This window comes from Winogradskyella undariae (genome assembly GCF_013285155.1).
In the GTDB taxonomy this organism is placed as follows: Bacteria; Bacteroidota; Bacteroidia; order Flavobacteriales; family Flavobacteriaceae; genus Winogradskyella; species Winogradskyella undariae.
Window position 1 is genome coordinate 1 of the sequence record NZ_JABTEL010000007.1, and the last position, 57,671, is coordinate 57,671.

The 57,671-nt window shown below is 32.7% G+C and carries 49 protein-coding genes and 1 tRNA gene (1 of these 50 running past the window's edge); 33 read left to right on the forward strand and 17 right to left on the reverse strand.

The features are described 5' to 3' along the window. Positions 1–360: 360 nt before the first annotated feature. On the reverse strand, positions 361–2,187 hold the full coding sequence (locus HSX10_RS10705) for a TonB-dependent receptor plug domain-containing protein (protein ID WP_173588220.1): 1,827 nt from the start codon (positions 2,185–2,187) through the stop codon (positions 361–363). A gap of 119 nt (positions 2,188–2,306) precedes the next feature. On the opposite strand from HSX10_RS10705, the gene HSX10_RS10710 reads away from it, so the two are divergent. Continuing rightward, positions 2,307–3,803, forward strand: coding sequence for an aminotransferase-like domain-containing protein (locus tag HSX10_RS10710; RefSeq protein WP_173588221.1), 1,497 nt, complete (start codon positions 2,307–2,309; stop codon positions 3,801–3,803). On the opposite strand, the gene HSX10_RS10715 is transcribed toward HSX10_RS10710, so the two are convergent. Continuing rightward, positions 3,793–4,209: a putative signal transducing protein gene (locus HSX10_RS10715; protein ID WP_173588222.1), complete on the reverse strand. Its 417-nt coding sequence runs from the start codon at positions 4,207–4,209 to the stop codon at positions 3,793–3,795. The genes HSX10_RS10710 and HSX10_RS10715 overlap by 11 nt on opposite strands. A gap of 69 nt (positions 4,210–4,278) precedes the next feature. Next, complete coding sequence (locus HSX10_RS10720) at positions 4,279–4,827, reverse strand: hypothetical protein (protein WP_173588223.1); 549 nt, start codon at positions 4,825–4,827, stop codon at positions 4,279–4,281. A 228-nt stretch (positions 4,828–5,055) separates the two neighbouring features. On the opposite strand from HSX10_RS10720, the gene HSX10_RS10725 reads away from it, so the two are divergent. From HSX10_RS10725 to HSX10_RS10760, 8 genes are all read left to right on the forward strand, one after another. Further along, the gene (locus HSX10_RS10725; protein WP_173588224.1) at positions 5,056–5,565 is read left to right on the forward strand and encodes a hypothetical protein; all 510 of its coding nucleotides are present in this window, start codon (positions 5,056–5,058) and stop codon (positions 5,563–5,565) included. 9 nt (positions 5,566–5,574) lie between these two features. Continuing rightward, the gene (locus HSX10_RS10730) at positions 5,575–6,084 is read left to right on the forward strand and encodes a DUF2975 domain-containing protein (protein ID WP_173588225.1); all 510 of its coding nucleotides are present in this window, start codon (positions 5,575–5,577) and stop codon (positions 6,082–6,084) included. A gap of 2 nt (positions 6,085–6,086) precedes the next feature. Then, complete coding sequence (locus HSX10_RS10735) at positions 6,087–6,587, forward strand: DUF2975 domain-containing protein (protein WP_173588226.1); 501 nt, start codon at positions 6,087–6,089, stop codon at positions 6,585–6,587. A 2-nt stretch (positions 6,588–6,589) separates the two neighbouring features. Continuing rightward, on the forward strand, positions 6,590–6,796 hold the full coding sequence (locus HSX10_RS10740; RefSeq protein ID WP_173588227.1) for a helix-turn-helix domain-containing protein: 207 nt from the start codon (positions 6,590–6,592) through the stop codon (positions 6,794–6,796). 45 nt (positions 6,797–6,841) lie between these two features. Further along, positions 6,842–8,638: a M61 family metallopeptidase gene (locus HSX10_RS10745; protein WP_173588228.1), complete on the forward strand. Its 1,797-nt coding sequence runs from the start codon at positions 6,842–6,844 to the stop codon at positions 8,636–8,638. A 154-nt stretch (positions 8,639–8,792) separates the two neighbouring features. Further along, positions 8,793–10,049 carry a Y-family DNA polymerase gene (locus HSX10_RS10750; protein WP_173588229.1) on the forward strand — a complete coding sequence of 419 codons (1,257 nt, stop codon included), beginning with the start codon at positions 8,793–8,795 and terminating at the stop codon, positions 10,047–10,049. Positions 10,050–10,288: 239 nt separating this feature from the next. After that, entirely contained in the window at positions 10,289–10,732 is a 444-nt protein-coding gene (locus tag HSX10_RS10755) for a LexA family protein (RefSeq protein ID WP_173588230.1), read from the forward strand. A 130-nt stretch (positions 10,733–10,862) separates the two neighbouring features. Next, positions 10,863–11,630: an XRE family transcriptional regulator gene (locus tag HSX10_RS10760; RefSeq protein ID WP_173588231.1), complete on the forward strand. Its 768-nt coding sequence runs from the start codon at positions 10,863–10,865 to the stop codon at positions 11,628–11,630. 75 nt (positions 11,631–11,705) lie between these two features. On the opposite strand, the gene HSX10_RS10765 is transcribed toward HSX10_RS10760, so the two are convergent. From HSX10_RS10765 to HSX10_RS10780, 4 genes are all read right to left on the reverse strand, one after another. Then, positions 11,706–11,984: a F0F1 ATP synthase subunit delta/epsilon gene (locus tag HSX10_RS10765; protein ID WP_173588232.1), complete on the reverse strand. Its 279-nt coding sequence runs from the start codon at positions 11,982–11,984 to the stop codon at positions 11,706–11,708. A 63-nt stretch (positions 11,985–12,047) separates the two neighbouring features. Continuing rightward, positions 12,048–13,556: a F0F1 ATP synthase subunit beta gene (gene atpD, locus HSX10_RS10770; protein ID WP_173588233.1), complete on the reverse strand. Its 1,509-nt coding sequence runs from the start codon at positions 13,554–13,556 to the stop codon at positions 12,048–12,050. Between the two features lie 372 nt (positions 13,557–13,928). Continuing rightward, positions 13,929–15,776 (reverse strand): glutamine--fructose-6-phosphate transaminase (isomerizing), encoded by a 1,848-nt coding sequence (gene glmS / locus HSX10_RS10775; RefSeq protein ID WP_173588234.1) that lies wholly within the window; start codon positions 15,774–15,776, stop codon positions 13,929–13,931. Between the two features lie 166 nt (positions 15,777–15,942). Then, positions 15,943–16,755 (reverse strand): glycogen/starch synthase, encoded by an 813-nt coding sequence (locus tag HSX10_RS10780; protein ID WP_173588235.1) that lies wholly within the window; start codon positions 16,753–16,755, stop codon positions 15,943–15,945. 107 nt (positions 16,756–16,862) lie between these two features. Between HSX10_RS10780 and panC the strand changes: the two genes are divergently transcribed. The 11 genes from panC (at position 16,863) to HSX10_RS10835 (ending at position 35,223) form a co-directional block, all read left to right on the forward strand. Beyond that, complete coding sequence (panC, locus tag HSX10_RS10785) at positions 16,863–17,714, forward strand: pantoate--beta-alanine ligase (protein ID WP_173588236.1); 852 nt, start codon at positions 16,863–16,865, stop codon at positions 17,712–17,714. A 13-nt stretch (positions 17,715–17,727) separates the two neighbouring features. Then, the gene (gene panD / locus HSX10_RS10790) at positions 17,728–18,078 is read left to right on the forward strand and encodes an aspartate 1-decarboxylase (RefSeq protein WP_173588237.1); all 351 of its coding nucleotides are present in this window, start codon (positions 17,728–17,730) and stop codon (positions 18,076–18,078) included. Between the two features lie 4 nt (positions 18,079–18,082). Then, positions 18,083–19,042 carry a lysylphosphatidylglycerol synthase transmembrane domain-containing protein gene (locus tag HSX10_RS10795; RefSeq protein ID WP_173588238.1) on the forward strand — a complete coding sequence of 320 codons (960 nt, stop codon included), beginning with the start codon at positions 18,083–18,085 and terminating at the stop codon, positions 19,040–19,042. Between the two features lie 34 nt (positions 19,043–19,076). Next, on the forward strand, positions 19,077–20,234 hold the full coding sequence (locus HSX10_RS10800) for an alpha/beta hydrolase (protein ID WP_217363262.1): 1,158 nt from the start codon (positions 19,077–19,079) through the stop codon (positions 20,232–20,234). An 86-nt stretch (positions 20,235–20,320) separates the two neighbouring features. Continuing rightward, positions 20,321–21,499, forward strand: coding sequence for an alpha/beta hydrolase (locus HSX10_RS10805; RefSeq protein ID WP_173588239.1), 1,179 nt, complete (start codon positions 20,321–20,323; stop codon positions 21,497–21,499). Between the two features lie 201 nt (positions 21,500–21,700). Next, positions 21,701–23,059: a DNA repair protein RadA gene (gene radA / locus HSX10_RS10810; protein ID WP_173588240.1), complete on the forward strand. Its 1,359-nt coding sequence runs from the start codon at positions 21,701–21,703 to the stop codon at positions 23,057–23,059. 266 nt (positions 23,060–23,325) lie between these two features. Further along, entirely contained in the window at positions 23,326–29,835 is a 6,510-nt protein-coding gene (locus HSX10_RS10815; RefSeq protein WP_173588241.1) for a DUF8693 domain-containing protein, read from the forward strand. Between the two features lie 152 nt (positions 29,836–29,987). Beyond that, positions 29,988–33,392, forward strand: coding sequence for an isoleucine--tRNA ligase (gene ileS, locus HSX10_RS10820; RefSeq protein WP_173588242.1), 3,405 nt, complete (start codon positions 29,988–29,990; stop codon positions 33,390–33,392). 4 nt (positions 33,393–33,396) lie between these two features. Then, entirely contained in the window at positions 33,397–33,777 is a 381-nt protein-coding gene (locus HSX10_RS10825) for a TraR/DksA family transcriptional regulator (RefSeq protein WP_173588243.1), read from the forward strand. 42 nt (positions 33,778–33,819) lie between these two features. Then, entirely contained in the window at positions 33,820–34,530 is a 711-nt protein-coding gene (locus HSX10_RS10830; RefSeq protein ID WP_173588244.1) for a DUF4097 family beta strand repeat-containing protein, read from the forward strand. 27 nt (positions 34,531–34,557) lie between these two features. Beyond that, entirely contained in the window at positions 34,558–35,223 is a 666-nt protein-coding gene (locus HSX10_RS10835; protein WP_173588245.1) for a lipoprotein signal peptidase, read from the forward strand. Here HSX10_RS10835 and HSX10_RS10840 read toward each other — a convergent pair. From HSX10_RS10840 to HSX10_RS10855, 4 genes are read right to left on the reverse strand one after another with little or no spacing between them, the layout of a single operon-like run. Further along, complete coding sequence (locus HSX10_RS10840; RefSeq protein ID WP_173588246.1) at positions 35,177–35,740, reverse strand: 5-formyltetrahydrofolate cyclo-ligase; 564 nt, start codon at positions 35,738–35,740, stop codon at positions 35,177–35,179. The genes HSX10_RS10835 and HSX10_RS10840 overlap by 47 nt on opposite strands. After that, a complete protein-coding gene (locus tag HSX10_RS10845; protein ID WP_173588247.1) occupies positions 35,737–36,705 on the reverse strand; it encodes a succinylglutamate desuccinylase/aspartoacylase family protein in 969 nt (322 codons plus the stop codon). Before HSX10_RS10845 ends, HSX10_RS10840 begins: the two co-directional genes overlap by 4 nt. A 25-nt stretch (positions 36,706–36,730) precedes the next feature. Next, the gene (gene rimK, locus HSX10_RS10850) at positions 36,731–37,606 is read right to left on the reverse strand and encodes a 30S ribosomal protein S6--L-glutamate ligase (protein ID WP_173588248.1); all 876 of its coding nucleotides are present in this window, start codon (positions 37,604–37,606) and stop codon (positions 36,731–36,733) included. Further along, positions 37,603–38,031, reverse strand: a complete 429-nt coding sequence (locus HSX10_RS10855) for an ATP-dependent zinc protease family protein (protein WP_173588249.1) — start codon at positions 38,029–38,031, stop codon at positions 37,603–37,605. The genes rimK and HSX10_RS10855 overlap by 4 nt, the downstream gene beginning before the upstream one ends. A gap of 79 nt (positions 38,032–38,110) precedes the next feature. On the opposite strand from HSX10_RS10855, the gene uvrC reads away from it, so the two are divergent. Together uvrC and HSX10_RS10865 are read left to right on the forward strand one after the other, a co-directional pair. Then, the gene (gene uvrC / locus HSX10_RS10860) at positions 38,111–39,910 is read left to right on the forward strand and encodes an excinuclease ABC subunit UvrC (RefSeq protein ID WP_173588250.1); all 1,800 of its coding nucleotides are present in this window, start codon (positions 38,111–38,113) and stop codon (positions 39,908–39,910) included. A gap of 47 nt (positions 39,911–39,957) precedes the next feature. Next, positions 39,958–42,195, forward strand: coding sequence for a patatin-like phospholipase family protein (locus HSX10_RS10865; RefSeq protein WP_173588251.1), 2,238 nt, complete (start codon positions 39,958–39,960; stop codon positions 42,193–42,195). A gap of 76 nt (positions 42,196–42,271) precedes the next feature. Here HSX10_RS10865 and HSX10_RS10870 read toward each other — a convergent pair whose 3' ends face one another. Continuing rightward, a complete protein-coding gene (locus HSX10_RS10870; RefSeq protein ID WP_173588252.1) occupies positions 42,272–42,889 on the reverse strand; it encodes a 50S ribosomal protein L25/general stress protein Ctc in 618 nt (205 codons plus the stop codon). Positions 42,890–43,069: 180 nt separating this feature from the next. Next, positions 43,070–44,011: a ribose-phosphate pyrophosphokinase gene (locus HSX10_RS10875; RefSeq protein ID WP_173588253.1), complete on the reverse strand. Its 942-nt coding sequence runs from the start codon at positions 44,009–44,011 to the stop codon at positions 43,070–43,072. A gap of 146 nt (positions 44,012–44,157) precedes the next feature. Here HSX10_RS10875 and HSX10_RS10880 point away from each other — a divergent pair. Continuing rightward, positions 44,158–44,239 (forward strand) — tRNA-Leu (locus HSX10_RS10880). A gap of 55 nt (positions 44,240–44,294) precedes the next feature. Here HSX10_RS10880 and HSX10_RS10885 read toward each other — a convergent pair. Then, complete coding sequence (locus HSX10_RS10885; RefSeq protein WP_173588254.1) at positions 44,295–44,675, reverse strand: Fur family transcriptional regulator; 381 nt, start codon at positions 44,673–44,675, stop codon at positions 44,295–44,297. A 79-nt stretch (positions 44,676–44,754) separates the two neighbouring features. Between HSX10_RS10885 and HSX10_RS10890 the strand changes: the two genes are divergently transcribed. The 7 genes from HSX10_RS10890 to HSX10_RS10920 all read left to right on the forward strand — a co-directional run bounded on the left by HSX10_RS10890 (position 44,755) and on the right by HSX10_RS10920 (position 50,814). After that, positions 44,755–45,159 carry a MerC domain-containing protein gene (locus tag HSX10_RS10890; RefSeq protein WP_173588255.1) on the forward strand — a complete coding sequence of 135 codons (405 nt, stop codon included), beginning with the start codon at positions 44,755–44,757 and terminating at the stop codon, positions 45,157–45,159. Further along, positions 45,149–45,814, forward strand: coding sequence for a GTP cyclohydrolase I FolE (gene folE, locus HSX10_RS10895; protein WP_173588256.1), 666 nt, complete (start codon positions 45,149–45,151; stop codon positions 45,812–45,814). Before HSX10_RS10890 ends, folE begins: the two co-directional genes overlap by 11 nt. Before the next feature lie 68 nt (positions 45,815–45,882). Then, the gene (locus HSX10_RS10900; protein WP_173588257.1) at positions 45,883–47,082 is read left to right on the forward strand and encodes a GTP-binding protein; all 1,200 of its coding nucleotides are present in this window, start codon (positions 45,883–45,885) and stop codon (positions 47,080–47,082) included. Positions 47,083–47,100: 18 nt separating this feature from the next. Beyond that, positions 47,101–47,730, forward strand: coding sequence for an ABC transporter ATP-binding protein (locus HSX10_RS10905; protein ID WP_173588258.1), 630 nt, complete (start codon positions 47,101–47,103; stop codon positions 47,728–47,730). Next, positions 47,727–48,953: an ABC transporter permease gene (locus HSX10_RS10910; RefSeq protein WP_173588259.1), complete on the forward strand. Its 1,227-nt coding sequence runs from the start codon at positions 47,727–47,729 to the stop codon at positions 48,951–48,953. The genes HSX10_RS10905 and HSX10_RS10910 overlap by 4 nt, the downstream gene beginning before the upstream one ends. Then, on the forward strand, positions 48,943–49,380 hold the full coding sequence (locus HSX10_RS10915) for a hypothetical protein (RefSeq protein WP_173588260.1): 438 nt from the start codon (positions 48,943–48,945) through the stop codon (positions 49,378–49,380). Before HSX10_RS10910 ends, HSX10_RS10915 begins: the two co-directional genes overlap by 11 nt. 18 nt (positions 49,381–49,398) lie before the next feature. After that, a complete protein-coding gene (locus HSX10_RS10920) occupies positions 49,399–50,814 on the forward strand; it encodes an alkaline phosphatase (RefSeq protein WP_173588261.1) in 1,416 nt (471 codons plus the stop codon). 80 nt (positions 50,815–50,894) lie between these two features. On the opposite strand, the gene HSX10_RS10925 is transcribed toward HSX10_RS10920, so the two are convergent. From HSX10_RS10925 to HSX10_RS10935, 3 genes are all read right to left on the reverse strand, one after another. Beyond that, a complete protein-coding gene (locus HSX10_RS10925; RefSeq protein ID WP_173588262.1) occupies positions 50,895–51,734 on the reverse strand; it encodes a universal stress protein in 840 nt (279 codons plus the stop codon). A gap of 89 nt (positions 51,735–51,823) precedes the next feature. After that, positions 51,824–52,891, reverse strand: a complete 1,068-nt coding sequence (locus HSX10_RS10930) for a response regulator (protein WP_173588263.1) — start codon at positions 52,889–52,891, stop codon at positions 51,824–51,826. Continuing rightward, positions 52,888–54,393 carry a sensor histidine kinase gene (locus HSX10_RS10935; protein ID WP_173588264.1) on the reverse strand — a complete coding sequence of 502 codons (1,506 nt, stop codon included), beginning with the start codon at positions 54,391–54,393 and terminating at the stop codon, positions 52,888–52,890. Before HSX10_RS10935 ends, HSX10_RS10930 begins: the two co-directional genes overlap by 4 nt. A 299-nt stretch (positions 54,394–54,692) precedes the next feature. On the opposite strand from HSX10_RS10935, the gene HSX10_RS10940 reads away from it, so the two are divergent. The 3 genes from HSX10_RS10940 to HSX10_RS10950 all read left to right on the forward strand — a co-directional run. Continuing rightward, on the forward strand, positions 54,693–55,289 hold the full coding sequence (locus tag HSX10_RS10940; protein WP_173588265.1) for a DUF6134 family protein: 597 nt from the start codon (positions 54,693–54,695) through the stop codon (positions 55,287–55,289). A 129-nt stretch (positions 55,290–55,418) separates the two neighbouring features. Next, positions 55,419–56,186 (forward strand): patatin-like phospholipase family protein, encoded by a 768-nt coding sequence (locus tag HSX10_RS10945; RefSeq protein WP_173588266.1) that lies wholly within the window; start codon positions 55,419–55,421, stop codon positions 56,184–56,186. A 170-nt stretch (positions 56,187–56,356) separates the two neighbouring features. Further along, positions 56,357–57,671, forward strand: partial view of a sensor histidine kinase gene (locus HSX10_RS10950; protein ID WP_173588267.1) — the 5' portion only. The gene runs 308 nt beyond the window's last position; 1,315 of the gene's 1,623 nt are visible here — the first part of the coding sequence; its start codon is at positions 56,357–56,359; its stop codon lies beyond the right edge, outside the window.

Genomic DNA, 57,671 nt, shown 5'->3' on the forward strand with positions numbered 1-57,671 from the left:
TATGTTTCTATGTTTTGTGTGAGTTAATGTTATGTCGTCAGTTCGAGTTCCGACGTAGGAGGTTTATCGAGAACTGATTGTTGGTTGCTTCTCGATACAATTATTTTTCACTGCGTTACAAATAATTACTCGAAGTGACGTTTTGGTAGTAATCATATATTTTGGATAGATAGAGGATAGAAGTGGATTCCTGCCTTCGCAGGAATGACAAAATAGAATAATTAAAAAGAAGACTTATGCGGAAACAGAAAATCCGCAAAGCATTTAATAGCATTGCGGATTTTAAAATTTTCAATTTATTTTTATAAGTGTAGCTTTAGATTCCTGCTTTTTCAGGAATGACAATTGGAATAAAAACCATTAACGGAATTTATAACGCATACCAAATAACACGTTGCTCGGAGGCATTGGTGTGTAGCCAGATTCTATATAATCTGCATCAAAAATATTACTTGCAGTTACCGAAAGCTCTACTTGTTTTAGGCTCATTACAATAGAGGCATCCCAAACATTATAGGTTTGTCCGGTGGTACGTTCTGCATATTTGTAAATGATATTTTGGTTTATGTTTTTGAATAATTTAGTGCTTAATCTTGTTGTAAAATGATGTTTTAAAGTGTTTAAAGAGTAACGTGATAATTCTTCGTTTTGTTCTAAAATATTATCGTCTAAATACGCATATCCAAAAGCTAAAGTTTGTTTGTAGTTCTTCACGTTAAAATTGTAAGCAACATCTAATTCTAATCCTTTGGTATTGACTTCTGCAATGTTGGTGGCTGTGTAAATTTCATCAACCGTATTGGGTCTCACAAAATCGATAAGGTTAGTGGCATCTCTATTAAAAACAGATAGGCTTGCTCTAATTTTATGAGCATTGTATTTTATTCCGATTTCCTGAGAAAAAGCTTCTTCGGGTTCTAGGTCTGCATTACCAATGGTTCTTGGGTCGTTGTAATAGAGATCTGTGTAAGTTGGTATTCTGTAAGTGAAACCAATATTTCCGTAGGCTTTTAAATTATTGGTGATATCAAAACCAACATCTAGCCCTGGGAACCCATTAAATTTAAAATCTGAAAAATACGTTACGGCAACTCCAGGTGTAATATCTAAACGGTCATCTATAAATTGGAAACGGTGTTCTAAGAAAACGGTCGTCATAAAACGATTACGGTCTCCTAAATTATTACTGCGTAAATAGGTTTTAGACATATCAATACCAAATCCGGTAACCCCTAGTTTAGAGGTGTAAGAGGCATTCGCTTCTGCTCCTATTTTATTCGAAATATGAACGTTTCTAAAGAAATTAGGTTCAAAACGTTTTAAAAGGAAAATATCTTGGTTACGTTTCCAGTAGATACGTGGTTGAATTTTAAGTTTTTCAGATTGAAACTTTGTGGTAAAAGCGATTAAACTATTCTGAGTTTCTTCATATTCATTAAAATCAGGACTCGTGGTATAGAAATTTTCAGCCCCAAATTTACGTTCCGAAAACGTGGTGATCATTTCAATAGCTTGCGCATTTTTATTAAACGTGCTTTTTAGAAAGTAATTAGAATTATCATAATCCGAATTACTGCGGTAGCCTTCTGAAGTCATTCTATCCACATGGAGTATGTGTGTAGAATTCTCTAATTCAGAACCCACGGTTACCGAACCATTAAGTTGTCCAAAAGACCCCGTTTCTACACTTGCCGAAACCGAATTGTCTAACGTCGATTTTGTAACGATATTGATAGCGCCTGTAAATGCATTTTGTCCAAAGACACGAGCCGCAGGACCTTTAATAATTTCAATACGCTCAATCACTTCAATTGGTACAGCCGCATTTAAGGTATTGTGACCTGTTTGTACATCGTCCATTTTAATACCATCTATTAATAAAAGGGTTTGGTCAAATCCGCCACCCCTAATAAATAAATCGGCCTGACTTCCGCCAGTTCCACGACGTCTAATATCTACACCAGCGACTTGCTGTAATAAATCTACAACGGTAATAGCAGCGCTGCTTTTAATATCTGCAGCAGTGATAATATTTATAGTTCTTGAGTTTTCCTTGAAAGGTAAATCAATTCGTGTTGAGGTAATAACGACTTCACTTAAGGAATCTGTTTTTACTTCTTGCTCTTGTGCATTGAGCTTAAAACAAGTGATTAAAAGAGCTGTGAAAAGATAGATTGTGTTTTTCATTAATTGGTGTTTTGCAATAAATTGTTAAGGTTCAAAACTTACATTATACATATGGTTTCTTTTGAACGCTGCAAAAGTCGTAACTTTCCGGACGATTAAAGTAGTCCAGTTTTAAAACAATGAATAGTCCGGTTAGTCAAATTATAAAACAACTTGTCACTTTTGATAAAACTATTGTGCCACCTGTATATGTGCAAGTTGCTCAGCAAATTATAAATGCGATACAACGTGGTTATTTAGATAAAGGTAGCAAATTGCCAGGAACTAGGGTACTCGGTAAGGTGCTAGATATTCACAGAAATACAGCTGTTGCTATTTACGAAGAATTAGCATCACAAGGTTGGGTCGATATTGTAGCTAATAAAGGGACTTTTGTTTTGCTTCCTGAAACATCTGAGACTAAAATTAAAGCTACAACGCAACATTTAGATCATGCTTATACATACGCAAAAGTAGCCGGTTTTCCGTTTCAGAAGTCCTTTCATTTGGCTTCCACAACACAAGAAACGACCGCGAAATATACTATTAACGACGGGCAACCCGATTTAAGATTGCATCCTGTGCATCAATTTTCTAGATGGTATAGTGCAGCGATGAAACGTAAGCCCCTTATTAATAAATGGAATAAAACGTCAGCTTTAACGCCTTCTGTTTTTAGCACACAGCTTTGTAATTATTTGAATGCCACACGAGGCTTTCATATTAATTCGGATAATTTAATGAATACGCGAAGTACTGAGATGAATCTTTATGTGGTGTCTCAACTTTTAATAACACCAAATGATTTGGTACTTGTTGGACAGTTAAGTAATTATGCATCCAACATGATTTTTCAAGAAGCAGGTGCTACCATTCGAACCATTCCGGTAGATAAAGAAGGTTTAAATGTAGACTATATACGAACACATTTTGTAAAAAAAAGTATTCGTTGTGTATATGTCTGTGCTAATAGAGACTATCCTACAACGGTAACTCTGAGTGCTAAACGCCGTTTAGAGTTGTTAGCATTGGCAAAAACTTATGGGTTTGCCATTATAGAAGATGATTATGATTACGATTTTCAGTTTGATGGTTCAGCCATGTTACCCATGGCAAGTGCTAACACCCATGGTATGGTTATTTATTTGGGTAAATTAGGGCAATCGTTATTTCCAAGTTTTCATACAGGGTTTGTGGTGGCTCCAGAAAATTTTATTCAAGAAGCTAAAAATTACTTGCAATTATTAGATAAACAAGGCGATTTAATACAAGAGCAGATGTTGTCCGAGCTTATTTCTGAAGGTGAAATTTATAGACTAAAGAAAAAAAACATCGTGACTTATAAGCAGCGTCGTGATTGTTTGTGTCATTATTTGGCGTTTTATTTTGAAGGGATTATCATTTGGGAAAAACCTTTGGGAGGTTTGGCTATATGGTTGCAGTTTGTAGAAACCATTTCTTTAGTGAAGCTTGCTGAAGAAGCAGAAAAAGTTGATTTATGTCTGCCAAAAACTATTTTATATCAAGATAAAAACACCTGTGCTATTCGTTTTGGTTTTGGACATTTGAACGAAGACGAACTCGGTATTGTGATAAAGAAGTTGAAACTCGCTTATGATAAGGTGCTTAATTTTTAAACGGAAATTCGGTTTTACAATCCTCACATTTGTATTGGTAACGCGTACTGAAAGGTAAGGTTCCGGTTAGGAAACCAATAAGAAAAGCGACTAAGGATTTAAAATTAGTGATGGTAGAATAGAGTTCAATACGGTTTTTTTTACAATTAGGGCAGGTGATAGGTTCCCCTTCATTATCTACAGAATATTGTTGAATGGATTGTAAAATTTCTCTTGCTATGTCTTCATCTTTAGCTAAGACTTTTAATTTGATGCCACCAATGGCATTGCTTACTAAAGGATCGGTATCAATGGTGATATTATCTTTTAAGAAGACTTGAATGCCGTCTGATTCTAGTCGGCCTTTCATAATTTCTGCTTCAGAAGAATATTGAAATCTAGCTATGGTAACAAAGGTGTCTTGCATTTTGTAAAGGTAGTGTAATCTTTTGTTGAGCTGTTAAGTTTTTAAAAACCAGAATGGTTTAAAAGAACTTTATTCTATATTATTTTTTGTCATTTTAGCTTTCCACTCGTCTTTATCTATCCATTTAAAGTCATTAGGAACTGTAGCATCTAATAAATCGATGTTTAATTGTTCTGAAAGTTCATAGCCAATGAGAAAAGCTTCTTTGTAGTTGTTTTCTTCGTACAATTCAAAATGCTTGTTGTTGTCGTACCACAGATTCACTTCAAATATATAATCACCACCTTCTATCGGTTGATGAAATACAGAGACGTATTGGTAATTTTTAATGGTTTGCCAAGATCCTATTTTTAAAGGTCCAACCTCTATGGTTGGTCTAAATCTAGAATTTGAAATATCGATATGAATTCGTTTTCTAGAACAAAAACTAGCACCAATACCTGCGAAATAAATAACACCTTCAAAATCTATGATTCGTATACCGAGTGGACGATCTGTCGTAGCCCAAAGAAATATTTTGTAACCCATAATCCCGAAAGCCATCGTGAAAAACAAAGCAGCAATAGGTATTTGCCAAATAGGTCTCGCACTTTCTGAAATGATGGTGTTGGGTTTCATGTGTTTATATGTATTGTTTTTTATCGGTCATATGGTACATTCATTTTATCATTCCCTTGGGTGTCAAGAGCGAGTTATGGATGTTTCCTGCTTCAAATATAAAAAAAGACTTAAAGGCCTGTTAGTTTTTTAAAATCTCACAGGTCCATTATAATAATTATCTTTTTTTAATAATAAATTATTGTTTTTCGATAATTTATGTATATTTGTTATCGTAAAACGATAATTATGAATTCTGCAAAAACACTTTATGCGATACTAAATGTTATTATTATTCTTATTTTAATTAGCATTGGTTTAGGGATTTTCTATTTCGCAATGATTCTCTTTGGTGTCAAACAAGATTTTATCGGTATAGAAGAAGATGCATTAATTTATAAAACGGAAGCCATGCTTTATCGTTTTACTTTTCTGAAACTTGGTGTTTATGTTGCTTTTGTCGTTGCGCTTTGGAGATTAAGAAAGGCGACAAAATGGTTATTAAAAAATGATTTTTATAATACCGAACTTATAAGTGGCATGTTCAATTCGGGGAAACTTATGGTTTTTTCTTCAATCGCTTTATGGTTTATTGATGAGATTGGTAATATGTTCTATAAACGGCAAGTTATACTTGGTTTAAGTGAAAAAACATTAGTCTATTTATTAATAATTGCGATGGGGTTATTTTTAATGCTAATGAGTACTGTACTTAGAGATACTAAGGCTATAAAAGAAGAAAACGACTTAACTATATAATTATTTACAATGCGAAAATTAATCATTTTAAAAAGTTTAATAGATTTTGTTTGGATAGTGACTTGTATTCCTGCCCTATTGCTACTTGCATTTTTTGCAGTTTACATGTTTATTGAGCCAGAATCTTTGAATATGATATTGGATACAGATACGTCTAATATTGAAACCTCTTTAATGGCTGCACAGTTATTTGGCTTGGTCTTTATTGCTTTGGCTTTTATAACTATTTATTGTGTGTATCTGTTTAGGAAAACCTTGCGTTATTTTCAGAAGGTTAAACCTTTTCATATGGATGTAATAGTCAATTTTTATAAGATTGGTTATTTGCTTACTAGTGTTGGGATTGCTTCTTCTGTATTGGTTTTTGTAGGGCAATTGGTTTTTAAAAGTCAATTAAAGATAAACTTAGGCTTAAGTCCTTATGTGATGCTTATTTGTTTAGGGCTGTTTTTTATGGTATTGAGCGAGGTGTTTAAGGTAGCGAAATACGCTAAGGAAGAAAATGATTTAACGGTTTGATTATGAAAAAAATAAGGTACTCTATAATATTATTGTTTTTAGCGCTTGTTGTTTCAATTGTTGGTAATTTGACGATTTCAACATTGGCGTTATTTTTTGATACTTATATTTTGCATTTGCAACAAGGTAAACCTTCTCTAGCAACACAAGGTGTATTTTTAGCTAAAGCCTTGGCTTTGCTAATTTTTGTGTATGGTGTATTCACGCTAATTTCAAACTTAAAAATATTTGCAACAGGTGATTTTTTTAATTCAAAATTAGTAACTACTTATCATAAAGCAGGATCTCTATTTTTATTCTCTGGAATAATTGGCATTGTGATTTCGCTTATTTCCATATTTTTTATGATGAACTATGGTGATATTCATAATCAGACTTATCTTAATATAGACTCAAAAGGCTTGTATATTCTGCTTATGATTTTAGGATTATTCTTTAGACTTTTTTCTGCTGTTCTTAAGAAAGGAAATGTAATTCAACAAGAAAACGACCTAACCATATAATCATGTCCATAATAGTCAACTTAGACCTCATATTAGCCCAGCGTGGCATGAAGAGCAATGAACTTGCAGAACTGGTTGGTATCACAACCGCAAATCTTTCCATTTTAAAAACAGGAAAGGCAAAGGCTATTCGATTTTCAACTTTGGAAGCTATTTGTAAAGCTTTGGACTGTCAGCCTAGTGATATATTAGAATACGTAGAGGATTAAAAGGTTTTAAAAATTAGTATCTTGGGTGTCTAAAAAATTGAATAGATGCGAAGCCTAATTTTATTACTGTCCTTTTTATGTTTAGTGAATTGCAAGGAAGACAAAACTCCGGTAACGGAATTAATAACTGATGGAAGTTCAAGTTATACCATTTCATTTGAAAATGCAGTGCATCATGAAGCTGAAATCACGGCCACTTTTAAAGGTTTAAAATCTGGTGAAGCCGTATTTAGAATGTCTAGAAGCTCACCAGGACGCTATGCTATCCACGAATTTGCTAAGAATGTTTATAACGTAAAAGTTACAGATGGGAAGGGTCATGTTTTAGAAACAACACGTCCTGATCCGTATTCTTGGAGCGTGAACGATCACGATGGCACTATCATAGTGAGTTACACTTTGTACGCCAATCATGGTGATGGCACCTATGCGCAAGTTGATGAAACCCATGCGCATCTTAATATGCCAGCGACTTTTATGTATGCTCCGAGCTTGGAAAACGACACCTTCAACATTGAATTTAAACCACGCAAAGATTTAAATTGGAAAGTAGCTACACAATTAAAACACTTAAAAGATAACAGCTATTCCGCTGACAACTTACAGTATTTTATGGATAGTCCAACGGAAATTAGTGACCATATGGTCCGTTCGTTTGAGGTGGATGGCCAAAAGATCAATTTTGCATTGCACCACAATGGCACCGCAGCAGAGTTTGATGCCTATTTTGAAAAGGTTAAAAAAACAATCTTACAACAAAAAGCAGTTTTTGGAGAATTACCAACTTACGATTATGGTGAGTATACGTTTTTAGGCTGTTACATTCCTAATGCCACAGGGGATGGTATGGAACATCGGAATTCTACGGTTGTCACCAGTACACGAAGTCTAGCAGATGGAGCCGATCGTAATTTAGGTACGGTATCTCATGAGTTTTTTCATTGCTGGAATGTAGAACGTATACGACCACAAAGTTTAGAGCCCTTTAATTTTGAAGCAGCTAATATGAGTGGCGAACTTTGGTTTGCTGAAGGCTTTACCAGTTATTATGACGATTTAACCTTAACCAGAGCCGGACTTATACCACAAGCAGATTATATAAAAGGATTGACAGGCACTTTTAATTACGTGTGGAATTCACCAGGACGACAGTTTTTTAATCCTATTGAAATGAGCTACCAAGCGCCATTTGTAGATGCCGCACGTTCTGTAGATGATATCAATCGTAGCAATACGTTTATTTCCTATTATTCGTATGGAAGTATGTTAGGCTTGGCTTTAGATTTATCACTTAGAGCAGAAAACTTGAATCTAGACGATTATATGAAACAGGTTTGGAACACCTACGGAAAGACGGAAAGGTATTATACCATTGCTGATTTACAGCAAACTTTAAACGATTATGCAGGTGCTGAATTTGGTGATGCCTTTTTTAATAATTACATCTACAAAAGCGGCATGCCCGATTTTGAAACCTTGTTTAAAACGGTTGGTGTTGAGTTGCAACAAAACATAGATCAACCTGCTTTTGGATTGCGTTTAAACAATCAAGTGATTACAAGTAATACGCTAGTCGGTTCTGGAGCTTATACCGCAGGACTTGAAAAAGGAGATAAATTACTTAAAATTGATGGTGTTGCACTCAATGCAACTTCAGACTTAAATAAGCTTTTAGGGAGCGTAAAACCGAATCAAACTGTCGATGTTGTTTATGAACGCTTTGGAAAACAGCACTCTGTTAAAATGATTTTAGACGCGGATACATCTTATACTATTTTAAGTTTAGATGATATATCTGAAGCAGCTAAGGCAAATAGAACGGATTGGTTGAAGGCAAAATAAAATTTCTTTTAATAAAGTTTCGGCGATTAAAAAAAGGATAGATATCTGTAATGGCTTATGTTAAGCGCATGAGAAAAAAAATATTTATATTTTTTTGAACTAGACCTCATTGGTTTTTTAAAATCGGTGAGGTCTTTTTGTACCTTTGCCGTCTATGTATGCTTTAGTTGATTGTAATAATTTTTATGCTTCTTGCGAGCGGGTTTTTAATCCCAATTTAGAACAAAAGCCTATTGCTATTTTAAGCAATAACGATGGCTGTGTGATCTCGCGTAGTGATGAAGCTAAGGCAATTGGTTTGCCTATGGGAGCGCCTATTTTTAAATGGGAAAGCTTTTGTAAAGCCCATAGTATTAAGGTGTTTTCATCTAATTATCCTTTGTATGGCGATATGAGTAGTCGGGTAATGCGTATACTAGAGCAGTTTACACCAGATGTTGAAATCTATAGTATAGACGAGGCTTTTCTTCAATTTAAAGGTTTTGAAAATTATAATTTTGAAGACTACGGAGGTCAGATGCGGCAGCGTATTTTAAAATGGACCGGTATTCCTACTTCGGTTGGGGTAGCACCAACGAAAGCTTTGAGTAAAGTGGCGAATAAAATTGCACGTAAGTTTCCTGAAAAAACGAAAGGTGTCTATGTAATCGATTCTGAAGTTTCAAGAATAAAAGCCTTAAGATGGATGAAAATTGAAGATGTTTGGGGTATTGGTCGTGGTTTAGAAAAGCGCTTAAAAGCCAAAGGGTGTCATACTGCTTATGATTTTACACAGTTGCCAGATGATTGGGTACGTAAAACGTTTTCTATAACCGCGTGGAATCTGAAAAAAGATCTAGAAGGTATTTCTAAAATTACTTTAGATGAACCTGCAACAAAACGGTCTATTGCTACCACCCGAAGTTTTGAATATACCTATTCTGATATTGATAATATAAAAGAACGCATTTCTACTTTTGCAACCCGTTGTGCAGAGAAATTACGAGAACAAGGCTCTAGTTGCCATATGATCGTTGTGATGTTGAGTAGTGATCGGCATAAAACCGATGCCGAACAGCATAAAGTAAGCGCCATGGTTAGTTTTCCGTATCCAACGGATTCTTCCTTATTAATTAGTGTACAAGCTGTAAAGGCGGTGAAATCGATTTTTAAAACAGGAATAAAATACAAACGTGCAGGAGTTATTGTAACGGGCTTGGTTCCTACAGATAATTTTCAGTTAGACTTGTTCAATAAAGAAGATCCTAAGCATAAACCTTTAATGTCTGCTATCGATACTATAAATAAAAAGTATAAAAGCAATATGATAAAGTTAGGGAATCAGGATTTAGAGCAAACTTGGAAAATGAGACAAGAACGTTTGTCGCCTAGATACACAACTAATATTAATGATATTATTATAGTGAAATAAAAAGCGGTTACATTTTGTTAGTGTACCTATTGATTGGTTTTTCACTTGCTATAAGTAGGTTTCGGCTACGTTCAACCTGACATTTAGGGGGAAGTTTGACCACTATTTTTAGTCGTTATTTGATGACTCTTAAATTTTTATAGAACTAGTACTTCAATAAGTACTAATTCTTATTTTTCATATTGTATATTTATAGACTAAAGTTTAATTTTAAAGATTACCATTTTTACGACCATAGAATGAAAACAAAATCAGTAGGTAGTTTAACGTTTTTTACTCCAGAAGCTGTTGAGGGCGCTGGGACTAATTTTTTTGATACTGGTATTTCAGCAGGTTTTCCATCACCAGCAGAAGATTTTAAAGAGCAACGTTTGTCTTTAGATGACGAATTGGTAAAAAATAAAGAAGCTACTTTTTATGCTAAAGTTAGTGGGCAATCTATGATTGGTGCTGGTTTAGATGATAACGATTTGTTAGTTATTGATCGAAGCTTAGAGCCTGCAAACAATAAAATAGCAGTCTGTTTTTTAGATGGTGAGTTTACTGTAAAACGCCTCAGGGTCTCTAAGGGGGAGGTATGGTTGCAACCCGAAAATCCTAATTACCCCATTATAAAAATCACAGAGGATAATAACTTCTTGATTTGGGGAATTGTAACTAACGTGATTAAAAAGGTGTATTAGAAAATTATATAAATCACTTACATTTTAGTTCTATCTTTTATTAATAAATAATTTTAGTTTTTAAAACTAGCTACTATATGTAGTTTTTGTTGCTTATATTTGTAGCGAATACAACTAAACTAAAATTTACATGAAGCCGATTCAGGTTAATATAAAACACTTACGAACCTTAAAAAAAATCTCTCAAGAACGTTTGGCAGATGAATTAAGTTGGAGTCGTTCAATGGTCGGGTCTTACGAGGAAGGTCGTTCAGAGCCTCCTATAGATCGTTTAATAGACTTGTCTAATTACTTTAGTATTCCTATTGATATTTTGGTAAAAAATGATTTACGTAAATCAAAAAACACTTCTTTTATAGAAATAGGGAATCAACGTGTTTTGTTTCCTGTAACGGTTAATGAAGACAATGAAGATTTAATTGAAATTATACCAACAAAAGCATCTGCTGGTTATTTATCAGGGTACGATGATCCTGAATATATAGAACAACTTCAAAAAATTAAATTGCCATTTTTACCTACAGGTACGCATCGTGCATTTCCTATAAAAGGAGATTCTATGTTGCCGGTAAAAGATGGTGCTTTCATTGTCGCAAAATTTGTAGAAGCTATTGCCGATGTTAAAAACGGAAGGACTTATATTATCTTAACTAAGGATGATGGTTTGGTGTATAAACGTGTTTATATCCCGGAAGGTGATCTTGTTCATCTATTATTGAGTTCTGATAATAAATCTTATGAACCCTATTTAATTCCTCGAGAAAATATTTTAGAAATTTGGGAATTTACGTGTTGTATTAATACGCAAGAGTATGATGAAAAGGAATTGAAATTAAGTAGTATTATGACGATGTTTCAAGAACTTAAAGTAGAGCTTGAGGCTATAAAGAAGCTGTAAAAAAAGGTGAGTTTACAACATAAAAAAAGCGCGAAATATTTATTTCGCGCTTTTTTGTTTTATATAATGTTTGAATTAATCTGCTAAAATAATTAGCTTATTATTCTTCATTTCTAATGTTCCAGAATTGATAGCTAACCAAACACCTTTATCAGATTTTGTAAATTTAGCTTCAACTTCTTTTTCTAATTGAATAGCGTTACCAGCAACTTTTATATGTCCTTTTGTAAGAATAGATACAATAGGTGCGTGATTGGTTAACATTTCAAACTCACCATTAACGCCAGGAACAGCGACAGATTCAACTTCCCCGCTAAATAATGTGTTTTCTGGTGATACAATTTCTAAATACATATTCTTTTAGTTTACAGTTGCAGTTTACAGTCGTACTAAATCGACTGATTACCGCTAACTGATTTACGCTTCAGCTAACATTTTTTCTCCTGCTTCAATAGCTTCTTCAATAGAACCTTTAAGGTTAAAAGCAGCTTCTGGTAAGTGATCTAATTCACCATCCATAATCATATTGAAACCTTTAATAGTTTCTTTAATATCAACTAACACACCTTTAAGACCCGTAAACTGCTCTGCTACGTGGAAAGGTTGAGATAAGAAACGTTGTACACGTCTAGCTCTACCTACGGCTAATTTATCTTCTTCAGATAATTCTTCCATACCTAGAATAGCAATAATATCTTGTAGTTCTTTATAACGTTGTAATAACTCTTTAACACGTTGTGCACAGTTATAGTGATCGTGACCTAAAATATCAGCTGTTAAGATTCTTGAAGTAGAATCTAATGGATCTACTGCAGGGTAAATACCTAGCTCTGCAATTTTACGAGACAATACTGTAGTTGCATCTAAGTGAGCAAACGTTGTTGCTGGAGCCGGATCCGTTAAATCATCTGCAGGTACGTATACCGCTTGTACAGATGTAATAGAACCTGTTTTTGTTGATGTAATACGTTCTTGCATCGCACCCATTTCGGTTGCTAATGTTGGTTGGTAACCTACGGCAGAAGGCATACGACCTAATAATGCAGATACCTCAGAACCCGCTTGTGTAAAACGGAAGATATTATCTACGAAAAATAATACATCTTTTCCTTGTCCTTCACCAGCACCATCACGGAAATATTCAGCAATAGTTAATCCTGAAAGTGCTACACGAGCACGAGCTCCAGGAGGCTCATTCATTTGTCCGAATACGAAAGTCGCTTTAGATTCTTTCATCCCAGCTTTATCAACTTTAGACAAATCCCATCCGCCTTCTTCCATAGAATGCATAAAGTCATCACCATATTTAATAATACCAGACTCTAACATTTCACGAAGTAAATCGTTTCCTTCACGTGTTCTTTCACCAACACCTGCAAATACAGAAAGTCCACCGTGACCTTTTGCAATATTGTTAATCAACTCTTGGATTAATACTGTTTTACCTACACCAGCACCACCAAATAAACCAATTTTACCTCCTTTTGCATAAGGCTCAATTAAATCGATTACTTTGATACCTGTAAATAAAACTTCTGTAGATGTTGATAAATCTTCGAATCTTGGAGCTTGTCTGTGAATCGGTAAACCTGCGTCACCAACTTTAGGTAAATTACCTAGTCCATCAATAGCATCACCAATAACATTGAAAAGACGTCCGTAAACATCTCCACCAATTGGCATTTGTATTGGAGAACCTGTAGCTATAACTTCTGTTCCTCTACTTAAACCATCTGAAGAGTCCATAGCAATAGTACGTACTGTGTCTTCACCAATGTGAGATTGTACTTCTAATACTAATTTAGAACCATCTGGTCTATTAATTTCTAATGAATCATAAATCTTTGGAAGCTCTGAATCAGTAGCGAATTCTACATCGATAACTGGACCTACGATTTGTGCAACTTTACCTGTAACTTTTGACATTACTCTTATGTTTTTGTTTTGCAATTGTTTAAATATAAAAAAAGACCTGATCAATCAAATTGAATACGTCGGTTTTTCGCGCTGCAAAGATATGAGTTTTAATTTAAATACCACATCAAATTTTATGGCTTTTTTAAGCGTGAAAAACACCTTTAAATTAGAACCTTTAAATAGCTGATACTTATTAGAGTTTATTTTAATAAAGCTTAAAAATTATTTGAATAATATTTTTTGGTCTATAATTAGTTGAAGCTTCAAAACTTCATTAGTAACTTTTGAAGTGGGAGCGTTGGTTTTAATAAATAAAAAAACGGCCTAAGTTTGAATTTTATTCAACTTTAAGCCGTTTATATAATTTGTATGCTAATCGGTTTATTCTACCGTAACAGATTTCGCTAAATTACGAGGTTGATCTACATTTTTATTCAACATTACAGCAATGTGATATGATAATAACTGTAATGGTATTGTAGTTAATAAAGGTGTTAAGCACTCTAATGTTTCAGGAACTTCGATAACATAATCTGCTAATTCCTTTACGCTCGTGTCTCCTTTTGTAACAATACCTATGATTCTACCTTTTCTAGATTTTATCTCTTGAATGTTACTGACTACTTTTTCGTAATGTCCTTTTTTAGTTGCGATAACTACAACTGGCATTTGCTCATCAATTAAAGCAATAGGTCCATGTTTCATCTCTGCAGCAGGATATCCTTCTGCGTGGATATAAGAAATCTCTTTTAATTTTAAAGCACCTTCTAAAGCTACTGGGAAATTAAATCCACGTCCTAAGTATAAAAAGTTTTTAGAATCTTTATAAATATCAGCAATAGTTTTAACGTAAGCATCAGATTTTAAAGCCTCTTCAACTTTAGCAGGAATCATTTCTAATTCTATAAGATGTTGTCTAAACTCTGAGCTAGACATGGTTCCTTTAGCTCTTGCTAAACGTAATGCTATTAATGTTAATACTGTAATTTGAGTTGTAAATGCTTTAGTTGAAGCGACTCCAATTTCTGGTCCAGCATGTGTATAAGCACCTGCGTTTGTTTCTCTTGCAATTGTAGAACCAACAACGTTACATACCCCAAAAACAAATGCACCTTTAGATTTTGCTAATTTTATAGCGGCTAAAGTATCGGCAGTTTCTCCAGATTGAGAAATAGCGATTACAACATCTTTTTCTGTTATTACCGGGTTTCTATATCTAAACTCTGAAGCGTATTCTACTTCAACAGGGATTCTTGCTAAGTCTTCAAAAATATATTCGGCAACTAAACCTGCATGCCAAGAGGTGCCACAAGCAACAATTATAATACGGTCTGCTGCTAAGAATTTTTTCATGTTATCTTCAACACCTACCATTTTAATAATCGCTTCATTACTTAGAAGTCGACCTCTAAAGGTGTCTAAAATAGCACTAGGTTGTTCATATATTTCTTTAAGCATGAAGTGTTCATAACCTCCTTTTTCTATTTGCTCTAAATTTAATTGAAGTTTTTGAACATAAGGATCAACAAGGTTATCGTTCTGAATTTTTCGAACTTTAATATCTTTTCCTCTTCTAATAATCGCCATTTCTTCATCTTCAAGATAGATGGCATTTTTAGTGTATTCAATAAAAGGAGAAGCATCACTTGCAATAAAAAACTCATCATCACCAACACCTATTGCTAATGGGCTACCTAATTTAGCAACAACAATTTCGTTTGGTTTGTTTTTGTCGAAAACAGCAATAGCGTAAGCTCCTACAACTTGGTTTAGGGCTACTTGAACTGCTTTACCTAATTTAAGATTTTCGTTTTTCTTTACGTCTTCAATAAGATTAATTAAAACTTCAGTATCCGTATCTGATTGAAACGTGTATCCTCTTTTAATTAATTCTTGTTTTAAAGAGTCATAATTCTCAATTATTCCGTTATGGATAATTACTAAATCTCCTGAATTAGAAGTATGTGGGTGAGAATTTACATCATTAGGGACTCCGTGAGTAGCCCAACGTGTATGACCAATACCTAAAGTTCCTTTAGTAGAAATCTCATTTTCAATCTTTTCTTTAAGGTCAGAAACTTTTCCTTTTGTTTTTGAAAGTTTAATATTTGTGCCATCATATAAAGCAATACCTGCACTATCATAACCACGGTATTCTAATCTTTGTAGTCCTTTTATAATAATAGGGTAGGCTTCTCTATGGCCAATGTATCCAACAATTCCACACATAGGTTTTTTTTTAAATTATTTTGGTCTGTATAATATATTTCTAAATACACACGTTTTGTTTCGTCTGTTGTATTATTACCGTGTAACATGGTTCCAACAAAACTTAGGATAATTAAACCAACTGACAGAACCTGTAAAGCTAGTTTGTTTTTTTTCATAGTTTATTTTAACCCTTTAATACGGTTTTTGTATAAAACTCGGTGTATGGATCTGCAAATTCTTCAATTGAATAATAGTCCAATACAGGTTTTTCTAAATCGTTTAAATAAGTATCTAATTCTTCAGGTAATTCTTCAGATCCTCTAATGATTGCGTCAGAATTATCTATCGCTACTTTCATTAGGTTAACATAATCAGGTTGTTTTAATAGTTCGGTTGCATCAGCATTCAATCCGTCAAAACCAACTTTAGAGATCATGTCTTTATCTAACGTTCCTTCGAAGTTTTGATTGTATACAGAGGTTACTATTTTGCTTTCAGTAAATAAAGGTTCTGTTTTGTAAAACTCCTTTAAGTATAGTGGTAATAAGGAAGCAAGCCATCCATTAACATGAATAATATCTGGTGCCCAGTTTAATTTTTTAACAGTTTCTATAACTCCTTTTGCAAAGAAAATAGCACGTTCGTCGTTATCTGGAAATAATTTTCCGTTCTCATCCGTTAAAGTCGCCTTTCTCTTAAAATAATCTTCATTATCTATAAAGTAAACCTGAATACGTTCTTTAGGGATTGATGCTACTTTTATTATTAGTGGCATATCTAGATCATTAATTACTAAATTAATACCTGAAAGTCTAATAACTTCATGAAGCTGGTGTCTTCTTTCATTAATGTTACCAAAGCGAGGCATAAATATTCTTATCTGACCTCCTTGTTTGTTTACCATTCTCGGTGCTTCAAAGGACATTGAAGAAATTTCAGTTTCTGGTAAATATGGAACTACTTCCGAGGACACATATAATATTCGTTTATCTTTCATAAATCTACAGCTTTTGTAATTATTAGTAAAAACATGCAAAATTACAAAAATTTGGGCAGATTGCTAGTATTATATTATGTTTGCACGCGTAAATTTTTTGTTACACAGTGAAAAGATTTTTAAATAAAATTGATTTGTCACAGCATATAGATGCTTTGAAGACAAAAGGAAACTCAATAGGATTTGTTCCTACAATGGGTGCGTTACATGAAGGACATGTATCATTAGTTGCTAAAGGTTTAGATGAAAACGACTTTGTTGTTGTGAGTATTTTTGTTAACCCTACGCAGTTTGATAACCCCGAAGATCTCGTTACATATCCTAGGAGTGTTGATGCAGATATTGCATTGTTAAGCGGATTAAGTGATACTAATATTTTAGTTTATACACCCTCTATTGAAGATATTTATGGAGATCAGGCAGTATCTGAATCTTTTAGTTTTGATGGTTTAGAGCACGAAATGGAAGGCGCTTTTAGAAAAGGTCATTTTGATGGTGTTGGTACTATTGTAAAGCGTTTGTTTGAAATTGTAAAGCCTGATTATGCTTATTTTGGAGAAAAGGATTTTCAGCAATTACAGATTATAAAGAAAATGGTAGAGTTACACCATATACCAGTTAAAGTTATAGGATGTGTGATTCATAGAGCCGAAGATGGTTTAGCTATGAGTTCTAGAAATGCTAGATTAACACCAGAACACAGAACTGTAGCTCCATTTATTTATAAAATAATTAATACTGCAAAAGTAAGGTTTGGCACAGAAAGTGCACAAATAGTAACGGAATGGGTTAATGAGCAATTTAAAAAAGAGTCTCTTTTAAAGTTAGAGTATTTTGTGATTGCTGATGTAGCGACCTTAAAGCCGGTAAAAGAAAAATCAACAGAAAAGACATATAGAGCATTTATAGCGGTATATGCAGGTGATATTAGATTAATAGATAATATCGCTTTAAATTAATTACTTTTGTAGCATGCAAATTCAAGTTGTAAAATCAAAAATTCATCGTGTAAAAGTTACAGGTGCAGAGCTTAATTATATCGGTAGTATTACTATCGACGAAGATTTAATGGAAGCAGCAAACATTATACAAGGTGAAAAAGTTCAGATTGTTAACAATAACAATGGTGAACGTTTAGAAACCTACTGTATCCCTGGACCACGTAATAGTGGCGAAATTACTCTTAATGGAGCTGCGGCTAGAAAAGTAGCTGTAGGTGATACTCTTATTTTAATTACTTATGGTATCATGGATATTGAAGAAGCCAAAGTATTTAAACCTTCTTTAGTATTTCCTGATGAAGCTACCAATCTCTTAAAATAGACTGGTGGGTCAACCTAAAACCATCCTAAAAGTTGTTTTTCCTTTACTCTTGGGAGTTGGATTGGTGTGGTATTCTTTGTCTAAAATTTCATTATCTACCTTAGTTCAGTATTTTAAAGATGCTGATTATAGTTGGATTCTCCTTGGCGTATTTTTTGGAGTTTTAAGTCATGCTTCTCGTGCCTATCGTTGGCTTTTTATGGTAGAACCTCTAGGGTTTAAGCCTCGGTTTGCAAATAGCTTTATGGCTGTATATTCTGCATATCTTATAAATTTCACGATTCCTAGAGCAGGAGAAGTTGCTAGAGCAACCATCTTAACTAATTATGAAGGGATTCCTTTTGATAAAGGTTTTGGTACTATAGTAGCAGAGCGTATTGCAGATACCATTATGCTTCTTTCTATAGTGGCTATCGCTTTTTTTTTAGAGTTTGAATTTATATATAATTTTTTTGCAGATAAATTTAATCTTTCCTCTTTAATATTAGTAGGCTTGCTGCTTATTGTAGCGGCTTTAGTCATTCTTCTATTTATTACAAAGAGTAGGTCTAAGCTTGCTTTAAAGATTAAATCATTTGTTGTGGGACTTCTAGAAGGTGTGCTTAGTATTTTTAAGATGAAGAAAAAATGGGCATTTATTGGTCATACTTTATTTATTTGGGTAATGTATGTGCTTATGTTTTATGTTACCAGTAATGCTTTACCAGAATTAAATAACATTACATTAACCCCTGTTCTTATAGGTTTTATACTTGCTAGTTTTAGTATTGCAGCAACAAATGGTGGTATTGGTTCTTTTCCAGAAGCTGTTGTTATTGCTTTTTCTATATTTGGTATTGCAGAAGATCCAAGTAGGGCTTTTGGGTGGATTATGTGGTCTACACAAACCTTAGTTATTATTGTTTTAGGTGGTTTATCGTTATTATATTTACCTATTTACAATAGAAAAAATAGAACATTATAAAATATTTTTTACCTTTCTATAAATTTATTAGTCTATGTATACTATAAAGAATTATTTCATATTTATTATCATGCTTTTTATAGGCTTACATATCCAGTCTCAAGCTATTTATAAAACTATTGATTCTGATAGGCTTGGTGGATCTCGCGAATTAAAAATTCAGTTACCTAGAAATTATAATCCAGAAGAAAAGCATTCTTATCCTTTAATTATTGTTTTAGATGGCGATTATTTATTTGAACCTATTGCGGGTAATATAGACTATCAGTCTTATTGGGAAGATATTCCAGATTGTATTGTTGTAGGTGTTAATCAATCAGAGACAAGAGAAGAGGATTTCTTTTATGGTAAAGAAGCTTTTTTTCCTTTAGAAACCGGAGCTGCATTCTATGAGTTTATTGCTGCTGAATTATTGCCATTTATTGAAGATAACTATAACGCCTCTAACTTTAGAATTGTTGTAGGGCATGATTTAAGTGCCAACTTTATAAATTATTATTTATTTAAAGACGATCCTATATTTAGAGGATATGTGGCACTAAGTCCAGATTTTGCTCCAGAAATGATGGGGAGATTAAAAGAACGTTTATCTATATTAGAACATGAAACGTTTTATTATATGGCAACTGCAGATGCCGATATAAGAGCTGTAAGAACAGCGGTTTTAGAAGCGGATGCTTTATTTACAAGTATAGAAAATGAAAATTTTCTTTATCGATTTGATGATTTTGATGATGCCAATCACTATTCATTAGTTGGACAAGGAATTCCTAAAGCTTTAAATCAGATTTTTACACTTTTTAAACCAATTAGTGCTAAAGAGTATTCAGAAAAAGTTCTCACTTTTGAAGGGACTCCGTTTGAGTATTTAACAAAAAAGTATGACGATATTGAACATTTCTACGGTTTTGAGAAAAAATTAATTGAAAACGATATTAGAGCTATTGCCGCAGCGAGTAATAAAAAAGATGATTCAGAGTCTTTAAAGTCACTTTCTAAATTAGTTAACAAAACCTTTCCTAAATCTATGTTAAGCGCCTATTATTCAGGGTTGTATAATGAGAAATATGGAAGCTTAAAAAAAGCATTACTTCTTTATAAGTCGGGTTTACTCTTAGAGCCATCTCAAAGTATTACTAAAGATATTATGCTTGATAAGATGTATGAAATTCAAGATGAAATAGATAGATAGTGTATTTCATCGAAAAAAAGAAACAACTTGACGATTTTTAGTGATAATTGAGTATGTTTGAATTCCCGAATTTAAACCTACTTATTATGAGAAAAAATGTTCTTATAGCCCTTGCTTGTCTATTTTGTGCAACTTCTTTTGCTCAAATTACATACCGGACAATTTCTTCGTCAAAATTGTCTACTGAACGTAAATTAAAAATAAAACTTCCTAAGGATTATGATTCTAAATCGGATCAAAAGTATCCTGTAATTGTTGTATTTGATGGTGATTATTTATTTGAACCGGTAGTTGGTCAAGTAGATTTTCAAACTTATTTTGATAATATGCCAGGCTCTATAGTTGTTGGTGTTATGCAAGGTGAGGATCGTTTTTATGATGCTTATTATGATCCTGCAACAGGTTTGCCAACAGAATCGGGTTTAAGATTTCACGATTTTATTTCAGAAGAATTATTACCTTATATAGATAAAAAATACAACACAAGTAAATTTAGAGTTGCCGTTGGTCACGATACGATGGGGAATTTTATTAATTCGTATTTATTTAAAGAATCACTTGCTTTTCAGGCCTATGTATGTATTAGTCCAGATTTTGTAGGGTCTTTAAATAATTTCGTGTCAAAACGTTTATCGCTTTTTAAAGATGATATTTTTTATTACATGGCAACATCAGAAAAAGATATTCCTCAAATACGTGAAAGCATACTTTCTACTAATGAACAAATTAAAACATTAGATAATCAGCACTTAACATATTATTTCGATGATTTTAAAAATGAAACTCATTATACTTTAGTAACAGGAGCACTTGCTAGATCTTTTGAAAAGATTTTTGACATTTACAATCCTCTTAGGGAGAAGGAACTTGAAGAAAAAGTATTGCCTTATGAAGGAACTTTAGATCGTTATTTAACAGATCGCTATGAGAGAGTAGAAAAATTATTTGGGATTAAAAAAGAAATTAGTGAGGCTGAAATAGAAAAAGTAGCAAAAGTAGCAGGGCAACGTGAAGATTTAAAATCTCTTGTTAAATTAGGTCACTTAGCTAATAAACTTCACCCAGAATCTTTGTTGGGGACTTACTATTTAGCGCAATCTGCTGAAGAATTAGGGAAAACTAAAAAAGCCAAAAAACTTTATGAATCTGCATTAACATTAAACGATGTAAGTCATATTAATAGAGATTTCATTTTTTCTAAAATAGATGAGCTTACAGTAACTGATTTAGATGAAGAAAGTGATGAAATTGAAGATGAAGAATAGAAAACATCAATTCTCTACCGATTATCTATTACAATATTTATACGATAATATTAAATTGTATTTGTTTACTAATTGGCAATCCAGGTTGGCAACACTTAAAATTTTAGCAATTGTGAGTTGGTTGAAAGACATCAACTAAAATTGTTTTAATTTAGTCGTTTTAAATTTTAAAAAAGATTCCTGTTATCTAGGGAAGTGAACATGGCTAAAGTAAAAACAACCTTTTTCTGTCAGAATTGTGGCAGTCAATATGCTAAATGGCAAGGACAATGTACCTCTTGTAAAGAGTGGAACACAATTGCAGAAGAAGTAATCCAAAAACCTGAGAAGAGCGATTGGAAATCACCAACAACTTCTTCAAAGCGTACTACAAAACCCTTATTAATTAATGAAATTGACACCTCTAAAGAGGCGCGTTTAGATATGCGTGATGGTGAATTTAATAGGGTGCTTGGAGGCGGAATGGTATATGGCTCTTTAACACTTTTAGGTGGTGAGCCAGGAATTGGGAAAAGTACATTATTACTTCAAATAGCCTTAAAATTACAATATAAAACCCTCTATGTTTCTGGTGAAGAAAGCCAAAAGCAGATAAAAATGCGTGCAGAACGTATCAATCCAATTAGCAGTAATTGCTATATTCTTACCGAAACAAAAACACAAAATATCTTTAAACAGATTGAAGCGTTAGAGCCAGATATTGTTATTATCGATTCTATTCAAACGTTGCATAGTGATTATATTGAATCTTCTGCAGGGAGTATTTCTCAAATTAAAGAGTGTACTACCGAACTTATAAAATTTGCTAAAGAAACGGCAACTCCTGTTTTATTAATTGGACATATTACGAAAGACGGAAATATAGCAGGACCAAAAATATTAGAACACATGGTAGATACGGTGCTTCAGTTTGAAGGAGATCGTAATCATGTCTTTAGAATTCTTCGTGCTAATAAAAACAGATTTGGATCTACTAATGAGCTTGGTATTTACGAAATGCAAGGCTCTGGTTTGCGTGAAGTTTCTAATCCATCCGAAATTTTAATTTCCGAAAAAGATGATGAGCTTTCTGGTAATGCTATTGCGGCAACTCTTGAAGGTATGCGGCCTTTAATGATTGAGGTTCAGGCCTTGGTAAGCACAGCGGTTTACGGAACACCACAGCGTTCTGCTACTGGTTTTAATGCAAAGCGTCTTAATATGTTGTTGGCTGTTTTAGAAAAGCGAGCAGGATTCCGATTGGGAGCGAAAGATGTTTTTTTAAATATAACAGGTGGTATAACTGTTGATGATCCGGCTATTGATTTAGCGGTTGTTGCTTCCATTTTATCCTCTAATGAAGATGTTGCTTTACCAAGAGAATATTGTTTTGCTGCCGAAGTCGGTTTGTCTGGAGAAATCCGCCCTGTACAACGTGTAGAACAACGCATTCTTGAAGCCGAAAAATTAGGGTTTTCTACTATTTTTGTTTCTAAATATAATAAAATAGCTCTTAAAAATTCAGTAATTAAAATTCAATTGATCTCTAAGATTGAAGATTTGGTAGGTTTTTTGGTTTAAGTCTTCTTATTTTCGATTTAAAAGGAGCGATTAGTTTTAGGTGCTTGATTCAAAGTATTCTCTTTTTATTTGTCTATTGATAAATGTTTTTTATATCCGATTAGATTGATTTTTATGCATTTAATCTATGTTATGTGTTTTTTGTCGAATAAAAAAATGCATTTTGCCGGATAAAAATGCATTTTGTCGTGTTTTTTAATTAATATTGGCATCGGTAAATATGTGCCGATATGTAATTAATTGATAATAAACACTTTGTATATATTATGTTGACAAAAAACAATTGGAGGCTTTTATTTATGCTTTTTTTTATGTCCTTTGGGACTCATGCTCAGGCTGATTATTCTACTTTATCTGATGGTGAAACTGTTATTGTAAAGAATGAGTTTTTTGATTATGGGGTTAATATCAGTACGGGGGGGACTACTTCTCAAGATCCTACTTTATCATCAGGTGATTCTTGGGATTTTACAGCAACTGTTAACAATGGACGTATTGATTATTCTAGTGAAAAAGTGGGTTCTTCAGCAAATAGTTTAAGAATTACAGACTGGTGGAATAATACAGATTACGTAGAGTTTAACGAGGTAAATATATCTAGTGAAACCGATGTTCAGTTCTCTATTGCTTATGCGACTAACAATCAATTAGGTAGTGGTGATAAATTAAATTTAATTTATTATTTAGATAATGTCGCTACGACAGTTGTTTTAGTTCAAGGAGGAAATGGTGAGGTGAATTTTGATTCTTCTTCAAATAATGGAACTTCTCAAAATAACCCTTTTACATTAGATCTACCAGATAATGCTACTTCTTTTAAATTTAAGATAGAATTGGATGCTGATTCATCTGGAAGTAATGAAATGGTTTATATAGATGATGTGTATTTAACTTCTGGTTCTGCCTCTGGGGATGGAGATTCTGTAGAGAATGATTATTGTGAGCCCGAAGAAGTTGATAATAGTAATATTTATTTTATATCTAATGTTGATTTAAATGGTATTGATTATACAACGACAGGTGATACAGGAGAGTATTATGATTATACAGATATAGGGCAATCAGGAATTTTAAACTTAGGAGAAATACAAACGGGTTCTGTAACTGTTACTCTTAATGATTGGAATGAAAAAAACAACCTAATATCTTTATGGGTTGATTTTAATCAAAATGGTGATTTTGAAGATGGTGGTGAGTCTTTTGGTTTTCCATTTATAGGGGAGAGCAATGAGACTATGGTTATACCAATTAGTTTTTTAGTTCCAGAAGATGCAACTATAGGAGAAACAAGGCTTAGAGTAACTCTAATGGGAGAAGTTTCTTCCTCTCTTGTCTATGATTCATGTCGTCTTGGTTATAGGTCAGGCGAAATAGAAGATTATAATGTTAATATTTTACAAAGCTATTGTACACCAGATAGTGATTCAGAAGGGACTCATTACCTTACTAATGTTACATTAGAGGGGGATACAAGTGATATTGATAGCGACTCTGGAGATGATGGCGGGTATGCAAATTATTTTAGCAATGGTCAGTATGCAGATTTGTCTATGGGAACTGAATACTCACTTGAGGTTTCTTCGGGTGCTAATACGGAAAATTTGAGTTCTACGGTTTTTATCGATTATAATCAGAATGGTGTTTTTGATGCTGATGAGAATGTGTCTTTTATAGAAGATATTTATGATAGTGGGAATTCTATGAACTTTACTGTGCCTGTTACAGCCATTGAAGGAGTAACGGTAATGCGTGTAGGTATTAAAAATTATTATAGAAATACGGATTACCCTTGCGGTAACAACGATAATGCAGCAGAAGAATTTGAAGACTATAAGGTTTTTATTGGTAGTGAGTTAAATACGTCAGATAGGGATGGAGATGGAGTTGCAGATAGTGCAGATGTAGATAGTGATAATGATGGTATACTAGATATAGATGAAGGTGCTTTATGCGATGAAATAACTCAAAGCCTGTCTTATGAATTTTACGATATAAATGCCTCACCAAGTGTAGGCAATATTCCAACTACGGGAGCCACAGCAACAGGGAGTGTTTCTGAAATTAATGTAGACAATCTGTGGAATATGGTTACGCCAGGAGAGAGTAATGATTTTGCCATTCGATATACTGGTTATATTACTATTAGTTCAGAAGAAACATATACGTTTTATACAAGTTCAGATGATGGTTCTAAATTATTTATTGACGGCAATGAGATCGTTGATAATGATGGGGATCATGCTTTTCAAGAAAGATCGGGAACTATTACACTAGCTCCGGGGAATTATCCAATTACTATATTATTCTATGAGAGAACTGGAGATGAGACTTTAAATGTGTCTTATTCTAGTGCAACTATTTCTAAAATGTCTATTCCTTTTACTGTATTGTCAGAAAACAATTGTAAGGATACAGATAGTGATGGAATTCCAGATTATTTAGATTTAGATTCAGACAATGATGGTATCTTCGATATTGAAGAAGCAGGTAATGGAAATTTAGATACCAACAACGATGGTTTAATTGATAGTAACGATGCTTCGTTTAACGATGGTAACAATAATGGAGCAGACGATGCAGCGGAAACTACAACACCAATAGATACTTCTGGTGACGGTAATTACGATTTTCAGAATATAGATAGTGATGGTGATGGTTGTTATGATGTTATAGAATCGGGTCATGTAGATAGTAATGCAGACGGACAAGTAGATGGTGCGGGCAGTAGTGTTAGTGGGTTAATTATAGGTGCTTCAACGGCATACACAGGTACAACTACAAATGTGACTACAGCAATAGAGGTTACTGTAGATGACACAGCTTTAGTGGGTCAGTTGGTCTTAGCGGGAGTATCTGCAAGTTTTACTGTAACTAACGTAACTGCAACAAGCACAACTGCATTTACAACAGGGGGTTTGCCAGATTATTCAAATAGTCCCACAGATGTAAGTACAGCTTTAATATACCAATGGCAGTTAAATGGTGTTAATTTAACTGACGGAGGTATTTATACAGGTGTCACATCAGTTAGTTTAAACATTTCAGATGTTACAGGATTAGATGGTAGTGTATACACTTTAGTAGTGACACATGCGGATAATTTATGTGTTCAAATTGAAAACAGTGCCACTCTTAATTTAGATGTAGATACGGATGGTGATGGTATAGGGGATGCTACAGATTTAGATAGTGATAATGATGGTATAACAAATGTAGATGAAGGTGTTGTATGCGATGAAATTAGTAATAGTCTAGCTTATGAGTTTTATGATATAAATGTTACACCAAGTGTAGACAATATCCCAACTACAGGAGCTACAGCAACAGGTAGTGTGTCTGAAATAGATGTAGATGCACTTTGGTCTATGATTACACCTGGAGATGATGATAATTTTGCTATTAGATATACGGGTTTTATTTCTATTAGCACAGATGAAATATATACATTTTATACAAGTTCTGATGATGGTTCTAAATTGTATATTGATGGCAATGAGATTGTTGATAATGACGGAGATCATATTATACAAGAAAAATCTGGAACTATTATACTAACTCCAGGTACTTATCCAATTACTATATTATTTTATGAGAGAAGTGGAGACGAAACTTTAAGTATATCTTATTCGAGTGCAACTATTTCAAAAACAGTAATTCCTTTTTCGGTATTGACAGAAAATATTTGTACCGATACAGATAATGATGGAATTCTAGATTATTTAGATATAGATTCAGATAATGATGGTATACCAGATAATATTGAGGCACAAACAACATGGGGGTATATTTCTCCAAGTGGTAGTGGAACATCAATGGTAGATTTAAACAACGATGGTATTGATGATAATTACGAATCTGGTTTTACAAGTTTAGAAGATACTGATGGTGATAATATTCCAGATTATATAGATTTAGATAGTGATAATGATGGGACTCCAGATATAGAAGAAAATGGAATGGCTAATACGCTATCAGATAATGATACCGATGGAGATGGATTAGATGATAATTTTGAGGGGAGCAATGTTTCTGATTCGGATGTTAATGATGAAATAGATAATCCTAGTGCGTCTATTTTACCAGACACAGATGGTGATTTAGTCTTAGGAGGGGATTTAGACTATAGAGATGAAATTGATATGTATTTTTCTTCAGCAACAGTAAATTTTGATGGAGAAAATGATTACCTAGAAACCGATCCTTTTATTACTGATTGGGATAAAGGAACCATTATGGCTTGGGTAAAAATTGAGTCTAACACAGCGACGGGAAATTTAAGTGTTAACTATAGTATTGCTGGTCAGCAATACATGCGACTAGTAATAACAAAAGGAAGACAGCTTTCATTTCTTGTTTATACTCAAGCGCAAGTTACAGCATCTAGTAATTACCCCAATAGTCTTTATGTAACATCTGATGTTAGTGAAATGGAAAATGATGTTTGGTATCATGTTGCTGGTGTTTTTGATTCTACATCAAATTCTCTAAAATTATATCTTAATGGTGAATTATTAAATACAGTAATAGATGCAGACTTAAACTCTACATTACTTACCAAAAATTATAACGGTACGGATCACATTTATTCTACTAGGCCATTTGTAATTGGTAGATATCCAACAAATACAAATCCGGCTGGATCTGACCATTTTAATGGAGAAATTGATGAGGTTAGAATATTTGATGAAGCTTTATCTGCAACTCAAATACAACAAATGGTATATCAAGAAATTGAAAATAATAGCGGTATTCTAAGAGGTAAAATTATTCCTAAAAACATTCAGGATTTGCAGAGTTTAGAACAAGTATCTTGGAGTAATCTTCAAGCCTATTATCCAATGTCTAATATTTTAAAATCAGAAGTGCAAGATGAATCAGGTTACACACATGATTTAGAAATGTATAATATTAATGAAGTACAGTTGCAAACGGCACCTTTACCATACGTCACAAAAGCAGATGGTGATTGGACAGATGCAAATACTTGGTTGCATGGTGATGTGTGGGATATTACTACAAAGGCAGGTAACGAAGATGATGCAACAATTTTAGAGGTTAAACATAATCTTAATGTATCTACAAGTCAAGGTATGATTGGTTTAATCGTAGATGAAGATAAAAAGTTTTCTATAAAAGAAGATAGTGGCTTGTATAATAATTGGTATTTAAAATTAGATGGTAGTATTGATTTAGAAGGAGAATCTCAATTAATTCAAACAGAAAATAGTGATTTATTTGTTTCAGATACTGCAAAATTAGAACGCGATCAACAAGGAACGGCTAATTTATATGCTTATAATTATTGGTCATCTCCAGTGCATTCAAGTGATGCTATAACTAGTTCTATTGTAACTTCAGCTGTAACTTATAGTGTTCAAGATGTGTTGTATGACGGAACAAATTCGACTTCACCAGGTGATATTACTTATGTTTCAGGTAATGATGGGGCAATATCTCCTTTTTCTATTGCAAAGCGCTGGTTATATACATATGAAAACTTACTGTCAAATACGTATTCTGCTTGGCAACAAATAACGCCTGGTGAAGACTTAAAAGTTGGTATAGGTTATACGATGAAAGGTGCAAGTTTACTAGAAGAAATAGAGGATCAGAATTATGTATTTATAGGGAAGCCTAATAATGGAGAGATTAAGCGTAATTTATTTTCAGGAAATAGTTATTTGGTTGGAAATCCGTATCCTTCTGCAATTGATGGTTATCAATTTATATTAGACAACGAAAATGTTATAACTGGTACGCTTTATTTTTGGGAACATTACGGAGGAGATTCTCATTATTTAAGTGGGTATCAAGGTGGTTATGGGTTGTATAATCTTTCGGGTTCAATACCTCCTTTAGAAGATGTTGAGAGTTCATCTGCAGAGCCAAATGAAGATGTAAGTCAAGAAGGGGAATCAACCAAAACACCAAAACGTTACATTCCTGTAGCTCAGGGCTTTTTTGTTATATCTCAAGATGGCGGAGATATAGAATTTAATAACGGGCAGCGTAAGTTTGCAAAGGAATCTGAAGATGTTTCAGTGTTTATGAGATCAAGTTTTAACAATGTTACAGCTGATTCAGATTCACAAGGGTTAGAAGATATGCGTCCTAAATTTAGAATAGGGTATAAGTCTCCTAATAACTACAAACGTCAATTACTGTTAACTGTTGATGAAAATGCAACTTCAGAGATAGATTGGGGTTTTGATGGTGAGTTAAATGAAAGTAATGTAGAAGATATGTTTTGGAAGATAGAAAACGAGAGCTATCTTATTCAAGGTGTAGATGCTGTTTTAAACACTACAATTTTACCATTATCTGTAAAAACAAGTGAAGGTGGAATTATTGAAATTAGTATTGATGCTTTAGAAAATGTTTCTAATGATATAGAAATTTATTTACAAGATGATAATGTTTATCATGATTTAAGAGCAGGGAATTATTTAGCTACAGTAGATGCTGGTGTTATCAATGACCGATTTAATATTGTTTTTGAAACTCCTGAAATACTTTCAATAAACGAAAATACTTTAGATAATGAATTGTTAATGTATTATGATACTAATCATCAGTCTTTCGTTATCTCTAATAAAGAAAATAGATTGATTAAAAATGTTAGGGTTTATAGTGCTTTAGGTAAGAAAATAAAGACTCAAAAAGTCGATTCTAATAGGGTTAATATAGAGTTGCCTGTTTCTTTACAAACCGGAGTCTATCTTTTTGAAGTAGAAGCAGAAAATACGAAAACAACTAAAAAAATACTGATTCCATAAGTTTTAATTTCTTAAGGACATAATTAGTGAAATTCAGATACAGATCTCACCGGTTTTTAAAGCCTGTGAGATCTTGTTATGTTTACCAATTATTATCTTATAATATTTCCCTAAAATTCTGTAATTTCGCACCTCGAAAATAAAACAGAATAATGAGCACAAAGTTCCCTGAATACAAAGGACTTAACTTGCCAAACGTTGCAGATGAAATCGGTAACTATTGGGAAGCTAACGATATCTTCGATAAAAGTGTAACCACAAGAGAAGGAAAACCACCTTTTGTTTTTTTTGAAGGACCTCCTTCAGCAAACGGTTTGCCTGGTGTACACCACGTTTTAGCACGTGCGATTAAAGATATTTTTCCACGTTATAAAACCATGAAAGGTTTTCAAGTTAAACGTAAAGCAGGTTGGGATACGCATGGTTTACCCGTAGAACTTGGCGTAGAAAAGGAACTTGGTATTACCAAAGAAGATATTGGTAAAAAGATTACTGTAGAAGACTATAACGAAGCGTGTAAAAAAACCGTTATGCGTTATACGGATACTTGGAACGACCTTACCAAAAAAATGGGTTATTGGGTAGATATGGACGATCCGTACATTACCTACAAATCTAAATACATGGAAAGTGTATGGTGGTTGCTCAAACAGATTTACGAAAAAAACTTAATATATAAAGGGTATACCATTCAGCCGTATTCACCTAAGGCAGGGACAGGTTTAAGTTCGCACGAGTTAAATCAACCAGGAACTTACCAAGATGTTACCGATACTACTATTGTTGCTCAGTTTAAAGCCAATGCAGATTCATTGCCAGAATTTCTTCAGAATGAAGGTGATATTTTCTTTTTAGCATGGACAACAACACCGTGGACGCTTCCTAGTAACACGGCATTAACTGTTGGACCTAAAATAGACTATGTTTTAGTTGAAACTTATAATCAATACACATTTAAACCTATGAATGTGGTTTTGGCTAAGAATTTAGTCAATAAACAATTTGATGGAAAGTTTAAGAAAGTTGAAACAAAACCAGAATTAATTGAGTATAAAGAAGGCGATAAAAAAATCCCTTTTTATGTCGTTAAAGAATTCGTTGGAAAAGATTTAGTAGGGATCACTTACGAGCAATTATTGCCATACGCATTACCAAACGATAATCCTGAAAATGCTTTTAGAATCATCTCTGGAGATTTCGTAACGGTTGAAGATGGTACAGGTATCGTACATACAGCACCAACATTTGGAGCAGATGATGCCTTGGTTGCCAAACAAGCCTCACCAGAAATTCCACCACTTTTAGTAAAAGATGATAATGGTAATTTAGTGCCATTAGTAGATTTACAAGGAAAGTTTAGACCAGAAATGGCTGAATATGCAGGTAAATATGTGAAGAACGAATATTATGATGATGGTGAAGCACCAGAACGTTCTGTAGATGTAGAGCTTGCTATTCAATTAAAAACAGAAAATAAGGCTTTTAAAGTCGAAAAATATAAGCACAGTTACCCAAATTGTTGGAGAACCGATAAGCCAATTTTATACTATCCGTTAGATTCTTGGTTTATTAAAGTTACCGACGTTAAAGGGAGAATGCACGAGTTAAATACGTCTATTAACTGGAAACCAAAATCAACTGGTGAAGGACGTTTTGGAAACTGGTTAGCAAACGCAAACGACTGGAATTTATCGCGATCTCGTTTTTGGGGAATTCCATTACCAATCTGGAGAACAGAAGACGGAAAAGAACAAATTTGTATTGGTTCTGTTGCAGAATTAAAATCTGAAATAGCAAAATCTGTAGAAGCAGGTGTAATGTCTGAAGATATATTTGCTGAATTTGAAGTTGGTAACATGTCAGAAGCCAATTACGAAACTATCGATCTGCATAAAAATGTAGTTGATAAAATTGTTTTAGTTTCAGCATCAGGTCAACCGATGAATCGTGAAAGTGATTTAATTGATGTTTGGTTCGATTCTGGTTCTATGCCTTATGCACAATGGCATTATCCTTTTGAAAATAAAAACTTAATTGATAATAAAGAAGCATTTCCGGCAGACTTTATTGCTGAAGGTGTAGATCAAACACGTGGATGGTTCTATACGCTTCATGCTATAGGAACTATGGTTTTCGATTCTGTAGCCTACAAAAACGTCGTCTCTAACGGATTGGTTTTAGATAAGAATGGCCAAAAGATGTCTAAGCGTTTAGGTAACGCCGTAGACCCTTTTGAAACCTTATCTAAATACGGGGCAGATGCCACACGTTGGTACATGATTAGTAATGCTAATCCTTGGGATAACTTAAAATTTGATAGCGAAGGTATTGCTGAGGTGAGTCGTAAGTTTTTCGGAACACTTTATAATACGTATTCATTCTTCACATTATATACCAATATTGATGGTTTTAATTATAGTGAAGCAGATCTTCCTTTAGAGGAACGTCCAGAAATTGACCGTTGGGTACTTTCAGAATTAAACACCTTAATTCAACGTGTAGATCAATACTATGCAGAATATGAGCCAACAAAAGCAGCACGAGCAATTTCAGACTTTACACAAGATCATTTAAGTAACTGGTACGTGCGTTTAAGTAGAAGACGTTTTTGGAAAGGGGACTATCAAACCGATAAAATTTCGGCCTACCAAACACTTTATACGTGTATGGAAACCATCGCAAAGCTTGGTGCACCAATTGCACCATTCTTTATGGATCGTTTGTATTTAGATTTAAATGCTGTGACTAAAAAAGAAACTTTTGAAAGTGTGCATTTAGCAGATTTCCCAATTGCAGATACCAATGTTATTGATGCTGTTTTAGAGCGTAAAATGTATAGTGCGCAAACCATTTGTTCATTAGTATTGTCCTTAAGAGCTAAAGAAAAAATTAAGGTACGTCAGCCACTTCAAAAAATAATGATTCCTATTCAGAATCAACAACAAAAAGAAGAGATCGAAGCTGTTTCTGAGTTAATTAAACATGAAGTTAACATTAAAGAAATAGAACTTTTAGAAGATGCTTCTGATATCTTAGTGAAGCAGATAAAACCTAATTTTAAGACTTTAGGTCCTAAATTTGGTAAGGATATGAAGCTGATTGCTAATGTAGTAAGAGGTTTTAGTGCTGATGATATTAAGAATATTGAGCAAAATGGAACTATAGACGTTGAGATTAACGGAAAAAATATTACTTTGGGACTTGATGATGTGGAGATTACATCGCAAGACATTGAAGGATGGCTAGTAGCTAATGAAGGCGCTTTAACAGTGGCTTTAGACGTTACTATCAATGAAGATTTACGTGAAGAAGGAATTGCTAGGGAGTTAGTAAACCGTATTCAAAATATGCGAAAAGACTCAGGATTTGAGCTTACTGACAGAATTGACGTACAAATTCTGAAAGATGACCAAATCGTTAAGGCCATATCTTCAAATGAAGCGTATATTAAATCTGAAACATTAACAGAAGATTTACAAATTATGGACACTTTAAACAATGGTATAGAAATTGTATTTGATGACGTAAATACCAAATTGTTTATTAAAAAACATTAAGACTATGGCTACAGAAACTAAAATTAGATACGCTGATAAAGATTTAGAAGAATTTAGATTAATACTTCAAGATAAAATTAAAAAAGCAGAGCACGACTTACAACTTATTAAGAGTGCTTATATGAATGATTTTGATAATGGGACTGATGATACATCACCTACATTTAAAGCATTTGAAGAAGGAAGTGCAACGATGAGTAAGGAATCTAACTCAGCATTGGCAATTCGTCAAGAGAAATTTATTCGCGATTTAAAAAATGCGATTATCCGTATCGAAAATAAAACGTTTGGTATTTGTCGTGTTACAGGAAAACTGATTAACAAAGAGCGTTTAAAGCTAGTGCCACATGCCACTTTAAGCATTGAGGCAAAGAACATGCAATAAGTTTCTGTAAAAACAGAAATCTTATTTAATTGAGATTATATTTTGAATACCACTAAAATCATAAAACCTTTAGGTTATACTTTTATGGCTTTAGTCTGTGATAATAAAAGACCTTATCGATTTTTACAATCGGTAAGGTCTTTGTGTTTTATAATGGTGCTCTTTTTTTCGGTCTTTATTTCGTCAGCTCAAAATAGGCTTGAAAAACAATTGTCTGCCGCGCAAATAGAAACGATTACCATTAACGGAGATCAGATTTTTAATATTTCGGTTTCAACATCAAAAACAAATCATATTAGTGTAATTTCTACTTTAGATGGCGAATATCAAAATGATTTTCAGATCGTTTTAGAAGAAGAGAATCATACACTTTATTTAAGTTTAGAGCATTTGTCGTTATTTGATATTCCAGATGATAAACGAAGTGCACATAAAGTTATAGCAGCCACTTTACAGTTGGTAATTCCAGAAAAATTAGCTGTAAATATTATAAGTGATATTGGTTCTGTGGCTTTAGAAGGAGATTTTAAATCGCTTTATATTGAATTGTTAAGCGGAAAATGTAATATGGAAGGTACATCTAATATCGCAACAATTAATACAATAGACGGTGATATTAATGTTATTGCAGAAGGGGTTTTTGAAGCAGATTCTAATCATGGTAAAATTTCTATAGATGCGCTTTTTAATTCAAATTCTATATGGAAGTTAAAATCTATTAATGGAAATATTACAGTTGCAAAGCCCAATTAATCCTTTATTTTTACTTAAAATCATTGCATGTCTTTAAAGAAAGCCTCATTTGTCGTTATTTTAATTTTATTGATAGACCAAATCAGTAAAATTTATATAAAAACTCATTTTCAGTTAGGTGAAGATGTTACTGTTTTTTCTTGGTTTAAAATTGCTTTTATCGAAAACGACGGTATGGCTTGGGGAACCAAATTGAGTGATTTTACCACTTTAATTTCAGATAGATCAGCAAAATTATTTTTAACATTATTTAGAATTGTCGCTGTTACAGGTATTGGGTTTTGGCTAGTAAATGTTACTAGGCAAAAGAAATCTAAAACCTTGGTGTTTGCTATTTCTATCATTTTTGCGGGTGCTTTAGGTAATATCTTAGATTCTGTTTTTTACGGTGTTTTATTTAATGATAGTATAATGCAAGTCGCAACGTTTCTACCCGAAAATGGTGGTTATGCAGATGTTTTTCATGGTAATGTGGTAGATATGTTACATTTTCCTATTTGGAGTGGTGTAATGCCCGATAACTTGCCGTTAATTGGTGGGAAGTATTTTTCTTTTTTCGACCCTGTTTTTAATGTTGCAGATATGGCGATTAGTACAGGAATAGGAATTTTAATTGTGTTTAATAAAAAGGCATTTGAAGAGCCTGCTAAAATTGAAACACCCGATTTGGAGTTACACAATAATCCAACTTAATATCATTTTCTGAAGCCTCAAACGTTTCGTCTTCAACATCAAAAAAAGACAGGCCGATTTTTAGAGTTTCAGGTTTGCAATTGGCTAAAAAACGATCGTAAAACCCTTTTCCATAACCAATTCTTTGTCCTGTTTTATCAAAAGCTAAAAGTGGTATAAAAACTACTTCTAATTGCGATGATGGAATTTCTATACCATCAACCGGTTCTGGGATGTTGTATTTATTCTTTTTAATTCTGGTATTATCCATAAGCAAGTAGTGCGTCATGGAATAATCTTCAAAATTACTTTTAGAGATAATGATGTTCTTATCCTTCCCAGAAAGAATATTTAAAATGTAATCGGTGTTAATTTCCTTTTGTTCTTCAATAGTTAAAAAGAGATGAAAAAAGGTTTTACTCCAAATGTCTAATTTTAATAATTGATTAGCGATTTCAATACTAAAATTTTCTACTTGATTTTCTGTTAACTCTTTTCTTAACTGTTTATATTTTTTACGAAGTTCTGATTTTTTCATGCTTTAACTTTTGTTGAAATATGAAAAATAGCATCGCCTTGGTATATGATTGGAGATTCGTTTATATTAAAAATATAGCCATCATTTGGTGCTTTAACAAAATGATTAAAACTACCATAAGGATCTGTAATATTACCTAATACATCTCCTTTTTTAACTTCAGAATTAATGATTACCGTTGCTTTAAACATGCCTGAATATTTAGCTCTAATCCATTTGCTTTCTAGAAGACAAATGCACGGATTTTTAGCTTGTGAAGCTTTAAAATTACGGTTAAGCATGTTAAGGTGATATAAAACACGTTTAATGCCATTAACACCTATGTTGGTAATTGTGTTGTCAATATTAGAGGATTTTCCACCTTCAAAAAGTAGAATCGGAATTCCGGCTTTCTGACACGTTTTCCGAAACGATTTACTAATATTACTAGAATAAAAAATAAAAGGTGCTCCAAAAACCTGAGCTAATTCTTCTAATTTATCGTCATCTTTAGTAATGCGTATATGAGCAGAATTAAAACGATCGGCTCCACCGGTATGAAAATCTAATACCAAATCTGCATGTGGTAAAATTTCAGTAACTAATTTATTAGCCACTCTACTGGCTAAAGAACCGCCACTTACACCAGGGAAAACACGATTAAGATCACGACCATCTGGAAATAGACGATCTAAGTGAATAAAGCCAAATACATTGATTACCGGAATGCAAATAATAGTACCGCGTTTGGGTTTATTAATTCCTTTAGAAATAATTTGACGTACAATCTCTACGCCATTAACTTCATCCCCATGGATACCTGCTGTAATTAAAACAACAGGTCCTGGTTTTTTAGAACGCTCAATAATTACAGGAACATCAATAGTGTTTTGTGTATGTAATTTAGCAACATTAAAGTTGACTTTGGCGCTTTGTCCTAAGCCTACATCTTTGCCTAAAATTCGTAATATATCGGGTTCGTCCATGTAAATATTTTATGCCTTAAGGACATTATTTTCTATTGCGTTCAATAAATGTGATAATTGCTTTTGCTATATTTTTGTGGGTTGCACCTTCAATGCCTTCTAGTCCTGGAGTAGAGTTTACCTCTAATAGTAAAGGACCACGTTCAGATTGCAGCATATCTACACCACAAACGGGTAGTTTTAAAACCTTAGCTGCATTCATAGCTAATTTTAGTTCATCTTCATCTAATTTTATAATATTAGCAGAACCACCACGATGCAGGTTAGATCTAAATTCGCCTTCTTTACCTTGGCGTTTCATAGCACCAACAACTTGGCCATCTACAACTAAAGCTCTTAAATCGGCACCTTTAGCTTCCTTAATAAACTCTTGTACAATAACTCTTGCTTGTAAACCATTAAAGGCTTCTAAAACAGATTCTGCTGCGTTTTTAGTTTCAGCTAAAACTACACCAAGCCCTTGTGTACCTTCTAATAATTTAATGATTACAGGAGTTCCACCAACGTAATTAATAACTTCTTCAACGTCTCTAGAATAGTTTGTAAAAACTGTTTTTGGCATTCCAATACCAGCTTTACTTAAGCGCTGTAAGCTTCTTAATTTATCACGAGATCTTGTAATAGCATCAGATGCAGCAATAGTAAAAACACCCATTTCTTCAAACTGTCTTACTACAGCACAACCGTAAAAAGTTATTGATGCTCCAATTCTAGGAATAATAGCATCGACATAATCTAAGTAACGATCTTTATAGTAAATGGTTGGTTTTTCCTTTTCTATAATAATGTCGCATTTTAAAGGATCAATAATTTCAATTTTATGACCTCTCTTTTCGCCTTCTTCGATTAATCGTTGAGTAGAATAGAGTTCTGCATTGCGCGAAAGAATTACTATGTTCATTTAATTAGGGTTTGTTTAAAAGATTCGTTTTCTAGATCGACATCGACCAAATATTTATGTTTTAAGAATTGACGACCAATGAGCACAGGAAATTTCATGTCTGATCTAGTGCTTAAAGTTAGGTTAATCTTATACTTTTTTCCAAAGAATATTACAGTTGTTTTTATTTTGTAGCGATTTTCCTTAAAACCGTTACTACTTTTAACATCTGTATAGGTATAAGTGTCAAAAACAACTTCGTCACTTTTAAAATTAGGATGTCCTTTACTTTCAAAAATACAGTAAAGTTTACCATCTTCTTCTCTAACTTTAGAGCAATGAATGGCAGATGTATATGCCCCTGTGTCTATTTTAACATCGATAGTGTTGAGTTTTAGTTCGGGAAAATCGACTTTATCAACACGGCCTAAGGTTTTTTTTGTCATGTTCAAATTTTATAAAAATGAGGCGCAAGGTAATCATAAAGTGTATTAAATATACATAGTTATTATTACCTTTGGTTAAATGCCAGAATCTCCATTAGACATACAAATAAAAACCCTTCCACACCAGCCTGGTGTCTATCAATATTTTGATGCAGACGAGCGTTTAATCTACGTTGGAAAGGCTAAAGATATAAAAAAACGAGTAAGCAGTTATTTTAATAAGCATCACGATTATGGTAAAACCCGTGTTTTAGTTAAAAATATTGTTTCGGTAAAACACATTGTTGTAGAAACTGAAAACGATGCATTACTGCTTGAAAATAACCTGATAAAAAAATATAAGCCTAAATATAATGTGCTTTTAAAGGATGATAAATCGTATCCTTGGATTTGTGTTAAAAAAGAGCGTTTTCCTCGCGTGTTCCCAACACGTCGTGTTATAAAAGATGGTTCAGAATATTTTGGACCTTACACAAGTATGAAAACTGTAAAAACACTATTGGGTTTAATAAAAGGTTTGTATCAATTAAGAACTTGTAATTATGATTTATCTGAATCTAAAATTAATTCAGGAAAATATAAAGTTTGTTTAGAATACCATTTAGGAAATTGTTTAGGGGCTTGTGAAGGTTATGAAACCGAAGAGGAATATCAAGCAAATATTATTGCTATAAGAGAAATTTTGAAAGGGAATTTTAAAGACTCTTTACAACAATTTAGAATTCAGATGCGTCAGCATGCAGAAGCCATGCAATTTGAAGATGCACATAAAATTAAAGAAAAACTTGAGGTTTTAGAAAACTACCAAGCCAAGTCTACCATTGTAAATCCTAAGATTAGTAATGTCGATGTGTTTTCTATTATTAGTGATGAAGGTTATGCTTATGTTAACTTTTTACAACTGAGTTATGGTTCTATTATTAGATCGCACACTTTAGAATTAAAAAAGAAATTACAAGAAACGGATGAGCATTTGTTAACCTTGGCTATAACTGAAATTAGACAGCGTTTTAATTCTAATTCAAAAGAAATTTATGTGCCTTTTAAGGTTGATTTAGGTGGTGATGTAAAAATAACAATCCCGAAACTTGGAGATAAAAAAAGTATCTTAGATTTATCCGTTAGAAATGCGAAGTATTACCGAATGGATAAGATGAAGCAGATAAAAATTGTGGATCCAGACCGGCATGCTAACAGAATTATGGCACAAATGAAGGCTGATTTGCTTTTGCCTGAAGAACCAAGGCATATTGAATGTTTTGATAACTCTAACATTCAAGGGACAAACCCAGTTGCTGCTTGTGTAGTTTTTAAAAACGGAAAACCGAGTAAAAAGGATTACCGTCATTTTAATATTAAAACAGTTGTGGGTCCTGATGATTTTGCGTCTATGGAGGAGGTTGTTTACAGGCGTTACAAGCGTTTGTTAGATGAAGATGAACCATTGCCACAGCTTATTATTATTGATGGTGGAAAAGGGCAATTATCATCAGCTTTAAAAAGTTTAGACGCTTTAGGTTTGCGTAATACCATTGCCATTATTGGTATTGCTAAAAGGTTAGAAGAATTGTTTTATCCAGATGATCCTATTCCTTTATATTTAGATAAGAAAAGTGAAACATTAAAAGTGATTCAGTTTTTAAGGAATGAAGCCCATCGTTTTGGGATAGAGCACCATAGAAATAGAAGAAGTAAAGGCGCTTTAACTACAGAGTTAGAAAATATTTCTGGTGTTGGTGAGCAGACAATTGTTGATTTAATGAAGCAATTTAAAACTGTAAAACGAATTGCTAACGCTAAATTAGACGAACTCGAAGCTGTTGTTGGAGTGTCTAGAGCAAACAAAGTATATAATTATTATCATAAAGAAGAAGCCTAATTTTAAAGATATATCACTTAGGTTTTTTAGGGTTTAGATAAAATAGAATGAAAAAAAAACACCTCATAACGTTATTATTTCTCATTTCCCTTTTTTCATTAAGAGCACAAAATAGCACAACACAATCAGAGCCTAAAGTTGGTTTAGTTTTAAGTGGAGGTGGAGCAAAAGGGTTTGCTCATATTGGTGTTTTAAAGGTTATAGACAGTTTAAAAATAAAAATAGATTATGTTGCCGGCACAAGTATGGGAGCTATTATAGGTTCTTTATATGCGTCAGGTTATTCAGGAAAACAACTCGAAGAAATTTTTGAATCTCAAGACTTTGAGGCTTTAATCAATGATAATTTTTCAAGAGCTTCTAAATCATTTTATGAACGAGAAAATGCTCAAAAATATGTAGCTAGCTTACCTTTTGATAAATTCAAAATTACCTTACCATCGGCATTATCTCGAGGGCAAAACGTTTATAATCTATTATATCAATTAATGCTTCCTGTTGATGATATTAGTGATTTTAGTCAACTTCCTATCCCTTTTTTCTGTGTTGCAACAAATATGGAAACTGGAGAATCTCTTATTATGGATAAAGGAAAGTTGGCAGAAGCTGTAACGGCAAGTGGTGCTTTACCTTCTTTGTTTCAACCTGTTGTTATAGGTGAAGATGTTTTAATTGATGGAGGTGTAACTAATAATTTTCCGGTAGAAGAACTTAGAGCTAAGGGTATGGATGTTATTATTGGTGTTGATGTTCAAGATCCATTAAATGATCGAGAATCTTTGAAATCTGCTTTAGATATCTTACTCCAGATTAATAATTTTCGCACTATAGATGCTATGAAAACTAAAGCGGAATTAGTAGATATCTATATTAAACCAGACATTTCTAACTTTTCTGTAATTTCTTTTGATGAAGGAAAAGATATAATTACACATGGAGAAATAGCCGCAAAAACACAATTAGCTAAACTTCATGAGTTAAAAAGTATACAGCCAAACTATAAAGAGCGTACGAAGCTAGAAGTTATAGATAGTCTTAAGATTAAGGGTGTAAATATAGATGGAAATAAGCGATATACCCGATCTTATATCTTAGGTAAATTAAAGTTTAAAGGGGAAGAGAAAATAAGTTATTCAGATTTTAGACAAGGTATAAATAACCTTATTGCTACAAATAATTTTGATGCCTTTAGGTTTCGTTTAAATCCAACAGAAGATAAATATGAATATAATCTTGTAGGTCAAGCAATAGAGTCTGAGGCTTCTATGTTTCTGCGTTTAGGTATTCATTATGATGGACTTTATAAAAGTGCACTTCTTGCTAACCTTACTAAAAAGAAGTTGTTTTTTAATAATGATATTGCTTCATTAGATGTTATTTTAGGAGATCACTCGAGGTATAATTTTGATTATTTTATTGATAAAGGGTATTATATTAGTTTAGGGGTTAAGTCTCGCTATAATCAGTTTAATAAAAGTGTTACTTCTAGTTTAATTTTAGATGAAAATTCTCCTATACTTACCGGTTTAAATAAAATTGATGTAGAGTTATCAGATTTTACCAATCAAGTGTATTTGCAAACTATATTTAGAAAAGATTTTTCTTTAAAAGTAGGAGCTGAACATAAGCGACTTAAAATAACCTCAGAGACTATATTTAATGAGGATGAAGGAGAGGAGATTGTTTTTGAAAATACAGATTATTTTAGTGTCTTTGGAGAACTGAAATTTGATAATTATGATAATTTCTACTTCCCGAACAGTGGGTTTTATTTTAATGGAAACTTTCATTTATATTTAGACGCATCAGGTTTTAATACCAATTTTTTAGATTTCTCAATAGCTAAAGCAGACCTTGGTTATGTATTTAGTTTTAATGATAAATTGTCCTTAAAAACGGAGGCTAATGGTGGTTTTAAAATTGGTGGTGCTTCTTCAAATTTACTAGGGTTTGGGTTAGGTGGTTATGGCTTTAATTTTATAAATAATTTTTACTCGTTTTACGGGTATGATTATTTAAGTTTAAGTGGTGATAGTTTTATAAAGACAACGTTTACGCTAGGCTATGAGGTTTTTAAAAAGCACCATATTATATTGGCAGCAAACTATGCAAATATAGATGATGGTATTTTTGAGAGTGGAGAATTTCTTTCTTTGCTTAATTATAGTGGTTATGCTGTTGGTTACTCTTTAGAAACTTTTTTAGGCCCATTAGAAGGTAAGTACAGCTATTCTCCAGAGACAGGTGAGAGTAATTGGTTTTTTAACCTTGGATTTTGGTTTTAATTTAATAGAAATATAGCACAAAAAAAAGACTGCCATTTGGCAGTCTTTTTAATATAAACTATAATTATAGTATTATTTATTCTTGAGTAGCTTCTGCTGCATCATCTGCACCTTCTTCTTCATCATCATCATCAGTGTCTACAACTGCTAATCTACTACGTCTTACTTGGCAAATAACAGTGTTATCTGGGTGCATAAATGTGTAGTCTTCATTTTCAAGTGAAGTAATGTAAAGTTTACTACCAACTTTTAATGGTGTAATATCTACTTCAATAAAATCTGGAAGTTTAGATGGAATTGCTTTTACTCTAAGTTTACGTAAAGGCACTCTTAAAACTCCACCATTTAAAACACCTTTAGAAGATCCTACAGTATGTACAGGAATCAACATTGAAATAGGCTTATCTTCGAAAATTTGATAGAAATCGATGTGTAAGATTTTATCTGTTACTGGGTGAAATTGAATTTCTTGCATCATGGCGTTGATAGTATCGCCATTATCTAGATTAATCACAACTGTATGCGCGCTAGCTGTATATACAAGTTTTGAGAATGCCAGTTCTGGTGCTGAGAAATGTAAAGGCTTGTCTCCTCCGTATATAACGCAAGGAACCTGACCAGCATTACGTAAGGCTTTAGAAGCTTTTTTTCCTACGCTTTCTCTTTGAGATCCGTTAATTGTAATTGATTTCATTTTTGAAATGTTTGTTTGTTAAATTTTAATTACCTCATTTTGAGGGGTGCAAATTTAGATATTTTATATGAGAATACTAGTGTTAGTTGTCTGTTTTTTTACTAATGTCTTATTTGTCTATGGTTTAAGGAGATAGAATACTTAAAAGTAGAATAATATAAACATTAATAAAGGAGTCAATTACATTACAAATTTGTTGCTGATAGATTGGTTGTGGTGTACGTTGTTCATCACTTCTGCAAATAAATTGGCACAACTTAAAACTCTTAATTTTTTACTTTCTTGTTTTAAAGGAATAGAATTAGTTACAATTAATTCTTCAAGTTTAGAATTTTCAAGTTTTGTATAAGCATCTCCAGATAAAATAGGGTGTGTACAAATTGCTCTTACACTTAGAGCGCCACGTTCCATCATTAAATCTGCTGCTTTTGTAAGTGTTCCTGCGGTATCTACCATATCATCAACAAGGATAACATTTTTTCCTGTTACATCTCCAATAAGTTCCATATGAGAAATTACATTAGCTTTTGCACGTTGTTTGTAACAGATTACAACATCGCTTTTTAAAGCTTTAGAATATGCATAAGCACGTTTAGATCCACCCATATCTGGTGAAGCTATTGTAAGATTATCTAAGTTTAAACTTTTTAAATAAGGTAAAAATACAGTAGAAGCAAATAAGTGATCTACAGGTTTTTCAAAGAACCCTTGAATTTGATCAGCGTGTAAATCCATTGTAATTATACGAGTTGCACCAGCTACTTCTAACATTTTAGCGACTAATTTTGCAGCGATAGGAACTCTAGGTTTGTCCTTTCTGTCTTGTCTAGCCCAACCAAAATAGGGCATAACTGCAGTAATGTGTCTTGCAGAAGCACGTTTAGCTGCATCGATCATTAAGAGCATTTCCATTAAATTCTCTGGGCCAGGATGCGTAGATCCAATAATAAAAATACGAGTTCCACGTATAGATTCTTCATAAGAAGGTTGAAATTCGCCATCACTATAAGTAGAAGTAATAACGTTTCCTAGTTTAACTCCATACGCTTTTGCGATTTGTTCAGCTAAGTCTTGACTTTGAGCACAAGTAAAAATTTTGGCTTCTGTGGTTTCGTAAGACATTTGTTTTTAGGGTTTTAGTTGTGGTTTGTTGTGTTTTTTATGTGTTGCCAAATTTAGAAAATTATTTTGCGTGAAAAAATTATAAAACCTACTATTTTTTGATGTGTTGCCCGAATTAATTTCTTACTTTTGCGGTCCTATAATTTGCTCAAGTGGTGGAATTGGTAGACACGTTGGATTCAAAATCCAATGTCGCGAGACGTGCGGGTTCGATTCCCGCCTTGAGTACAAAGCTTTGTAAATAGTATTTACAAAGCTTTTTTTTGTCTAAATCTTAAAGCCACTAAACAAAACATTGCTCGCAAAGTCCTTGTATTAGTATCTGAGAAACTTCTACTTTTCGGTTTGGTATATGGGGAATAGGCATGTTTATAGATAAACAATCTACCTTGCCACACTTTAAACATTGAAAATGTGGATGAACATCTTTATGTTTTGATGCAGAACAACCATTACACTTTGCATACCATTTTAGTCCATCTTTCCCTAAAAAAGAATGCAATACACCATCTTCTTCAAGTCTGTCTAATACACGATAAATCGTTGTTTTATTAAACTTAGAATCAAGTTGTTCAATTAATTGTTTTGCAGAAATAGCTTCCTGACCTTGGTTAAATTCGTTAAGTAATGCTTCTACCGATTTTGTTTTTCGTATCACTCCCATAATACAAATATAATGCAACTAAGTTGCGATAACAAATTTTTTGTTTAAGTTTGCAACTGAGTTGCATTAATGTGTGTTTATGATATTTACAAAACAAAAATCAGACGAATTGGGTGCTATGGCAAGTGCGCTTTGCCTTGTTCATTGCGTTGCTACACCTTTTTTATTTATTGTTCAAAGTTGTTCTGTAGCAACTTGTAGTAAAACGCCAACATGGTGGGGATTTATAGATAGTTTTTTTCTTATTATTTCTTTTTTTGCCATTTATCGTTCTGCACAAACCTCAGGTAATAGCTGGGTAAAACCTGCATTATGGGTAAGTTGGGGATTATTGTTTTTTATTATTGTCAACGAAAAAATAGCTTGGTTTTCTATACCTGAATACTGGATTTATATTCCTGCAATAGCGTTAATTGTATTGCATTTATATAATAGAAAATATTGCCAATGTAACTCTGATAAATGTTGTACAAATGAAGGATAAAGAAAATATAATAATTACAGGAGATCATCATCTTTCAGCAAATATTCAAACACCATTACGTAAAGATGCGTTTGAAAAAACGGATGCTGAAAAGATTGAAAATATTCAATATCATTTTAAAAAGATAATGGAAGAATTAGGTTTAGACCTAACAGACGATAGTTTGTCTGGCACGCCATATCGCTTTGCTAAAATGTATGTAAAAGAGTTGTTTTATGGTTTAAACCCTGCAAACAAACCTAGGTTATCTACGTTTGAAAATAAATACAATTATAAAAAAATGTTAGTGGAGCAGCATATCACTATCAATTCTGCTTGCGAACACCATTTTTTACCTATAACGGGTTATGCACATGTGGGTTATATTCCTAAAGATAAAGTTGTAGGACTTTCTAAAATTAATCGTCTTGTCGATTATTATTCTCGTCGGCCTCAAGTTCAAGAACGCTTAGTGCTTCAGATTTTACAAGATTTACAAAACGCTTTAGAAACTGAAGATGTCATTGTTTCGGTAACTGCAAAACACCTCTGTGTGTCTTCAAGAGGTATAAAAGACCAAAGCAGTTATACAACAACTTTAGAATATGGCGGACGTTTTTCAGAGACTGCAATTCGACAAGAGTTTTTAAATATTGTAGCACAAGAGACAACTTAAATAAGGAGGCGATAAAGTTATAGCAATTACAAATAAGTCCATTTTTATAGATATCAATTATTAGTTATATGAAAAAATTACCTGTAACGGTTTTAAGTGGTTTCCTAGGTTCAGGAAAAACCACATTGTTAAATCATATTTTACATAACAAACAAGGTTTAAAAGTTGCTGTAATTGTTAATGATATGAGCGAAGTGAATATCGACGCACAATTCATTGAAAACGAAAACACATTATCTAGAACCGAGGAGACGCTTGTAGAAATGTCTAACGGCTGTATTTGTTGTACACTTCGTGAAGACTTAATGATAGAGGTTGAAAAACTAGCGGCTCAAAATAAATTTGATTATTTGCTCATAGAAAGTACGGGTATAAGTGAGCCTATTCCTGTTGCACAAACCTTTTCTTTTGAAAGCGAAGATGGTAAAATTGATTTAAGTCGGTTTAGTTATATAGATACTATGGTTACGGTTGTGGATGCCTTTAATTTTTTAAAAGATTTTTCTAGTGCCGATTATTTAACCACTAGAGCACTTACAGATATAGAAGGGGATGATAGAACTATTGTAAATCTATTAACCGACCAAATTGAGTTTGCTAATGTGATTATCATTAATAAAATAGATTTAGTTAATGAGGAGCAACTTAAAGAACTTAAAAGCATTCTTCATAAATTAAATCCAGAAGCAGAAATTCATCTTACTAATCAATCAAATATAGCTTTAGGTGCTATAATAAATACGGGATTATTTGATTATGACAAAGCAGAAGCTTCTGCGGGTTGGGTAAAAGAACTTGAAAATGAGCATACTCCCGAAACTGAGGAATATGGTATTAGTTCTATTGTTTTTAGACGTCGAAAGCCCTTTCATCCAGAACGTTTTTTAAATTATTTAAATTCAGGTTTTCCTCAAAATATTATTAGGAGTAAAGGATTGTTTTGGGTGGCTTCAAGATCTAATCAAGCCTTAATATGGAGTTCTGCGGGTGGATCTTGTAAAGCGGATTCTGCTGGAGTTTGGTGGGCATCTATGCCTTTTTCAGAGCGTATAGATTACAATGCGTTTAATGAGAATCAAGCAGATATCGAATCTAATTGGGATGTATTGTATGGAGACCGAAAAATAGAATTGGTATTTATTGGCCAATATTTAGATAAGGCAGCTGTGATGGCACAACTTGAATCTTGTTTGCTTACAGATCAAGAGGTTCTGTTGTGGGAAAATAATAGGTTCCCTCAAGAGGATCAATGGCCTGTAGTTAGATAAAGAAGATTAATTTTAAAAATGGTACAAACGCGTAATCTTACATTTCAATATAAAAAAAAGGATGCGATGTTTCGTTTTCCTGATATCAGTTTAGAGAAGCAAGAACACTTGCTCATTTTGGGAGCGTCGGGTATAGGTAAAACGACTTTATTGCATCTTTTAGCGGGGGTTTTGCAACCGTCTTCTGGTATTATTTTTATAAATGAAGAAGATGTAACCACATTACACCAGCGGAAATTAGATCAGTTTAGAGGGCAAAACATAGGACTTGTTTTTCAAAAAAAACATGCTATTACCTCTTTAAATGTGCTCGAGAATTTACAAGCACGTTTGTATTGTAGTAAAAAACCTGTCAATCAAAATAAGATTGATGCTTTATTGTCTCAATTAGATTTATTACAGCATAAAACCAGTAAAATAAATGCCCTTAGTGAGGGGCAATTACAGCGTCTCGGTATAGCATTAGCTGTAATACATCAACCACAACTTATATTAGCTGATGAGCCTACCTCTAGTTTAGATGATAAAAATTGTAAAAAAGTTATAGAATTATTAATAAAACAAGCAGCACAAACTGAAGCTAGTTTAATTGTCATTACTCATGATCATCGAATAAAATCCTATTTTCAAAATACCATAACGTTATGAATATTTGGAAAATTAGTATACAAAACATAAAAACAAAACCTTTATATACATTTTTAAGCATTTGTATTTTAGCACTTAGTATTACGCTTCTTTTAGGAATAGAACAGTTAAAACATAGTTTTAAAAACCAAATAGAAACTAATTTAGGAAAAATAGATTTAGTTATTGGAGCCAAAGGCAGTCCGTTACAATTGGTTTTAGCATCCGTATTACATTTAGACAATCCAACAGGGAATATTTCATATAGTGAAGCTAAAAAAATAGGGAAAAACCCAAGAATTAAGTCGGTAGTGCCTATTTCTTATGGTGACAATTACAAAGGTTTTAGAATTGTAGGAACTACTAATGATTTTCAAAAAATATATCAAGCCGAATTAGAAACAGGGCGTCATGTAGAGAAATCTATGGAAGTGGTTTTGGGAGCTACTGTTGCAAAAACATTAAATATTAAAGAAGGAGATACTTTTTTAAGTTCTCATGGTTTAGTGGAAAATAGTGTGGATGTTCATGCTGATGAATTAACTGTGGTTGGTATATTAAAACCGACACAAAAAGTAATAGATCGCTTAATTGTTACTAATTTAGAAAGTGTTTGGGATGTGCATCATCATGAAGAGGAGGTAGATGAAAATCAAACGGAGCACCATCACCATCATTATGAAACAGCGGAAGAGGAAAAGGAAATCACTTCATTATTAGTTACCTTCAAAAGTCCTAGAGCGCTTTTAACTTTTCCTATAAAAATTAACGAAAGTACCAATATGCTTGCTGCTTTACCCAAGTATGAACTTCATAAATTATATGAATATACAAGTGTCGGTTTTCAAACCATTTCTTGGATTGCCTATTTAATTTTAGTGATGTCGTGCTTAACCATTTTTATCAGCTTGTATAAAATGGTAAAAGAGCGCGCTTTTGATTTGGCTATTTTACGAACTTATGGTGCTAGCAATTTCCAGTTAATAAAAATGGTGTTGTATGAAGGTGTACTTATAGCTTTTTTAGCATTTGCCCTTGGCTTTTTACTCGTTAAAATAGGATTAAATTATGTAGTTGATTTTATAGCCTCTAAGAGCCAGCGAAATATACTTCAAGAATTGCCTTTTCAAGAGGTCTTACACTTGGGAGGTCTTGTACTTTTAATGGTGATTTTTTCTGCAACATTAGCTTTATACCCGATTATAAAAATGAATATTTCAACAATTTTAAGTCATGAAAAATAACCTTCTATATGTAATTGTATTTTTATCTTGCTTCTTAGGTTTTAGTCAACAAAAAATAACTTGGGAAGACTTATCAAAGGTTGATTATGAAGATAGATTTTTTCCTATTTATGAAGAATATTATAAGTACCCTACCTTTTTACCTTCTGTAAAGGCATTGGCAGGGAAGCAAATTGAAATTACAGGTTATTTTTTAAATATAGCACCAGAAGATGGCGTTTATATATTGTCTAAAACACCAATGTCTTCGTGTTTTTTTTGTGGTCAAGGTGAGCCAGATACTGTAATTGAACTTCAATTTAAAGAAGTACCAAACTTTAAAACAGATGCTGTTGTGGTTATGACAGGTAAATTAGTGTTAAATAGGAAAGATGTAGATCATTTTATTTTTATTCTTGAAGACAGTAAAGGAGAACTTGTAGATTAATTATTATACCATATTAAAATGAACAGAAGAAATTTTTTTAAAAATGGGTCACTATTTGCATTAGGGACAGCACTATTGCATCCTTTTGATAGTTTAGCTAATGAAATTGGCCATGACGTTACGGATAAAAATAAAAAAGCAAAGAACATTATTGTTGTGGTAAGTGATGGTATGAGTACTGGTACGCTAAATATGGCCGATTTGTATCTCTCTAGAAAAACAGGTGTTGGTTCTAATTGGTTAGACTTATATAAAAAGAATAAAGTGAGTAGAGCGCTTATGGATATGGCATCGGCAAGTTCTATTGTCACCGATTCTGCTGCAGCTAGTTCATCTTGGGGTGGTGGAGTGAGAATTGAAAATGGCGGTTTAAATGTTAGTAAAAGTGGAGAAGCGCATCTTCCTATTTGGCAGAAATTCAAGACATCTGGAAAAAAGGCTGGTTGTGTCACTTCGGTTCCTATTACACATGCAACGCCTGCTGGTTTTTGTGTGAATTCTAAATCTCGAAATGCACAACAAGATATTGCAGAAAAATATTTAGAACAGAAGTTTGATGTGATGATGGGTGGTGGTGGTGATTATTTTTCTTCAGATAAAAGGAAAGATAAAAAAGACATGTATCAAGAGTTTAGGTCTAAAGGTTATCAGGTTGTGAGCACAAAACAAGCTATGCTTTCAGCAGAAACAAACAAGCCTATTTTAGGTGTTTTTAATGATAATGCTCTTCCGTATGCTATTGATAGAGATAATAATAAAGAATTGGTTCAAAACATACCAACACTTGCTGAAATGACTAAAAAAGCCATTGAAACCATGAAAGATCATTCAGAAGGTTTTGTGTTACAGGTTGAAGCAGGGAAAGTAGATTGGGCTGCTCATGGTAACGATATTGTTGGATTAATACACGATCAAATTGATCATGATGAGGCTATTAAAGTCGCTATGGATTTTGCAGAACAAGATGGGGAAACCTTGGTTATTATAACTACAGACCACGGTAATGCAAACCCTGGTGTTATTTATGGATCTGATGCTAATGATAATTTTGACTCTATTCAAAACTATAAGCATACTAACGAATGGATTTTAAATGGTATTGGTAAGGAAACATCTATATCTCAAATAAAGGAAAGAATAGATTATGCCAATAATATTGCGCTATCAAACGAAGAGAGTAAGCAATTATTAGATTATTACAAGGATATACCAAAAGCAGATGGACTTTATAACCCAAAGCATCTTCCTTTTAATATCTTGGCTAGAATGCAAAAACCGCATAATTCAGTAGGTTGGATAAGTATGCAACATTCTGCTGATTATGTTGAATTAGCTATGTATGGACCAGGAAGTCATCTGTTAAAGCCGTTTATAAAGAATACAGATTTACATTATTTAATGCTTGAAGCTGCTGAAATAGAAAATAAATTTTAATCTTTTTATTTTGAAACTTATTGAATTCGAATAAAATAGATGATAATTTTATATAGTGCTGTAGTAGTTAAATAATTGATTTATTCATGAATTACTAGAAATGGAATATCCGTATGGTAACTAATTTTTTCAACTCTAGAGTGAAATAAAATACTTTGAAAATAATTTAAGTTTTTTGCAACCATTGCAATCATATCAATCGATTTTTGCTCAACAAAAGACTGTATGGCATCTTCTACTTTTTTACATTCTAAATTTTGAAAGCTAGGTTTGTATTCTTCAAAATAAGTAGAAATTATATCTAGGTTTGTAAGCTGTTCTGCATTTAGTTTAGCTTCTCTTCTTTGAATATGAACAATACTTAGGTTTGCTTTAGACGCTTTTAAAACATTTGTTAGTGGTTCTAAAGTTTTTAAATCGTATGCCAAATTAAAATCAGAAGGAAATGCCACTTCTTTGATTTCGTTATATTTTGCACATTCGGGTACAACTAATGTTGTGCATTTTACTTTGGTAATAACATCGCCTGTATTGCTGCCTACAATATATTTTTTTAAACCAGAAGCTCCTTTTGTACCCATTACAAGGGTATTTATTTTTTTTTCTATAACATGTTTTCTTATAGATTCTAAAAAGAATCCATACTCTGTTAAGGTGTAAAAATGATGATTATCGTTAGCTTTATCTACTTCGTGTATTCTTTTTAATAAGGATGCTAACCTCTGTTTTGAAGGTTGGGTGTATAAATCATTGATTTGTTCTGCTGTTGGGGTTGTGTTACTATCACCCCCTATAAAGCTATCTGTGATGCATACGTTAAGTATGTAGAAATTACATTTTACAGATTTATAAAAGTCGATAGCATACAAAATTGCATTCCATGAATTTTGAGAAAAGTCTGTAGGTAGTAAAATATTCATCGTATCGATTTCTTAATATATACAAATCTATACGGATGAACAGTATTAAAATATGATATTGGTCACTAATGAAAAATAGACTTAGAAAATTAATGGATATCTTGTAATTTTTGAAGGTCTAATACTTTAATTGTTCGGCCTTCCATTTCTATAATTCCTTGTTTCTTAAAATCGGACATGGTTCTTATTAAAGTTTCTGTAGCAATACCAGCAACACTAGCAAGATCATTACGAGAGATTCTAATAGGATCTTCTGGTTTTGCATTTATTTTTTCAGCAAACCTTAAAATTGTAGCAGCGGTTTTTCGTTTTACAGAACTGTATGCCATTTGAAGTAATTGATCTTTTATACCCGTTATACCATCGGATAATAATTCAATAATTTCTAATGTTATTTTATGATTTTTATCTAATACTTCTTTGAGTTCTGATTTAGAAACGCCTACCATTTCAACTTCCGTCATAGAGGTTGCGCTTTCTTTATATGGAATATTTTGGGTAAAAGAGGTGTAACCAAAAATATCATCTTCTTTATGAAGTGCTGTGGTTAACTCTTTTCCTTCTTCATCATATTTAAAACATTTTACCACTCCACTTAATATAAGGTAGATGTAGTTGGAGTTTTTTCCTTCTTTGTAGATGCTTGCGCTTTTTTTGTATTTAAAAACGGTTCCGTTGTCGTCAAAGAAGTTTTTTAAATCATTAAGTGTTTTTAGTTCGTCTGTACCATCTTCAACGGTGTTCTCTTCCGTAGTATTTTGGTAAGACTCACGTTCTTCTTTTAAGATTGCAGCTTTTGCTATTCTACTTTCAATAGCGCTTATAATTTCATCTTCGCTAAAAGGTTTTGTAATATAATCGTCTGCACCTAAGTCCATTCCTTTTCTTACATCTTGACGTTCCGTTTTGGCTGATAGAAATATAAAAGGGATAAATTTTGTGTTACTGTTTTTAGATAATTCTTCGAGTACACCATAACCATCGAGAATAGGCATCATAATATCACAGATAATAATATCTGGTAAGTGCTCATTACTCATCTCTATTCCTAATTTTCCATTAGCAGCTGTTATAACATTGTAGTCTGAAAGCTCTAATAATTCAGCTGTATTTTCTCTTAATACCGTATCGTCTTCTATCAGTAATACTGTTTTCATATCTGTGCTTTGTTAGGAAGTTTAATCGTAAAAGTAGATCCTATATTTTCTGTGCTTTCAAAGGTAATACTTCCGTTTAAATTTTCTAAATGGTCTTTTACAATATTCAGTCCAATTCCGGTTCCTTGCATTAATAAGGCATTTTCAGCTCTAAAATAACGATTAAAGATGTTTTTTTGATCGACTTCAGGAATCCCAATACCGTTATCTATAACTTTAAATGTTGTATCGGTTTCGTCTTGTGAAATTTCAATATTTATAATGGTATGCTCAGATGAATATTTAATAGCATTATACATAAGATTAGACAAAGAAAGTTCTACAATTTTTTCATCTTGATACAAGGATAGATCATCTATGTTTTCGGGATAATTAATATGTTGACCATCTTTTAATAACATATTAGCATTGTAAATAACCTCATTTAGAACTTTACTAAGTTTAAAATTTGTGAATTTATAATTGATTTTACCTTTCTCTAATTTTTCAACAGAAAGAAAATCATTTAAAATAGTGTTGAGGTATTGTACTTTATCTGTAATCGTTTTTATGTGCTTTTCTCTCTTCTCTTGTTGTTCTGTTAGTTTATATTTATTCAACAAAATAGTTGAGGTTAAAATACCGCTTAAGGGAGTTTTAAACTCGTGAGATACCATTGAGAGGAACTTTGTTTTTAAATCGTTAAGTTCTTTTTCTGCAGCTAAGGCTGTTTTTAGTTCGTCAGTTCGTATCTCAACTGTTTTTTCTAAAGTTTGAGTATAATTTTTTTGTTCTGTAATATCTAAGATGATAGCCACGTAGACATCTTTGTTTCCAAATTGAGAACGTTGAAGATGAACGTTTGCAGGATATGTTGTTCCTGATTTACGTTGGTGAAGGGTTTCAAATTCAAGTTTTTCAACAGAACCCTTTTTTAATACTTCAATTTCTTTTCTAAATTGAGCTTCGGTATAATTAGGTTTAATGTCTAAGGGGGTCATTGCACTTAATTCGCTCATGTTATAACCCAAGTTTTTTTGAGCGCCATAGTTTACATTAATAAACAATAAGCTATTAGCATCAAATACGTAAACCTCATTTAGAGACTCGAGAATTATATTTGCTAAATGATTTTTTTCTTGCTCAAGCTTTTTACGCTCTGTAATGTCTATGACTAAAGCCATAATATAATTACCTCCAAAAAGGCTAAAAGGATTTAAACTGGCTTCAATAGGAAAAATACGGCCATCTTTTTTAGCTCCATTAATATCACGGCCATTACCCATGCTGCGTTTTTTGTTGTCTTTTACAAAGCCTTTAAAATGGTGACCATGATTTGCGCGGTGGTTTTGTGGGATTAAAATATTTAGATGTTGGTTATTTAGTTCGTTTTCTGCGTAACCGAACATTTGTTCACCAGCCTTATTCACTTTTACGATGTTTTGTTTCTCGTCAACAATTACAACACCTTCTGAGACAGAGTTTAAAAGAATATTAAAAATTTCTTGATTTTGTTGAAACATCTTAAAAATGATTGGTTTTAAAATAAGATAAAGATAAAAATCCTATTCAATATATCAAGACTACAAGTATTAACTTGTAACAGTTCTTATTAACATATTTAAAGTGTTCTTTGTGTTGAAAACTTTATCATGAGTTTTTTTAAGGATTACGCTCTAAAACACGAGCTTTTTTAAACGTTTACTAATCTTATTGCAAATTGTATATCTATTTAGTACTCGCACAAATGAATCGTTATTCTTATTAAAAATGTTAATTTGCATACTAAGACCATTTGATCCCAAAATAGTATTGCAATTTTATGATTCGTGATTTTATATTTATTATCGTTTTTATCACTCTAGGAGGTGCTTCTGGTCCATTAAAAGAAAATCTAAATTTCGATATTGTTCATAAAGGAGATGTGATTGGCAGTCTTAAGGCAACTAAAACAGTAAAAGACTCTAAGGTTTATTACGAAAGCTCTACAACTATTAAAACTAGAATTATAAAAGACATTAGTGTTAATTACAAATACAATGTTGTCTTTAATGATGATTTGCTAGAAGCATCTGTTGTAGATATTACGGTGAATAAAAAGCCACATGCTAATACACATACACAAAGAGAAAATTCAGCTTATCAAGTAGTAAAAGACGGTAAAGATGAAGGACTTTTAGAGACTTCTATTTATAATGCAACCATTCAGCTTTATTTTGAAGAACCTAAAAATATTACGCGTTGTTACTCTGAGCAAGCAGGAGATTTTAATACACTAGAAGACTTGGGTAATCATTCTTATAAAAAAGTGAATTTAAAAGGAAGAGAAAATATTTATTATTACAAAAAAGGTGTTTTAGAAAAAGCAACGATTGATGGAGGTTTAATTAAATTTGAAATCATTGCAAGAAATAAATAATACCTTGGTTTTTTATTGAAAATAGTACAATTAATATTTTGAAGAACTTTGGAAATATTTCGTTTTAATTATTTAACATCTGTTTAAAACCAAGCTTGTACATTTGTAACAGAACTAAAAACCGGAAGTATGAATATAGGATTAGTATTATCTGGAGGAGGAGCCCGTGGAGCCGCTCACATAGGAACAATTAAAGCATTAGAAGAAGTTGGGATTTTTCCAACACATATTGCAGGGACCAGTTCTGGAGCTATAGTTGGTGCTTTATATGCGGCAGGTGTAAGCTGCTCCGATATTCTAAATTTCTTTAAAACCATACCGCTTTTTAATACTAAAAGATTTGCTATTAAAAAACCAGGACTCATTAATTCTGATAATTTTTACGACGATCTAAAAGCTTATTTTCCTAATGATAGTTTTGAAGATTTACAAAAGCCATTATTCATTCCGGCTGCAAATATTGTAGATGGCACATCAAAAATGTTTAGTAAAGGACAGCTAATAAAACCCATTATCGCATCGGCTTCTTTTCCGGGGGTTTTTACACCTACAGAAATTAATGGGAAATTTTATGTTGATGGAGGGACGTTAAATAATTTTCCGGTAGAGCCCTTAAAATCTAAGTGCGATAAAATTATTGGTGTTTATGTAAATCCATTAAAAAAAGTATCTATGCGAGATTTAAAACACTCTTACTCCGTTGTAGAACGTTCTTATAAAATTATGGTCGCTGCCGAAGCAATGTCTAAATTTTCTGAATGTGATATGGTGATTAGTCCTCAAGAATTAGTGAATTACACCACTTTTGGGATGAATAATGTTGATGCCATCTTTCAGTTAGGTTATGAAACGACAAAAAGAGCTTTAGAAGAAAATAAAATAGTATTTAAAAGTTAGAAGTGTGAACTTAGAACATTTTTAGTCTAGTTTTAATTTCAAAATTATTTAAATGTATTATTCAATCATAGAGATTTGAGTTTATGTAATAAGTTATCTTAAGAGTTTATGATTAAAGGTCATCTTCAGTAGAAAAAATAACATACCTTAATGGTCGGAAAATTTATCTCATGAATTTAGATACAACAATAAACAACTTACCAATTTTGTTTTTCCGAACAAAAAACGACAAAAACTGGACTGCAGAATATATGAGTGAAGCTTGCCTTAAGCTAACAGGGTATACAAGTGCTGATTTTATAGAGAAGCGCATACATTTAGGGCATCTTATTATAGAAAAAGAGAGAAGTAGCGTTTGGGATATTATACAACAAGCCTTAGCTAATCAACAAACATTTTACCTAGAATACCATATAAAACATAAAAATGGAGGCCTTAGGTTTTTGAGTGAACATGGTCAAGGTATCTATGATACAAACAACAAGCTAATTGCTTTAGAAAGGTTTGTTCAAGATATTTCAGAAGCAGATAAAACAGAGCAACAATTTATTCAAAATACTACCGAAAAACTTTCTAGCTATGCAGAAGAACTCGAAAATACAGTTCAAGAACGTACTAATGAGTTTAAGTATATCGTTCAGAAATTAACAGAATCTAATCTTAATTTAGAGGACCAAATCCAAGAAACCAGAATTGCAGAAAGTAAAGTATTACATAGTAAGTTTTTGTTAGAAAATATGTCTCGTAACTTTCCCAAAGGATTTGTTATTGTTTTTGATTTAAATTTTAAAATTCTTCTTGTAGAAGGGGAAGAAGTCGTTGGGTTGGGATTTAAAGGGATTAAAGATGTAAGAATTATATTAAATGATATTCTAGGACTTACGGAAATAGAAAAGGAAAAAATTAAATTAAATATTGAAAAAACCTTACAAGGAGAGCATTGTTCTTTTGAAATAGAATTTAATAACAGATGTTATTTGGTTAATACTACACCTTTAATGAATCTAGAAAATAAAATTGAACAGATTTTAATGGTGTATAATAATATTACACTTCAAAAAGATGCTGAGCTCGAAGTTGTAAATACACTAAAAAAAGAGCAAGAGTTAAGTGAGTTAAAATCACGATTTATTTCTATGGCTTCTCATGAATTTAGAACGCCTCTTAGTGCTATTTTATCTTCGGCAATTTTAATAGAAAAATTAAATGCCCCAGGTAAAGAAGATAAAAGACTAAAACATGTTTCTAAAATTAGATCTAATGTTAAAAATCTAGTTGTTATTCTCAACGATTTTCTTTCATTGAGTAAACTACAAGAAGGTAAAGTTTTAGCACAACCTTCATCTTTTGATCTTATCGATTTTTCAAAATCGGTTATAGAAGAGATGGAAAGTGTTAAAAAAAGCGGACAAACTATTCATTTTAAATGCGAAGTGCCTAAAGTTGATGTATTTTTAGATCATAAATTAATGAGACATATACTTT

What these genes read in the sequence shown, in the direction of transcription:
- HSX10_RS10705 (WP_173588220.1), bottom strand. Translation starts at nt 2,187, where the DNA reads ATGAAAAACACAATCTATCTTTTCACAGCTCTTTTAATCACTTGTTTT.
- HSX10_RS10710 (WP_173588221.1), top strand. Translation starts at nt 2,307, where the DNA reads ATGAATAGTCCGGTTAGTCAAATTATAAAACAACTTGTCACTTTTGAT.
- HSX10_RS10715 (WP_173588222.1), bottom strand. Translation starts at nt 4,209, where the DNA reads ATGCAAGACACCTTTGTTACCATAGCTAGATTTCAATATTCTTCTGAA.
- HSX10_RS10720 (WP_173588223.1), bottom strand. Translation starts at nt 4,827, where the DNA reads ATGAAACCCAACACCATCATTTCAGAAAGTGCGAGACCTATTTGGCAA.
- HSX10_RS10725 (WP_173588224.1), top strand. Translation starts at nt 5,056, where the DNA reads ATGAATTCTGCAAAAACACTTTATGCGATACTAAATGTTATTATTATT.
- HSX10_RS10730 (WP_173588225.1), top strand. Translation starts at nt 5,575, where the DNA reads ATGCGAAAATTAATCATTTTAAAAAGTTTAATAGATTTTGTTTGGATA.
- HSX10_RS10735 (WP_173588226.1), top strand. Translation starts at nt 6,087, where the DNA reads ATGAAAAAAATAAGGTACTCTATAATATTATTGTTTTTAGCGCTTGTT.
- HSX10_RS10740 (WP_173588227.1), top strand. Translation starts at nt 6,590, where the DNA reads ATGTCCATAATAGTCAACTTAGACCTCATATTAGCCCAGCGTGGCATG.
- HSX10_RS10745 (WP_173588228.1), top strand. Translation starts at nt 6,842, where the DNA reads ATGCGAAGCCTAATTTTATTACTGTCCTTTTTATGTTTAGTGAATTGC.
- HSX10_RS10750 (WP_173588229.1), top strand. Translation starts at nt 8,793, where the DNA reads ATGTATGCTTTAGTTGATTGTAATAATTTTTATGCTTCTTGCGAGCGG.
- HSX10_RS10755 (WP_173588230.1), top strand. Translation starts at nt 10,289, where the DNA reads ATGAAAACAAAATCAGTAGGTAGTTTAACGTTTTTTACTCCAGAAGCT.
- HSX10_RS10760 (WP_173588231.1), top strand. Translation starts at nt 10,863, where the DNA reads ATGAAGCCGATTCAGGTTAATATAAAACACTTACGAACCTTAAAAAAA.
- HSX10_RS10765 (WP_173588232.1), bottom strand. Translation starts at nt 11,984, where the DNA reads ATGTATTTAGAAATTGTATCACCAGAAAACACATTATTTAGCGGGGAA.
- atpD (WP_173588233.1), bottom strand. Translation starts at nt 13,556, where the DNA reads ATGTCAAAAGTTACAGGTAAAGTTGCACAAATCGTAGGTCCAGTTATC.
- glmS (WP_173588234.1), bottom strand. Translation starts at nt 15,776, where the DNA reads ATGTGTGGAATTGTTGGATACATTGGCCATAGAGAAGCCTACCCTATT.
- HSX10_RS10780 (WP_173588235.1), bottom strand. Translation starts at nt 16,755, where the DNA reads ATGAAAGATAAACGAATATTATATGTGTCCTCGGAAGTAGTTCCATAT.
- panD (WP_173588237.1), top strand. Translation starts at nt 17,728, where the DNA reads ATGCAAATTCAAGTTGTAAAATCAAAAATTCATCGTGTAAAAGTTACA.
- HSX10_RS10800 (WP_217363262.1), top strand. Translation starts at nt 19,077, where the DNA reads ATGTATACTATAAAGAATTATTTCATATTTATTATCATGCTTTTTATA.
- HSX10_RS10805 (WP_173588239.1), top strand. Translation starts at nt 20,321, where the DNA reads ATGAGAAAAAATGTTCTTATAGCCCTTGCTTGTCTATTTTGTGCAACT.
- radA (WP_173588240.1), top strand. Translation starts at nt 21,701, where the DNA reads ATGGCTAAAGTAAAAACAACCTTTTTCTGTCAGAATTGTGGCAGTCAA.
- HSX10_RS10815 (WP_173588241.1), top strand. Translation starts at nt 23,326, where the DNA reads ATGTTGACAAAAAACAATTGGAGGCTTTTATTTATGCTTTTTTTTATG.
- ileS (WP_173588242.1), top strand. Translation starts at nt 29,988, where the DNA reads ATGAGCACAAAGTTCCCTGAATACAAAGGACTTAACTTGCCAAACGTT.
- HSX10_RS10825 (WP_173588243.1), top strand. Translation starts at nt 33,397, where the DNA reads ATGGCTACAGAAACTAAAATTAGATACGCTGATAAAGATTTAGAAGAA.
- HSX10_RS10835 (WP_173588245.1), top strand. Translation starts at nt 34,558, where the DNA reads ATGTCTTTAAAGAAAGCCTCATTTGTCGTTATTTTAATTTTATTGATA.
- HSX10_RS10840 (WP_173588246.1), bottom strand. Translation starts at nt 35,740, where the DNA reads ATGAAAAAATCAGAACTTCGTAAAAAATATAAACAGTTAAGAAAAGAG.
- HSX10_RS10845 (WP_173588247.1), bottom strand. Translation starts at nt 36,705, where the DNA reads ATGGACGAACCCGATATATTACGAATTTTAGGCAAAGATGTAGGCTTA.
- rimK (WP_173588248.1), bottom strand. Translation starts at nt 37,606, where the DNA reads ATGAACATAGTAATTCTTTCGCGCAATGCAGAACTCTATTCTACTCAA.
- HSX10_RS10855 (WP_173588249.1), bottom strand. Translation starts at nt 38,031, where the DNA reads ATGACAAAAAAAACCTTAGGCCGTGTTGATAAAGTCGATTTTCCCGAA.
- uvrC (WP_173588250.1), top strand. Translation starts at nt 38,111, where the DNA reads ATGCCAGAATCTCCATTAGACATACAAATAAAAACCCTTCCACACCAG.
- HSX10_RS10865 (WP_173588251.1), top strand. Translation starts at nt 39,958, where the DNA reads ATGAAAAAAAAACACCTCATAACGTTATTATTTCTCATTTCCCTTTTT.
- HSX10_RS10870 (WP_173588252.1), bottom strand. Translation starts at nt 42,889, where the DNA reads ATGAAATCAATTACAATTAACGGATCTCAAAGAGAAAGCGTAGGAAAA.
- HSX10_RS10875 (WP_173588253.1), bottom strand. Translation starts at nt 44,011, where the DNA reads ATGTCTTACGAAACCACAGAAGCCAAAATTTTTACTTGTGCTCAAAGT.
- HSX10_RS10885 (WP_173588254.1), bottom strand. Translation starts at nt 44,675, where the DNA reads ATGGGAGTGATACGAAAAACAAAATCGGTAGAAGCATTACTTAACGAA.
- HSX10_RS10890 (WP_173588255.1), top strand. Translation starts at nt 44,755, where the DNA reads ATGATATTTACAAAACAAAAATCAGACGAATTGGGTGCTATGGCAAGT.
- folE (WP_173588256.1), top strand. Translation starts at nt 45,149, where the DNA reads ATGAAGGATAAAGAAAATATAATAATTACAGGAGATCATCATCTTTCA.
- HSX10_RS10900 (WP_173588257.1), top strand. Translation starts at nt 45,883, where the DNA reads ATGAAAAAATTACCTGTAACGGTTTTAAGTGGTTTCCTAGGTTCAGGA.
- HSX10_RS10905 (WP_173588258.1), top strand. Translation starts at nt 47,101, where the DNA reads ATGGTACAAACGCGTAATCTTACATTTCAATATAAAAAAAAGGATGCG.
- HSX10_RS10910 (WP_173588259.1), top strand. Translation starts at nt 47,727, where the DNA reads ATGAATATTTGGAAAATTAGTATACAAAACATAAAAACAAAACCTTTA.
- HSX10_RS10915 (WP_173588260.1), top strand. Translation starts at nt 48,943, where the DNA reads ATGAAAAATAACCTTCTATATGTAATTGTATTTTTATCTTGCTTCTTA.
- HSX10_RS10920 (WP_173588261.1), top strand. Translation starts at nt 49,399, where the DNA reads ATGAACAGAAGAAATTTTTTTAAAAATGGGTCACTATTTGCATTAGGG.
- HSX10_RS10925 (WP_173588262.1), bottom strand. Translation starts at nt 51,734, where the DNA reads ATGAATATTTTACTACCTACAGACTTTTCTCAAAATTCATGGAATGCA.
- HSX10_RS10930 (WP_173588263.1), bottom strand. Translation starts at nt 52,891, where the DNA reads ATGAAAACAGTATTACTGATAGAAGACGATACGGTATTAAGAGAAAAT.
- HSX10_RS10935 (WP_173588264.1), bottom strand. Translation starts at nt 54,393, where the DNA reads ATGTTTCAACAAAATCAAGAAATTTTTAATATTCTTTTAAACTCTGTC.
- HSX10_RS10940 (WP_173588265.1), top strand. Translation starts at nt 54,693, where the DNA reads ATGATTCGTGATTTTATATTTATTATCGTTTTTATCACTCTAGGAGGT.
- HSX10_RS10945 (WP_173588266.1), top strand. Translation starts at nt 55,419, where the DNA reads ATGAATATAGGATTAGTATTATCTGGAGGAGGAGCCCGTGGAGCCGCT.